Genomic DNA, 56,544 nt, shown 5'->3' with positions numbered 1-56,544 from the left:
TCAATGACCTGTCCGCCGACGAACGCGAGGACCGCCGGCTCTTTCTGCTCACCCTCGCCGTCAACTTCGCCTTCGTCCTGATCACCCTGATCAAGGGCAAGCTGCGGATGGCGGTCCTCGGCGCTCTGGTGCCGCTGGTGGCCATCTTCGGCGCGGTGCGGCTCGCCCGGCCCGGATCGCTGTGGTCCCGCCACTTCTACCGGCGCCGTCCCAAGGCCCGTGCCAAGTCCCGGCTCCGCTCCTACCGCCACGACCGGCGCTGGGACAAGCCGCGCCGCAAGTTTCAGGACCTGATCGGCGGCGCGCCCGACCGGCGGCCGGAAGCCGGACCCTGACGGCCACGGCGACGGCGCCGCCACAGCGCTTCGGCCACGCACACCACCAGCACGGCCGCGATCGCCGCCAGGTGCTCCTTGCCGGCCAGATTGGGCTTGACGATCACCTCGATGATCATCGCAACGATCACCAGCGCCGCGGTGACGTAGGCGCCGTAGCGGTAGCAGACGAACACCGCGAGACCGACGACCGCCGCAGAGGGGCCCGTGTCCACGATGTGTGCGTCCGAGGCGGGCAGCGAGAACGGGCCGTCCGGTCCGACCGCGATACCGATCCGTGCATAGGTCGTCCCGGCCAGCGTCGACACATACGCGACCGCGAGCGTGCGCCACCGGCCCAGCGTGATCTCCGCGACGCCGAACACCAGCAGAATCTGCGCCAGGGCACCCCAGACGGGCAGATCCAGCGCCGGCACGAACAGCGAGAGCGGCGTGCGCAGCAGGGCGAGCCACAGCGGGTCCTCGGCCCTGACAAAGCCTATGCCGTGGACCATCCGCAGCCCCCAGGACTGCTGCTGGAGGACGTAGAAGCCGGCTGTGAGCCCGACCGCGGCGAGGGTGAGCGGGATCGCCCGCCACCTCCGCGCGACGAGAGCCTGACGCACGGGTGCGTACAGCGGACCCCATTCGCGGCGTGCGAAAGCGGCAGCCTTCATCGCCCGCTCCCCAGGTGTCTGCGGTGCAGCCACTTGGGCAGGCCCGGGGCTTCGAGGAATCCCTCGGCGCGCCCGGCGGCGATGCCGATGCGCAGTAGGTCGGCGCTCTTTTCGAAGAGCATGAAGCGCGGCTCCCAGATCGGTCGGTACTTTGCGTTGGCGCGGTACAGGGACTCGATCTGCCACCAGCGGGAGAAGAAGCTGAGCAGTGAGCGCCACAGCCTCAGCACCGGTCCCGCGCCGAGCCTCGAGCCCCGTTCGAAGACCGATCTGAACATCGCGAAGTTCAGCGAGACCTGAGTGATCCCGATCTCCTTTGCGCGCTGCAGGAGTTCGATGACCATGAACTCCATCAGGCCGTTCTCCGCGTCCCGGTCCCGCCGCATCAGGTCGAGCGAGAGCCCTTCGGGGCCCCAGGGCACAAAGCTGAGCAGCGCCCGCAACCCGCCCGTGCCGTCGGTGCATTCGAGCATCACGCAGCGGCCGTCCGCCGGATCGCCGAGTCGCCCGAGCGCCATCGAGAAGCCGCGCTCGGTGGCCCCGTCGCGCCAGTCGTCGGCGCGTTGCAGCAGGACCGCCATCTCGTCGGCCGGGATGTCCTCGTGACGGCGGATCCGCACCTGGTACCCGGCCCGCCCGACCCGGTTGTAGGCCTGGCGTACGGTCCGCATCGCCCGTCCCTCGAGCGTGAACTCCTCGGTCTCGACGATCGCTTCGTCACCCAGTTCCAGGGCGTCGAGGCCGTGACGGGCGTAGATGGTGCCGGCCTCCTCGCCCGCCCCCATCACTGCTGGGATCCAGCCGTGTTCCCGGGCCTGCGCCAGCCAGGGGTCGATCGCGCCCGGCCAGGCCTCGGGATCACCGATCGGGTCGCCCGAGGCGAGCGAGACCCCGCCCACCACCCGGTAGGCCACGGCGGCCTTCCCGGTCGGGGACCACACCACGCTCTTCTCGCGGCGCAGCGCGAAATAGCCCAGCGAGTCGCGCTCCCCGTGCCGCTCGAGCAGGGCGCGCAGCCGCGCCTCGTCGTCCTCGGTGATCGGATCGACCGCCCGGCGCGAGCGGAAGGCGGCGTACAGCACGGCGAGCAGCAGCAGCGTGGACAGCACGTTGATGGTGACGTCGACCCAGCCGGGGGTGCTGATTTCGGGGAAGCGGGCGTCGTCGCCGGCGAGCGAGACCAGCCGCATCAGGCCGTATCGCCAGCGCTCCAGGAAGGTGGAGCCCTGCGCGGTGTTGGTGACGGTGACCAGCAGGGCGGCGGCCAGCGAGGTGGCGAGCAGCCCGCCGGCCGCGACGGCCGCCGCCAGCTTCGGGTTGGAGCGGTCGCCCTTGGCGTAGAACTCGCGCCGGCCGAGCAGCAGCGTGGCCACGAACGCGGCGGTCAGGACGAGGGAGATCCAGTTCTGCGGGTACTGCTGGATCTCCGGGAAGAACATCGCGAAGGCGAGCAGGAGCAGGAACAGCCCGCCGAGGACCAGATTGAGGATCCAGGCCGCGCGCTTGCGGCGGCGCATCGTGATCGCGAGGAACAGGGTGAAGACGCCGGAGGCGAAGCCCGCGGTGAGCAGATAGGGCGTGAAGTAGTTGTCCGTGTTGTGCCGTCGCAGGTCCTGGCCGAGCGAGACCCAGACGCCGCTCAGGAAGTTGATGAACGTCACGGCGCGCAGATACCAGACGGCGAACGCTGCGCTGCGCCGCGAGCGGACGGTCGAACGGCTCGCTTCCTCGCTGGACAAACGGACCTCTCCCATGGAACGCGATGATATGGGGCATCACGTGACACATGGGGTGGGTGCGGTCGGGCGTCGCCGACCGCACCCGGGTGTCAGTCCGTGTCGGTCTGTGTCATTCCTCGGTCGTCCCCGCACGCTCAGGCAGCTCGGCGGCGAGTGCGGCCGCGGCCTGTACGAGAGGGAGCGCGAGCAAGGCCCCGGTTCCTTCCCCCACAGTGACGCCATGGTCGAGCAGAGGGTTGAGCGCCAGGCGGTCCAGCGCCTTGGCCTGCGCCGGCTCGCCGCTCAACTGGCCCGCCAGCCACCAGTCCGGTGACCGGAACGCCGCCCGCTGTCCGACCAGCGCACACGCCGCCACGACGACCCCGTCCAGGATCACCGGCATCCGGCGCACCGCGCTCTGCAGCAGGAACCCGGTCATTGCGGCGAGATCCGCGCCGCCCACTGCCGCCAGCAGCTCCAACTGGTCGCCCAGCACCGGCCGGGCGCGCCGCAGCGCATCCCGGATCGCCGCGCACTTGCGCATCCAGGCCAGATCGTCGATACCGGTACCGCCGCGGCCGGTGACCACCGAGGCGTCCGTACCGCACAGCGCGGCGATCAGGGTGGACGCGGGGGTCGTGCCGCCCACGCTCAGGTCGCCGAGGACGACCAGGTCGGTGCCGGAGTCGGCCTCCTCGTCGGCGATCGCCATGCCCAGACGTACGGCCTGCTCCGCCTCCTCGGGCGTCAGCGCGTCCTCGATGTCGATACGGCCGCTGCCGCGCCGCACCCGGTGGCGTACGACCTCCTCGGGCAGCAGCTCCGGGTCGCAGTCGAGACCGGCGTCGACGATCCGTACCGGCACACCCCAGCGGCGGGCGAGTACGGAGACGGGGCTCGCGCCCTCCAGCACGGCCCGCACCAGTTGGTGCGCGGTGCCGGGTTCCCGGCCGGAGACGCCCAGTTCGGCGACTCCGTGGTCACCGGCGAACAGCACGACCCGCGGCCGCTCCACGGCCCGCACCGGCACCGCTGCCTGCGCGGCGGACAGCCACTCGCCCAGCTCGTCGAGACGGCCCAGCGAACCGGGCGGAACGACCAGCCGCTCCCGGCGTTCCTCGGCGTCTCGCCGCGTGCCGCTGTCGGGGCGCTCGATCAGATCGGAGAAGTCGTCGAGATTCAGCCTGCTCATTCGCCGAACAGTACCGGCACCGCCCCAGGCTCAGCCGCGCAGGACGAGTGCCTGGCCCGCGACCACCAGCAGGACGTGCTCGCACTCGTCGGCGAAGGCGGCGTTCAGACGCCCCAGTTCGTCACGGAAGCGGCGCCCGGAGGCGGTGGCGGGCACGACGCCCGAGCCGACCTCGTTCGTCACGGCGACGAGTGTGCGGGGGGTGGCCCGTACCGCCGCGACCAGCTCGGAGACCCGTTCGCGCAGATCGCGTTCGCCGCCCGTCGCCCAGTGCTCGTCGTCCCAGGCGCCGGCCTTGTCCATCGCGTCGGTGAGCCACAGGGACAGGCAGTCGATCAGCAGCGGAGGGCCGTCGTCGGCGAGCAGCGGGACCAGGTCGCAGGTCTCGACGGTCCGCCAGGAGGCGGGCCGTCGCTCGCGGTGCGTGGACACCCGGACGGCCCACTCCGTGTCGCCGTCCCGGCTGCCGCCCGTCGCGACGTAGACGACATCGGGGAACGTCTGCAGCCGCTGCTCGGCCTCCAGCGACTTGCCCGACCTCGCCCCGCCCGTGACCAGGGTGCGCCGGGGCACGTCCGGCACCGCGTGGTACTCGCCCACCAGCACCGTCGTCCCGTCCGGCACGCATCGCGCTCCGGAGGCCGCCAGCCGCCGGACCAGCTCTGGGCCGCCGGGTACATCGTGGTCGATGTGGACGGCGATGACATCGGTGGTGGAGCCGATCGCCCCCGAGGCACGCAGTCTTGCCACGGCGTCCGGGCGCCCGATGACGTCGCCGACGACCATGTCGTACGCCGCGCGCCCCTCGGCGAGGCCGGCCGGCGCGGCGCCCGGCGGCAGATAGAGGAGCCGCTCGCCCTCCGGCGAGGTCACCTCGTACCCCGTCCCCGGGTGGTCCATCGGCACGGCCCGTACCCGGTGGCCGCTGATCAGCGTCAACTCCCGTCCGTCCGGCACCCGTCCGGCCGCCGGCAGCCCGGCGGGCAGATCCACGGCCGGCCCGTCGTGCGGATGCGTCAGCAGCACCTGCCGTACGCCGACGAGCGAATGCCCGGCCCGTGCGGCGGCGAGGGCGGCCCCCGGGGTCAGATCGAGCAGCAGCGCACTGTCCACGAGCAGCGCGGTGGCGGCCCGCGCCTCGGGCCCGCGCGCGGTGGCGCACACGGCGCAGGGACAGTCGGGCCGGGGGAGTCCGGCGGGCGCGCCGGTGCCGAGCAGAGTCAGTTCCACGCCTCTGATCCTCCCGCGTCCCCCTGGCCCGTGCGCGCCCGGCTACGCTGCGGGCAGGAAACGGATCAGCTGGTGGGACGTGGGAGGCGCACATGGCATGGACGTGGCGGTTCGAGAAGTCCGACGGTACGGAGGTCCAGCCGGCGGTCGAGCCGGAGGAGTTCACGACCCAGGGCGACGCCGAGTCCTGGATCGGCGAGTGCTGGAAGGACCTTCTCGAGGGCGGCGCGGACCAAGTGGTGCTGTCGGAGGACGCGACGAGGATCTACGGCCCGATGAGCCTGCACGCGAACGAGTCGTAGCGGGGAGGTCGGGGGTGCTGGGGGTACGAGGTACCCCCAGGCCGCCCGGGCCTCATGGCCTCGCCGGGCCCGCCACGGCGTCATGGGGTTTCCAGGGCCCGCAAGGGCCGAGGGGACATCGAACGCGGTGAGGCCCCCGCCGGGGCCGAAGGGAAACCGTTCCTGTACGGCATGTAATCGGGCGGAACCGGCCGACGGTGGCGTGCCGTGGCCGGAGGTACCCCGGCGAAGCCCCGCGGGAACGTCGCGGGCACCGACGATCAGCCGCGGCGTACTCCGCACAGATGCAGCAGCGCGGCGACCCCCCGGTAGGGATCCGTGCGCCCCGCCCGGTCCTCCGCGGCCAGCAGCCGCTCCAGCTCATCGGCGGCGGGCAGCTCGACGTCGTTGCCGACGGTGTCCGTGAAGACCCGGACCCCGTACCAGGCGTGGAGCGGCGCGGCGATCCCCGCCAGCGTCGCGGTCAGCGCCGCCAGCCGGTCCGCTCGCACGCTCAGCCCGAGCCGGTTCGTGTACCTGTCCGTCTCGAAGGCATCCACGGCCCCCTGCCAGTCGCCGGCCAGCCCCGGCCGCATGGCCAGCGCGTCGGCGTTCCGTACGAGCAGGGACAGCAGTCCGCCGGGGGCGAGCATCCTGGCCAGGCCCGCGAGCATCGCGTCCGGTTTCTCGACGTACATCAGTACGCCGTGGCACAGCACCACGTCGAAGCTGCCGGGCAGGAAGTGCACCCCGGTGTCCCGGCCGTCGCCCTCGATCAGCCGTACCCGCTCGCGGATGCCGGCGGGCTCGTCGGCGAGCGCCTCACGGGCCGCCTTCAGCATGGTCGGGTCGGACTCCAGCCCCGTCACGGTGTGCCCGCCGCGTGCCAGCCGCAGCGCCTGCGTGCCCTGGCCCATGCCGACGTCGAGCACCCTCAGCCGCTGGCCGACCGGGTACCGGGAGGTGATCTGGTCGTCGAGCTGACGGGCCACGAGCTCCTGGCGGACCGTGTTGCGCAGCCCGCCCATCCCTGCGAGCCAGGCGTCGGACGCTCCGGCGAACCCTGAGGGGGGCGGGGCCTGCGAAATCTGCTCGGTCAGGGCCGCTCCCCGCGCTTGACCTGCGGCTTCGGCAGACGCAGTCGGCGCATCTGGAGCGAGCGCATCAGACCGTAGGCGACGGCGCCGCGGGTGGGCTCGTTCGGGAAGCGCTCCTTGAGCTGCTTCTTGAGCCTGATGGTCAGGCCGATCGAGTCCACGACGATGAGCACGATGACGCCGAGCCAGAGCAGCAGCGCGATGTTCTGCAGCTGGGCGACCCGGACCATGCTCAGCACGAGGATCATCACCGCCAGCGGCAGGAAGAACTCGGCGACGCAGAAGCGGGAGTCGATGAAGTCGCGCACGAAGCGACGTACCGGGCCCTTGTCACGGGCCGGCAGATAGCGCTCGTCGCCACCGGCGAGGGCCTCGCGCTGCTTGGCCAGATCGGCACGGCGCGCCTCGCGCTGGCGCTTGTTCGCCTCCTTGCGGTCCGCCGGCGCACTGGACGCGCGGCGGCGCTGGGTCTGGGCCTCACTGCGCTTGGGCGTGGGGCGGCCCTTGGGGGCCTCGGGGTCGCGGGGCTGCTTGGAGAGGTCCGCCGTCACCTTGGTGGTGGGGGCCTTCTCTTCCTTGGAACGGCTACGGAACACAAAGCCCAAGGGTACGGGGTGGAACGCACAGACCTCACCCCGATGAGGGGAACGATCCCGCAACGGCGTGCGTCCGCAGGGACAGAAGCCCGGCACAGGCACATCCGGGCTTCTGTCCCTGCGGACCGCCGCGGCACGGGTCCCTGACGGCCACCTAGTCCTTGCGCCGGATCGAAGCCGTACGCAGTCGTCCTTGGGGATGAGCGCATCCGTGCCCGAACAGTGCGGTAATGGATGCAGGGCCCGTACTGTGGGTTCTGTTGGAGTGCTGCTGAAGCTGAGTCCGTCAGAAGGGGGCGCGCGAAGCCCATGAGCGGTGTCATGAAGCGTATGGGGATGATCTTCCGCGCGAAGGCGAACAAGGCCCTTGACCGGGCCGAGGACCCTCGCGAGACCCTCGATTACTCGTACCAGAAGCAGCTCGAACTGCTCCAGAAGGTGCGCCGTGGAGTCGCCGATGTGGCGACCTCCCGCAAGCGGCTCGAGCTGCAGCTGAACCAGCTGCAGGGCCAGTCGTCCAAGCTCGAGGACCAGGGTCGCAAGGCGCTGGCGCTCGGCCGTGAGGACCTGGCGCGCGAGGCGCTCTCCCGCCGCGCCGCGCTCCAGCAGCAGGTCACGGACCTCGAGACCCAGCACCAGACGCTGCAGGGTGAGGAGGAGAAGCTGACCCTTGCGGCGCAACGGCTGCAGGCCAAGGTCGACGCCTTCCGCACGAAGAAGGAGACGATCAAGGCGACCTACACCGCCGCCCAGGCGCAGACCCGGATCGGTGAGGCGTTCTCCGGGATCTCCGAGGAGATGGGCGACGTCGGCCTCGCGATCCAGCGGGCCGAGGACAAGACCGCGCAGCTGCAGGCCAGGGCCGGCGCGATCGACGAGCTGCTCGCCTCCGGCGCCCTGGACGATCCGTCCGGGATGGCCAAGGACGACATCGCGGCCGAGCTGGACCGGATCTCCGGCGGCACGGACGTGGAGCTGGAGCTCCAGCGCATGAAGGCGGAGCTCGCGGGCGGCTCGAGCTCCCAGCAGGCCATCGAAGGCGGCGCCGCGGGACAGCAGGACGCCGCACCGCAGCAGAACAGCCCGCACAGGTTCGACAAGGAGTAGGGACTCGTCATGATCGTACGGATCATGGGGGAGGGCCAGGTGAAGCTGGACGACAGCCACTTCACCGAACTGAACAAGCTCGACGACCTACTGCTCTCCGAGATGGAGAGCGGCGACGGCCCCGGCTTCCGCCGGACGCTTCACGCGCTGCTCGACAAGGTCCGCGAGCTCGGCGAGCCACTGCCCGACTCCTCCCTCGAACCGTCCGAGCTGATTCTTCCCGCTGCGGACGCGACCCTCGAGGAGGTCCGGGGGCTGCTCGGCGACGACGGTCTCATCCCGGGCTGATCGGTCCCACTCCAACGACGCTGCGTGCCCTGCCCCCGGAATGCCGGGGGCAGGGCACGCAGCGTCTGCCGTCCGCGCGTCGCGGTCGTGCACCGCGAGCACCGCACGACCGCGACGCGTGCCGCCACCGTCCTCGTACGCCGTAACGTTGCCTGACGTGACCTCATTCGCCGACCGCGTCGACCGGGCCAAGGGCCGGCTGCGCGCGCATCCGCTGGCGTTCGACGCTGCGCTGGCGTCGGCCGTGCTGATCTGCATGGTCACCGGGTCCTTCGCCGATCCGAACGGGCCGCACGGTCCCACCTTCGGCACTCGCACCCCCGAGGTGCGCAGTGCTCTGCTGATACTGGTCGCCGCCGGGGCGCTCGTCTTCCGGCGGCGGCATCCGATGGCCGTGCTCGTGGTCACCGCAGGGGTGTCGGTCGTCGAGCTGGTGGCCGGCGACCCCGCAGCGCCCGTGGCGATGAGCGCCGTGATCGCGCTGTACACCGTCGCCTCCCGCACCGACCGGCCCACCACCTGGCGGGTCGGCCTGCTGACCATGGGCGTGCTGACCGGCGCCGCCATGTTCTTCGGGTCCGGCCCCTGGTACACCCAGGAGAACCTGGGCCTCTTCGCCTGGACCGGTATGGCGGCGGCCGCCGGTGACGCCGTCCGCAGTCGGCGCGCCTTCATCGACGCCATCCGGGAGCGGGCCGAGCGCGCCGAACGCACCCGTGAGGAGGAGGCCAGGCGCCGGGTCGCCGAGGAGCGGCTGCGGATCGCCCGTGATCTCCACGATGTCGTGGCCCACCACATCGCCCTGGTCAATGTGCAGGCCGGCGTCGCCGCCCATGTCATGGACAAGCGGCCCGACCAGGCCAAGGAGGCACTCGCCCATGTGCGCGAGGCCAGCCGCTCCGCGCTGGACGAGCTGCGTGCCACCGTGGGGCTGCTGCGCCAGTCCGGCGATCCCGAGGCGCCCACCGCACCCGCCCCCGGCCTCGCGGTGCTCGACGAGCTGGTGACCACGTTCCGGCAGGCCGGCCTCCCGGTCGAGGTCGCTCGGGCCGACGACGGCGTGACCCCGCCCGCGGCGGTCGACCTCGCCGCGTACCGGATCGTCCAGGAGGCCCTGACCAATGTGCAGAAGCACGCCGGCGCGGAGGCGAAGGCCGAGGTGAGCGTGGTGCGGGTGGGTTCGACGCTGGAGGTCACGGTGCTCGACAACGGCGCCGAGGCCGAGCAGAGCAGTACGGACGGCGGCGGTCACGGCCTGCTCGGTATGCGCGAGCGCGTCACCGCACTCGGTGGCCGTCTGTCCGCGGGCCCCCGCTACGGCGGCGGTTTCCGCATCCAGGCGATACTGCCGCTCAAGACCCGCACGGGGGAGGACGGATGACGATCAGGGTGCTGCTCGCCGACGACCAGGCACTGCTGCGCAGCGCGTTCAAGATCCTGGTGGACTCCGAGCCGGACATGGAGGTCGTCGGCGAGGCGGCCGACGGGGCCGAGGCGGTCGCCCTCGCCCGCACGGCCAAGGCGGATGTCGTGCTGATGGACATCCGGATGCCCGGTACGGACGGACTCGCCGCCACCCGCCTGATCAGCGCGGACCCGGCGCTGTCCGGGGTACGCATCGTCATGCTCACCACCTTCGAGGTGGACGAGTACGTCGTGCAGTCGCTGCGCGCCGGGGCCTCCGGATTCCTCGGCAAGGGCGCGGAGCCGGAGGAGCTGCTGAGCGCCATCCGCATCGCCGCCGCGGGGGACGCGCTGCTGTCGCCCGCGGCGACCAAGGGCCTGATCGCCACGTTCCTCGCCCAGGGCGGCGGTTCGGACGGCACACGGGAACCGCAGGCGTACTCCGAGCGGCTGGACGCCCTCACCGGGCGGGAGCGCGAGGTGCTGGTGCTGGTTGCCGGCGGGCACACCAACGACGAGATCGCCGCGCGGCTCGAGGTCAGCCCCCTCACCGTCAAGACCCATGTGAACCGGGCCATGGCCAAGCTCGGCGCCCGCGACCGGGCCCAACTGGTGGTCATTGCTTACGAGTCGGGCCTGGTACGTCCGAAGGTGGACTGAGCCGCCCACCGAGAAGGCCTCGGAGCCGGGCCACCGATGAGGCCGGGCCGGGCAAGCCGAAGGGGGCGTCCCGGCCGGGAGGCCCCCTTCGGCTTGCGCACATGCATGGGCTTACGGCAGCGCCAGCATCCGCTCCAGCGCCAGCTTGGCGAAGCTCTCCGTCTCCTTGTCGACCTGGATCCGGTTGACCAGGTTGCCCTCGGCCAGCGACTCCAGCGTCCACACCAGGTGCGGCAGGTCGATGCGGTTCATCGTCGAGCAGAAGCAGACCGTCTTGTCGAGGAAGACGATCTCCTTGTCCGGGTGCGCGTTGGCCACGCGCCGGACCAGGTTCAGCTCGGTGCCGATCGCCCACTTGGAGCCGGACGGAGCCGCCTCCAGCGTCTTGATGATGTACTCGGTCGAGCCCACGTGGTCCGCGGCCGCCACGACCTCATGCTTGCACTCGGGGTGGACCAGTACGTTCACGCCCGGGATGCGCTCGCGTACGTCGTTCACCGAGTCCAGCGAGAAGCGGCCGTGCACCGAGCAGTGTCCGCGCCACAGGATCATCTTCGCGGCGCGCAGCTCCTCGACCGTCAGCCCGCCGTTGGGCTTGTGCGGGTTGTAGAGGACGCAGTCGTCCAGCGACATCCCCATGTCACGCACCGCCGTGTTCCGGCCCAGGTGCTGGTCGGGGAGGAAGAGGATTTTCTCGCCCTGCTCGAAGGCCCAGTCCAGGGCGCGCTTGGCGTTCGACGACGTACAGATCGTGCCGCCGTGCTTGCCGGTGAAGGCCTTGATGTCCGCGGAGGAGTTCATGTACGACACCGGCACGACCTGCTCGGCGATGCCCGCCTCCGTCAGCACGTCCCAGCACTCGGCGACCTGCTCGGCCGTGGCCATGTCGGCCATCGAGCAGCCGGCCGCGAGGTCGGGGAGCACGACCTTCTGGTCGTCGGAGGTGAGGATGTCCGCGGACTCGGCCATGAAGTGCACACCGCAGAAGACGATGTACTCGGCCTCGGGGCGTGCCGCGGCGTCCTTGGCCAGCTTGAAGGAGTCACCGGTGACATCCGCGAACTGGATGACCTCGTCCCGCTGGTAGTGGTGGCCGAGGACGAAGACCTTGTCGCCGAGCTTCTCCTTGGCCGCGCGGGCGCGGGCCACCAGGTCCGGGTCGGACGGTGAGGGCAGGTCACCGGGGCACTCCACGCCTCGCTCGCTCCTGGGGTCGGCTTCGCGGCCGAGCAGCAGCAGAGCGAGCGGCGTCGGCTGGACGTCGAGCTCAGTGCGGGTTGGGGCGGTGGTCACGACACGCACCCTTTCTTCTCTGCAGACAGACCTTTTCGTCTATTTGACGCTATCTATCATAACTGCTTCACGTCACTTTGACGATGGCCATAACGTCTATGTGACGCACCCCCTGTCGCCACGTCGGTGCCCCAGCTCGACGCAGTGTGCGAGCATGAATGGGAAAGACACGCCACGGCCCGGAATGAATCCGCGGCCACGCCGGTTGCAACCGTCGGCAAGCAGTCTCCGTACTACCCGGGAGAGAAGCAGATGTCCGTATCGGACGAGACCACCACCGTGAACGACGGCATCCTCCTGTCCGATGCCGCCGCGGCCAAGGTCAAGGCCCTGCTGGACCAGGAAGGCCGTGAGGACCTGGCGCTGCGCGTGGCAGTTCAGCCGGGCGGCTGCTCCGGCCTTCGCTACCAGCTGTTCTTCGACGAGCGTTCGCTCGACGGCGACGTGGTCAAGGACTTCGGTGGCGTCAAGGTCGTCACCGACCGGATGAGCGCTCCGTACCTGGGTGGTGCGTCGATCGACTTCGTCGACACCATCGAGAAGCAGGGCTTCACCATCGACAACCCGAACGCCACGGGCTCCTGCGCCTGCGGCGACTCCTTCAGCTGAGCCTTCGCCGACCCACGCTGTCGAAAGGCGGCGGTCCCTTCCGGGACCGCCGCCTTCGGCGTATGTCGTATGTCCAGGGACTACCGCTTGAGCGGCGGCACCGACTCACCCGTCTGTGCCATGACGACCTTCCGGTCGCCCAGCGGCTGCTTCAGCTTCACCGACTCCTTCAGCTCCTTGGCCATGGCGATGCAGACACGCTTCGGGTCCGGGTTCGTCTCCACCACGCTGACCCGCACCTGGCCCTCGGTCTCGGCCGCCTTCGCCGCGTAGTCGCTGCACACGCCGCCCCAGAAGGTCAGCGTCAGGGTCCGCCCGTCGGCGCTCACGTCGTACGACGTGGGGCTCAGCCCCTCCTCGGGCGCCACCGGATCCTTCGGGGGCTTCGTCGGTGTGATGTCCTTCTCCGGCGGTTCGGGCGCCGTGAGGAACTTCGGGTCCACCGCCGGATACGTGATGGTGAACGGCTGGTCCACGCCCTTCGGCGCCACCTCGAACAGCCATGACGGCACCAGCGCCTGCCGTCCCTCCACAAAGTGGGCGGCGAGCCCGAAGACGGCCTTCTTGATCGTCACCTGCTCGGGCCCGGCCCCGGAGCCCTCGGGCTCGCAGGGCGCGGACGGCTTCAGCTCCCCGTCCTGCTGCCGCTCACCCTCCGCCGGGACCGGCGTCGCGCATCCGCCGATCCGGGCCCGGTCCTGGCCGGCGCCGGCTGCGTTCAGCTGCTTCACCGCCTTCTCGGCGGAGATGACGGGATAGCTGTCGCCCTTCTCGGGCATCTTCAGCCGGCCGCTTCCGCCGACCACCTGACCGTCCGCGCCGACCTGGATCCCGGTCGTCCAGCCGTACGTCGGCAGCCCGCCGACCACCGGGTCGGCGTTCACCACCCGTACCGCGCCCATCAGCTGCTTCGCATCCAGCTCGGCGTCGCTGTGGCCCACCGCGTCGAGCACCGGGGCCGCGGCCTTCTTTGCGGCCTCCTCGCTCACCGCCGGGCCGGCCGCGTCCGGGGAGCCGCCGCTCGGGGTGTCACCGCCGGAGGGGCAGGACTTGCCCTTGAGGCAGTTGTCGCCGCCCGGCGACGCGCCGAACCTGGCGAACGTCCAGGTCCCCGGGGCTTCCTTGTCGACCTGCAGCAGCGGGGCCGAGCCGTCCTTGTCCGCCCCGATCTTCCAGACCGGGCCTGCCGACCGCGGCGTACCCGGCAGTCCGAGCGCCTTCGCCAGCCGGGTCACCTCGGCCTCGGTGACCGTGCCGCTCGACCGGTGGACGGCGGCCCGGTCGGGGCCGTCGGGCAGCTCGCCCGTCGCCTTGTAGACGATCCCGCCGCCGGAGGGGTCGGGCTCGCCGGGGGCGATCGAGCCGTCCCCGCGGCTCCCGCTGCTCTCCGTGTACCCGTCCAGTGCGAGAGGCGGCGGGTCGTTGTCGCCGCCGGGGGCGCCGCTCTTGGCGCCGGTGGTGCCCGAGCTGCCGAGGCCGGCGGTCGCGAAGTACGCCCCGCCCCCGCCGGCGACCAGCACCGCGGCCGCCACCGAGGCGACGGCGAGCGGGGAACGCCGACGGCGCGGGCTGTCGTGCGTGGTGTTCTCCGTGCTGCTCACCGCATCGCTCCTTGTCTCATGCCCTCTGCTGCGGAGGGCACGGATGGGACGGAGCGGGGGAGCGCGCGGTTCCCTCGCGTGCGCCGGCGGGTCCACCGGTGCGTCGCGAGGGTGGGTCGTGCAGGTTCGCCGCGTGGTGAACGCCGCCGGCTCAGTCGCCGTACACGGACATTGTGCCGACCAGTCGCGCCGATGCGGCCGGCACCACGACACCGTGGATGAGGGAGGGAGGCACGGGAGCGGGCTTCGCGGCAGCCGGAACCACCCAGTGCGGTGCCATGCGCGCGCAGTCTCCGCGCAGCTGGGCCAGGCTCATCTCGGACTCTCGCGGCTCGCGCAGGGCGCTGTGCTTCGTCATGGTCGCACCGTATGCACCTGGAGCTCCATGAAAAAGACCTACTATCGGGTAGTTTCCGTTGTTCGGTCAGAGCCGGTGACCCGGTAGCGTGAACTGTCACTGCCAACCCTCCCCAGGAGCGCCTCACCGTGCGTATCGCAGTCACCGGCTCCATCGCCACCGATCACCTCATGACCTTCCCCGGCCGCTTCGCCGACCAGTTGGTCGCGGACCAGCTGCACACGGTCTCCCTCTCCTTCCTCGTCGACAACCTCGATGTGCGCAGGGGCGGTGTCGGCGCGAACATCTGCTTCGGCATGGGCCAGCTGGGTACGGGGCCGATCCTGGTCGGCGCGGCCGGCAGCGACTTCGACGACTACCGCGCCTGGCTCGACCGGCACGGCGTGGACACAGCATCCGTCCGTATCTCCGAGGTGCTGCACACCGCGCGCTTCGTGTGCACCACGGACGCCGACCACAACCAGATCGGCTCCTTCTACACCGGCGCGATGAGTGAGGCCCGGCAGATCGAGCTCAAGGCGGTGGCCGACCGGGTCGGCGGGCTGGACCTCGTACTGATCGGCGCGGACGACCCCGAGGCGATGCTGCGCCACACCGAGGAGTGCAGGGCCCGCGCGATCCCGTTCGCCGCGGACTTCTCCCAGCAGATCGCCCGGATGAGCGGCGACGACATCCGCACCCTCCTCGACGGCGCCACCTATCTCTTCTCCAACGAGTACGAGAAGGGGCTCATCGAGTCCAAGACCGGCTGGAGCGACGAGGAGATCCTCGGCAAGGTCGGCCACCGCGTCACCACGCTCGGGTCGCGGGGTGTGCGCATCGAAGGTGCCGGGATCGACCCCATCGAGGTCGGCTGCCCGGAGGAGGAGGCCAAGGTCGACCCGACCGGCGTCGGCGACGCGTTCCGCGCGGGCTTCCTGTCCGGGCTGTCCTGGGGTGTGGGCCTGGAGCGCGCGGCCCAGGTCGGCTGCATGCTGGCGACGCTGGTCATCGAGACGCTGGGCACCCAGGAGTACACCCTGCGCCGCGCCCACTTCATGGACCGCTTCACCAAGGCGTACGGGCACGAGGCGGCGGCGGACGTCCGCGAGTACCTGGCCTGACCGGGGGCTCGATCTCCCCCCGACTTCGTCCGGGGGACCCCCGAGAGGCTGGATTTGCCCGGTCGGGCAAATCCAGCCCGTCCGGCGTTCGAGGACACTGCTCCCACACCCTGCGGGCGTGGGAGGTACCGCCGCCGTACGGGTCCGGGCCCGCGCCGCGCCCGCCGGCACTACGAAACGCGCCGCACCACGTACGCAGCGCCCCGCTCCGCCGCCTGCTCCCCGACGTACTCCTGCCCCCGCATCCCGCACCACGCCGGGATGTCCAGCCGCGCCGCCTCGTCGTCGGCGAGCACCGTCACCGTGCCGCCGACAGGTACGTCCCCGATGACCTTCGCCAGCTCGATCACCGGGATCGGGCACCGCTTGCCGAGCGCGTCCACGACGAGGGACCCGGTCCCGGACGGTTCGGCCGCGGCCGTCGGCGCACCCAGCCGTTCACGGACCCCGGCCACCACTTTCGGCAGGACCTCGAGAAAGCCGTCCACGTCCTGCGGCGTCGTGCCCGGCGGCAGCGACACGCGGACGTTCCCTTCCGACAGCACACCCATCGCCCGCAGCACATGGCTCGGCGTCAGTGTGCTGCTGGTGCAGGAGGAGCCGGACGACACGGAGAATCCCGCCCGGTCCAGCTCGTGCAGCACTGTCTCCCCGTCGACATAGAGACAGGAGAACGTCACGAGGTGGGGGAGTCGGCGCATCGGATCGCCCACCACCTCCACATCCGTGATCAGCTCGGGCACCCGGGCCCGGATCCGGTCCACCAGGGCCCGCAGCCGTCCCGCCTCGTCGGCTGCCTCGGCCCGCACGGCTCGCAGCGCGGCCGCCGCAGCCACGATCGCCGGGATGTTCTCGAACCCGGCCGCGCGCCCGGACTCCCGCTCGTCGGCGGGGCCTTGGGGGGAGAAGCGGACACCCTTGCGCACGGCGAGCAGCCCGACGCCCGCGGGCCCGCCCCACTTGTGCGCGCTCGCCGCCAGCAGCGACCAGTCACCGTCCACCGGCCCCCAGGCCAGCGACTGGGCCGCGTCCACCAGCAGCGGCACCCCGGCGGCCCGGCAGGCATCGGCCACCCGCGCGACCGGCTGCTCGGTGCCCACCTCGTGGTTCGCGGACTGCAGTACGGCCAGAGCGGTGTCGGGGCGGAGCCCGGCGGCGTACGCATCGGGGGACACCGCGCCGAGCCGGTCCACCGGGACCTCGCTCACCGTGCCGCCGGCCGCCTCGTGGGTGGCCGCGGAGTGCAGGACCGAGGAGTGTTCGACCGAGGAGACCACCAGATGACGGCCGACACGCCGACGGCCCGCGAGCGCTCCGGAGATCGCGGAGTGGATCGCCGCCGTCCCCGAAGGAGTGAAGACGAGCTCGTCCGGGCGGCATCCCACGGCCTCGGCGGCTGCCTCCCGCGCCGCGTCCAACAGCAGCCGGGCGCGCCGCCCCTCGCGGTAGAGCCGCGCCGGATCCGCCCACCCCTCGTCGAGGGACGCCTGCAGGGCCTGCCGGGCGACGGGGTGCAACGGAGCTGATGAGGCGGTGTCGAAGTAGGGCACACCCCACGCTAACTCTTCGTGCGGAGGGGCCGTCATATGACCGCCGGAAGCGGTCATTCCAGGGTCCTTGGGACGTCTTCGAGGGGCGCAGCCATCCCTTCGGGGTGTCGGACGGCGCGTTGGGCACCCTCCCCGCGCGACCCCAAATAGCGTCCAGTAGGGTTTGGTCCGCATAAACATCCAAACCCCTGCCCGCGTCAGGGCCGGCGACCGACCAGCGAGACGGCCGCAGCCGGCCGCGCGGGCCGAGACTCTCGGGAAGGCGCTACGTGAGTCCCAACGGCTCCGACCGCTCGTCGCGGCGCCCGATGCGGCGGAAGCTGCCGCAGGTGCTGACTGCGGGCCTGATCCTGGCGACCGCCACCGGTTGCACATACAAGGACTTTCCCCGCCTTGGAATGCCCACCCCGGTAACGGAGGAGGCGCCGCGGATCCTCTCACTCTGGCAGGGCTCGTGGGCGGCTGCGCTCGCCACGGGTGTGCTGGTGTGGGGCCTGATCCTGTGGAGCATCGTCTTCCACCGGCGCAGCCGCACCAAGGTGGAGGTACCTCCGCAGACCAGGTACAACATGCCCATCGAGGCGCTGTACACGGTGGTTCCGATCATCATCGTCTCGGTGCTCTTCTACTTCACCGCGCGTGACGAGTCGAAGCTCCTCGCCCTCTCGGACAAGCCCGCCCACACCGTCAACGTGGTCGGCTACCAGTGGAGCTGGGGCTTCAACTACCTCGAGGACGTGGACGGCAACCCCGCCACGGGCGACGCGGCGGCGGACAAGAACCTGAACGCGGTTCCGGACAAGTACACCAACGACTTCCCCGCGGGGGCGGAAGGCGTCTACGACGCCGGCATCCCCGGCACCCGGAACCCCCAGACCGGTAACCCCGGCCCGACCCTGTGGCTGCCCAAGGGCGAGAAGGTCCGGTTCATCCTGACCTCCCGTGACGTCATCCACTCCTTCTGGGTCGTCCCCTTCCTGTTCAAGCAGGACGTCATCCCCGGTCACACCAACGTCTTCGAGGTGACGCCGACCCAGGAGGGCACCTTCCTCGGCAAGTGCGCCGAGCTCTGCGGCGTCGACCACTCCCGGATGCTCTTCAACGTCAAGGTGGTCTCCCCCGAGCGCTACCAGCAGCACCTGAAGGAGCTCGCCGAGAAGGGGCAGACCGGCTTCATCCCGTCGGGCATTGAGCAGACGGACCCGGCCAGGAATGCGGAGAAGAACCAACTGTGAGCATCCTCAACGAACCTCAGGGTGCCGCCGCGGCTGACGACTCGTATGAGAACGAGCTGCCGGTACGGCACAAGCAGCCCGGCAATGTGGTGGTGAAGTGGCTGACCACCACCGACCACAAGACCATCGGCACGCTCTACCTGATCACGTCGTTCTTCTTCTTCTGCATCGGCGGAGTGATGGCGCTCTTCATGCGCGCCGAGCTCGCCCGTCCCGGCACGCAGATCATGTCGAACGAGCAGTTCAACCAGGCGTTCACGATGCACGGCACGATCATGCTGCTGATGTTCGCGACGCCGCTGTTCGCCGGATTCGCGAACTGGATCATGCCGCTGCAGATCGGCGCGCCCGACGTGGCGTTCCCGCGGCTGAACATGTTCGCGTACTGGCTGTACCTCTTCGGCTCGCTCATCGCGGTGGCCGGCTTCCTCACCCCGCAGGGTGCGGCCGACTTCGGCTGGTTCGCCTACTCCCCGCTGTCGGACGCGGTCCGTTCGCCGGGTGTCGGCGCCGACATGTGGATCATGGGTCTGGCCTTCTCCGGCTTCGGCACCATCCTCGGCTCGGTCAACTTCATCACCACGATCATCTGCATGCGCGCTCCCGGCATGACGATGTTCCGGATGCCCATCTTCGTCTGGAACGTGCTGCTGACCGGTGTGCTGGTCCTGCTGGCCTTCCCGGTGCTGGCCGCAGCGCTCTTCGCGCTGGAGGCCGACCGTAAGTTCGGTGCGCACATCTTCGACGCGTCCAACGGCGGCGCGCTGCTGTGGCAACACCTCTTCTGGTTCTTCGGCCATCCAGAGGTGTACATCATCGCCCTGCCGTTCTTCGGAATCGTCTCCGAGATCATTCCGGTCTTCAGCCGCAAGCCGATGTTCGGTTACATCGGTCTGGTCGGCGCGACGATCGCGATCGCGGGTCTGTCCGTGACGGTGTGGGCGCACCACATGTACGTCACCGGTGGCGTACTGCTGCCGTTCTTCTCCTTCATGACGTTCCTCATCGCGGTACCGACCGGTGTGAAGTTCTTCAACTGGATCGGCACGATGTGGAAGGGCTCGTTGTCCTTCGAGACACCGATGCTCTGGACGATCGGCTTCCTGGTCACGTTCACCTTCGGTGGTCTCACCGGCGTGATCCTGGCCTCGCCGCCGATGGACTTCCACGTCTCCGACTCGTACTTCGTCGTCGCGCACTTCCACTACGTCGTCTTCGGCACCGTGGTCTTCGCGATGTTCGCCGGATTCCACTTCTGGTGGCCGAAGTTCACGGGCAAGATGCTGGACGAGCGGCTGGGCAAGATCACCTTCTGGACGCTGTTCATCGGCTTCCACGGCACGTTCCTGGTGCAGCACTGGCTGGGTGCCGAGGGCATGCCGCGTCGTTACGCGGACTACCTCGCCGCCGACGGCTTCACGGCACTGAACACGATCTCGACGATCGCCTCGTTCCTGCTCGGTCTGTCGATCCTTCCGTTCGTGTACAACGTCTGGAAGACCGCCAAGTACGGCAAGAAGATAGAGGTCGACGACCCGTGGGGCTACGGCCGTTCGCTCGAATGGGCGACGTCCTGCCCGCCGCCGCGGCACAACTTCCTCACCCTGCCGCGGATCCGCAGTGAATCCCCGGCATTCGATCTGCACCACCCGGAGATCGCGGCTCTCGACCAGCTCGAGCACGGCGGCCACGACGGCGACGTGCTGGCCGGTGGCAAGGAGGAGAGCAAGTGAAGATCCAGGGCAAGATGTTCCTCTGGCTGAGCGTCTTCATTCTGGCCGTCGCCGTTCTGTACGGCGTGTGGTCGAAGGAGCCGGCCGGTACCACCGCGCTGTTCCTGGCCTTCGGCCTGAGCATCATGATCGGCTACTACCTGGCCTTCACGGCCCGGCGTGTGGACAAGATGGCCCAGGACGACACGGACGCCGATGTGGCGGACGAGGCCGGCGAGGTGGGCTTCTTCTCCCCGCACAGCTGGCAGCCGCTCGGGCTGGGCATCGGCGGCGCGCTCGCGTTCCTCGGTGTCGCGATCGGCTGGTGGCTGCTGTACTTCTCGGTGCCGCTGATCCTGGTCGGTCTCTTCGGCTGGGTGTTCGAGTACTACCGCGGTGAGAACCAGAACCAGTAACACCATTGCTCACGACGGGCCGGACCCGGATTCCCCCAGGCGGGGGGAATCCGGGTCCCTCGTTTGCAGTCATCCAGCGCGCCGCAGGTGACAGCTCTTCATAGCGTGTGCTCATGAACCACACGCCACACTTCCGCACCGTCCTCAGCTGCACCGTGGTGATCCTGGGCCTCGGGCTGGTCGCGACCGCATGCGGCGAGCCGGACGGTCATCCGCTCGCCGGGACGCCGTACGACGCCGCTCAGCAGGTGGCGTTCAACGCCCCCAGGGCCGGCTCGAAGGCGGATCCGGACAAGCCCCTGGAAGTCACCGCCAAGAGTGACGGCGCCCGGATAACCGATGTCACGGTCACCGACGACTCGGGCCATCACCTCGCGGGTGAACTCTCCGCCGACGGCGTCCGCTGGCGCTCCACGGCCCCGCTGTCGGCCGGCGCCAAGTACACCGTCAAGGTGGCCACCGAGGACGAGGACGGCGCCCCGGGTACCCGCACCGTCACGTTCGAGACGGCGCCCGCCAAGAAGTTCCTCACGGCCGAATTCGGCCCCAAGGCAGGCACGTACGGCGTCGGCCAGCCCATCACGGTCACGCTCAGCACCGCCGTCAAGGGCGGGGAGGCCAGACGGGTGGTCGAACAGTCCCTCAAGGTCAGCTCCAGGCCCGCCGTGGAAGGCGCGTGGCACTGGGTGGACGACAAGACCCTGCACTACCGCCCGAAGGAGTACTGGCCCACCGGGGCGAGTGTCCGGGCCACCAGCAACCTCCAGGGCGTCAAGGTCGCGCACAAGCTCTACGGCGGCCGTTCGAAGGCACTGAAACTCTCCATAGGCGACCGCCTCGAGGCGATAACCGACGCCGGGGCGCACTCCATGACGGTCCTGCGCAACGGAGAAGTGATCAACACCATTCCGGTGACCACCGGGAAACCCGGGTTCTCCACCCGCAACGGCATCAAGGTCGTGCTCGGCAAGGAGTACTACGTACGGATGCGCGGCACCAGCATCGGGATAGCCGAAGGCAGCTCCGAGTCGTACGACCTGCCGGTCTACTACGCCACCCGCGTCACCTGGAGCGGTGAGTACGTCCACGCGGCACCGTGGTCCGTCGGCTCACAGGGCGTCGCGAACGTCAGCCACGGCTGCACCGGGATGTCCACCGGCAACGCCGCCTGGTTCTTCAAGACCTTCCGCGAGGGTGACATCGTCAAGGTCGTCAACAGCTTCGGGAACATGATGGACACCTTCGGAAACGGCTTCGGCGACTGGAACCTGTCCTGGGACAAATGGCGCGCGGGCAGTGCCCTGGTCGCCGACACCGAGGCCGACAGCACCGTCATCGAAACGGCACGGCTGCGGCCCCAGGTCTAGCAGTCCACGGCGAGCCGGGTGCGCAGCAGCGCGGCCAGGGTGGCCGCGAACTCCACCGGCTCCACCGGAAGGGTCACCGCCGCCTCGGCACGGCTCCAGGTGGCCAGCCAGGCGTCCTGCGGGCGTCCCATCAGCAGCAGTACGGGCGGGCAGTCGAAGACCTCGTCCTTGATCTGCCGGCACACGCCCATGCCGCCCGCAGGGACCGTCTCGCCGTCCAGCACGCACAGATCCACGCCGCCCTCTTCCAGGGCCTTGAGGACCGCGGGCAGCGTCGCGCACTCGAGGAACCGCACCGGCGGTACATCCGCGGCCGGCCTGCGCCCCGCCGCCAGCCGGACCTGCTCGCGCGTGTTGGCGTCGTCGCTGTAGACCAGGACCGTGGCGCTCGACTGCATGGTTCCTCCGCCTCGTTCGATCAGGTGCCGTTGCAGGTGCTCTGGCGCGGATGCTACTCGCTCCGACTGCCTGTCAACACCTGTTCGGACAGGCCTTCGATGGGCCGTTCGGGTCTGGACGACCGCCCTGTCGAAGGGACGGACACACCGAACGGCACCCCCCGGAGTGAGGGCGGGATAAGCGACCGACATAATGTCGGTCGTGGCGACAGCAACGACAGTAGAAACCGGGCACGCGCACCCGTCGGTCAATCGGCCGAACCTCACCAGCGTCGGAACCATCATCTGGCTGAGTTCCGAGCTGATGTTCTTCGCGGCCCTCTTCGCGATGTACTTCACCCTGCGATCGGTGACGGGTGCCGACTTCTGGAAGGCGCAGGCGGATCACCTGAACTTCCCGTTCTCGGCGACCAACACCACGATCCTGGTGCTCTCCTCCCTCACCTGCCAGCTCGGCGTCTTCGCCGCGGAGCGGGGCGATGTGAAGAAGCTCCGCACCTGGTTCGTGATCACTTTCGTGATGGGTGCGATCTTCATCGGAGGCCAGGTCTTCGAGTACACCGAGCTGGTCAAGGACGCGGGTCTTTCCCTCTCGTCCGACCCGTACGGCTCTGTGTTCTATCTGACCACCGGCTTCCACGGACTGCATGTGACGGGCGGTCTCATCGCCTTCCTGCTGGTCCTCGGCCGTACGTACGCGGCCAGAAGGTTCACCCATGAGCAGGCAACCGCCGCCATCGTCGTGTCCTACTACTGGCACTTCGTCGATGTCGTCTGGATCGGCCTCTTCGCCACGATCTACATGATCAAGTAATCGGCGCGGGCGGCACGCGCCGCCTGAAGCAGACACAGTCCAGAAGCATCGACGCAGAAGATCCTGACACCGGGGTAATCCGTGAAAAAGCTCTCCGCACGACGACGCCATCCGCTGGCGGCGGTCGTCGTCCTACTCTTCGCGCTGGCGGCCACTGGGGGGCTGTACGCCGCGTTCGCACCCGCGGACAGGGCGCAGGCCGATGAAACCGCCCAGTCCCTCGCCATCGAGGAGGGCCAGAAGCTCTACACCGTCGGCTGCGCCAGCTGCCACGGAACCGGCGGTCAGGGAACCACCGACGGCCCGTCCCTGGTGGGCGTCGGCTCCGCGGCCGTCGACTTCCAGGTCGGCACCGGCCGTATGCCCGCCCAGCAGCCCGGCGTCCAGGTGCCGAAGAAGAAGGTCATCTACTCGCAGAGCGAGATCGACCAGCTCGCGGCGTACATCGCCTCCCTCGGCGCCGGACCGATCACGCCGACGGAGAAGCAGTACAGCCCGGAGGGTGCGGACATCGCCAAGGGTGGCGACCTGTTCCGTACCAACTGCGCGCAGTGCCACAACTTCACCGGCGAGGGCGGCGCGCTGACGGACGGCAAGTACGCGCCGCACCTTGACGGCGTCAGCCCGAAGCACCTCTACGAGGCCATGCAGACCGGCCCGCAGAACATGCCGTCCTTCCCCGACACCACGATGCCCGAGCAGCAGAAGCGGGACATCATCAAGTACATCCAGACCGTGAACGGCGACGACACGCCGACCCCCGGCGGCTTCGCGCTGGGCGGACTCGGCCCCGTGAGCGAGGGCCTGTTCGGCTGGATCTTCGGTCTCGGTTCGCTGATCGCTGTTGCCGTCTGGGTCGCGGCCCACACCGCTAAGGCCAAGAAGTCATGAGTAGCCAAGAGAATCCAGAAGAGAACCTGCCTGTAGAGCAGGACGACGCGCACGGCGCCGGTACCGCCGTCGCACAGCGCCACGAGGACCCGTTCGCCGATCCCGGGCTGCCGCCGCACAAGCCGCGCGTCCAGGACATCGACGAGCGTGCGGCCAAGCGTTCCGAGCGTGCCGTCGCCTTCATGTTCACGCTGTCGATGCTCGCCACGATCGGCTTCATCGCCTCCTTCGTGGTCCTGCCGGTCGACAAGATCGTGTACATCTGGCCGCTCGGCCACATCAGCGCGCTGAACTTCGCGCTGGGTACGACCCTCGGCGTCGCGCTCTTCTGCATCGGCGCGGGCGCGGTCCACTGGGCGCGCACCCTGATGTCCGACGTGGAGGTCGCCGACGAGCGGCACCCGATCGAGGCCGAGCCCGAGGTCAAGGCCAAGGTTCTGGCCGACTTCGGGGCAGGTGCCGAGGAGTCCGCGATCGGTCGGCGCAAGCTGATCCGCACCACCATGTTCGGCGCGCTGGCCATGGTGCCGCTCTCCGGTGTGGTGCTCCTGCGCGAGCTCGGCCCGCTGCCGGAGAGCAAGCTCCGCCACACCCTGTGGGCCAAGGGCAAAGAGCTCATCAACATGAACACGAACGAGCCGCTGCGTCCCGAGGACATCGCGGTCGGTTCGCTCACCTTCGCCATGCCCGAGGGCCTGGAGGAGAGCGACCACGAGTTCAACACCGAGATCGCCAAGGCCGCCCTGATGATCGTCCGCATCCAGCCGGACGACATCAAGGACAAGCGCCAGCTCGAGTGGTCGCACGAAGGCATCGTGGCCTACTCCAAGATCTGCACCCACGTCGGCTGCCCGATCAGCCTGTACGAGCAGCAGACGCACCACGTCCTCTGCCCGTGCCACCAGTCCACCTTCGACCTCTCCGACGGCGCCCGCGTCATCTTCGGTCCGGCCGGTCACCCGCTTCCGCAGCTGCGTATCGGTGTCAACGCCGAAGGCAACCTCGAGGCACGCGGTGACTTCGAAGAGCCCGTCGGTCCTGCCTTCTGGGAGCGCGGATGAGCACTGCAACAGACACGAAGAAGAAGGCACCCGCCGGCGAGCGGGTCGCCGACTGGGCGGACGGCCGGCTCGGGATCTACTCGTTGGCCAAGGCCAACCTGCGGAAGATCTTCCCGGACCACTGGTCCTTCATGCTGGGCGAGATCGCCCTCTACAGCTTCGTCATCATCATCCTCACGGGTGTGTATCTGACGCTGTTCTTCCACCCGAGCATGAACGAGATCGAGTACCACGGCTCGTACGTGCCGATGCAGGGCATCCGCATGACCGAGGCGTACGCCTCGACCCTGCACATCAGCTTCGACGTCCGCGGTGGTCTGCTCATCCGGCAGATCCACCACTGGGCCGCGCTGATCTTCCTCGCCGCCATGTTCGTGCACATGATGCGCGTTTTCTTCACCGGCGCGTTCCGCAAGCCGCGTGAGATCAACTGGCTGTTCGGCTTCCTGCTGTTCGTCCTCGGCATGTTCACCGGATTCACCGGTTACTCGCTCCCCGACGACCTGCTCTCCGGCACCGGTGTCCGCTTCACCCAGGGCGCGATCCTGTCCACGCCGATCGTCGGCACGTACATCTCGATGTTCCTGTTCGGCGGCGAGTTCCCCGGCCACGACATGGTCGCCCGGTTCTACTCGATCCACATCCTGCTGCTGCCGGGCATCATGCTCGGTCTCGTGGTGGCGCACCTGATCCTGGTCTTCTACCACAAGCACACGCAGTTCGCGGGTCCCGGCCGGAACAACAACAACGTCGTCGGCATGCCGCTGCTGCCGGTCTACATGGCCAAGGCCGGAGGCTTCTTCTTCCTGGTCTTCGGTGTCATCGCGTTCATCGCGGCGACGTTCACGATCAACCCGGTGTGGGCGCTCGGCCCGTACCGTCCGGACCAGGTGTCCACGGGCGCCCAGCCGGACTGGTACATGGGCTTCGCCGAGGGTCTGATCCGTGTGATGCCGGGCTGGGAGATCAACCTGTGGGGCCACACCCTCGTCCTGGGTGTGTTCATCCCGCTGGTGCTCTTCGGTGTGGTCCTCGCCGCGATCGCGGTCTACCCGTTCATCGAGTCGTGGATCACCGGTGACAAGCGCGAGCACCACATCCTGGACCGGCCGCGCAACGCGCCGACCCGGACCGCGCTGGGCGTCGCCTGGGTCACCGGCTACGTGATCATGCTCATCGGTGGTGGAAACGACATCGTCGCGACCCACTTCAACCTGTCGATCAACGCGATCACCTGGTTCGTCCGCATCACCTATTTCGTCGGACCGGTCCTCGCCTTCCTCATCACCAAGCGGATCTGTCTGGGTCTGCAGCGTCGCGACAGGGAGAAGGTGCTGCACGGACGCGAGACCGGCATCATCAAGCGCCTGCCGCACGGTGAGTTCGTCGAGGTCCACGAGCCGCTGCCGCAGTCCGCGCTCTACACGCTGACGGCGCACGAGCAGCCCCGGCCCGCCAAGATCGGCCCGACGGTCGACGAGAACGGTGTCGAGCGCAAGGTGAGCCGTCTGCAGAAGCTGCGCGCCAAGCTCAGCCTCGGCTACTACGGGGACGAGAACCAGATCCCCAAGCCCACCCCCGAGGAGTACCGGGAGATCACCAGTGGCCACGGCCACCACTGATCCCCGCTGACCCCACGGTCGCCACGGCAGGAGCCCCGTCCATTCGCTGGACGGGGCTCTTTGCCGTCCTGGAGGCTGGATAGGGTGGGACCCGTATCCCATTGGCTGTGGACCCTGGAGCGGACCATGAACGTTGTGACCCCGGTAGGCGGCGACAGCGTGGCGGACCTCTCCTGGCCCGGCGTGCTGAACGCACTCCTCGAGAACCGCGACCAGAGCGCGGAGGCCACGGCCTGGGCCATGGACCGCATCCTCAGCGGCGAGGCCACCAACGCCCAGATCGCCGGTTTCGTGGTCGCGCTGCGGGCCAAGGGCGAGACGGTCGAGGAGATCACCGGACTCGTACGGACCATGTACGCGCATGCCAAGCTGATCGAGGTGCCCGGTCCCAGCGTCGACATCGTCGGCACCGGCGGCGACGGCGCCAAGACGGTCAACATCTCCACCATGTCCGCGATCGTCGTCGCCGGTACGGGTGCGAAGGTCGTCAAGCACGGCAACCGCGCCGCGTCCTCCCAGAGCGGCGCGTCCGACGTGCTGGAGAAGCTCGGCGTCAATCTCGAGCTCACCCCGCAGAGGGTCGCCCAGGTCGCCGAGGAAGCGGGCATCACCTTCTGCTTCGCGGTGAAGTTCCACCCGGCGCTGCGGCATGTGGCCGCCGCCCGCAAGGAGCTGGGCATCCGCACCACGTTCAACTTCCTCGGTCCGCTCACCAACCCCGCGAAGGTCAGGGCACAGGCGACCGGTGTCGCGGATGCCCGGATGGCGCCGATCCTGGCCGGCGTGCTGGCCGAGCGGGGCTCGTCCGCGCTGGTCTTCCGCGGTGACGACGGACTGGACGAGCTGACCACGACCGCCACCTCCCGGGTGTGGGTGGTACGGGACGGGGCCGTGCGTGAGGAACGGTTCGACCCGAGGGACGTGGGCGTCGCTCTGGTGCCGGTGGAGGCGCTGCGCGGCGCGGACGCGTCGTTCAACGCGGACGTCGCGCGCCGTCTGCTGGGCGGCGAGACCGGACCCGTACGGGACGCGGTGCTGCTGAACGCGGCGGCGGCGCTCGTGGCCCTGGAGCCGGGTGAGGGCACGCTGGCGGAGCAGATCGGGGCCGGGATGGCCAAGGCGGCGCAGTCCATCGATTCGGGTGCGGCGAAGGCGGCGCTGGACCGCTGGGTCGCGGTGAGCAACGCGTAGCGCCGCTGCCCGCAGCGGTGTTCGCCGTCCCCTGCCCGTCCCGGATCCCGGACACGGGTTGCGGGACGGCGATCGCGTGGCATAACTTTTCCGGCAGGTCATGAGTGACAGCGACGAGGCCCCGGCCCGCTGTCCGGCAACCCTCCGTCCGTGGCGGGGTGCCCCGGGTGAAGACCAGGCCGCAGGCAGCGAGGTCTGTGGCAAGCGCGGACCCCTTGCAGCCCCTGGGGTCCTGGTCCTCAAGGGAGCAGTCTCGTGAGCAAGCGAATGCGATAGGGCGTCGAGCCCCTTCTTCAGTACACCCTCCGCGCGGTGACCACCGTGCGTCGAGGCAGTCCCCGTACTCGGGTTCTTGAAGCCAATTCGCCTTTCCTGCCGGGAGATACCGTCATGTCCGCATGCCTGAACACCGCCGTCGCCGTCGTCTCCTCCGCCACCCCCGCCGCCGACACGGCCGCCGATCCCTGCTGCGCGGCCCCGCTGCCGGTCCTCGGCCGGGACGTCACCGTGCCCCTGGTCACCGGCGGCGAAGTCACCTACGCCGCCCTCGACTACGCGGCGAGCGCACCGGCGCTGCAGCGTGTGTGGGACGACGTGGCCGCCTACGCCCCCTACTACGGCAGTGTGCACCGCGGCGCCGGCTACCTCTCGCAGCTGTCCACCGACCTGTTCGAGAACAGCCGGGTGACGGTCCACGAGTTCCTCGACTGCCGCGACGACGACCAGGTCGTGTTCACCCGCTCCACCACCGACTCGCTGAACCTGCTCGCCGGCGCGCTTCCCGCCGACTGCCGTGTCTTCGTCTTCGAGACCGAGCACCACGCCTCGCTGCTGCCGTGGCGCGAGGCCCAGGTGACGTACCTGGACGCACCGCGTACGCCGGACGAGGCCGTCGCCACGCTGGAGCGTGCGCTCGCCACCTCATCCGCTCAGGACGCGTACGGTCCCGCCCTGGTCTGTGTGACCGGGGCGTCCAATGTGACCGGTGAACTGTGGCCGGTGAAGGAGCTGGCCGCCGCGGCCCACGCGCACGGCGCCCGGATCGTGCTGGACGCCGCCCAGCTGGCGCCCCACCACCCCGTCTCCGTACGGGAGTTGGACGTCGACTGGGTCGCCTTCTCCGGGCACAAGCTGTACGCGCCCTTCGGCTCAGGCGTGCTCGCGGGCCGCGCGGACTGGCTTCGGGAGGCGGAGCCGTACCTCGCGGGCGGCGGCGCGTCCCGCACCGTGGCACGGCGTACGGACGGCGGCGTGGACGTCGAGTGGCACACCACCGCAGCGCGCCACGAGGCCGGTTCGCCGAATGTCATCGGTGTCTACTCCATCGCCTCCGCGTGCAAGGCGCTGACCGAGGCCGGGTTCGAGGCGCTGGTCGCCCGTGAGCAGCACCTGATCGCGAAGGTACGCGAGGGCCTGGCGGATGTGCCCGAGGTCAGGGTGCTGTCGCTGTTCGGCGACAAGGCCCCGAGGGTCGGCGTCATCTCCTTCGTGGTGGAGGGCTGGAACAGCTCGCACTTCGCCGCGGCGCTGTCCGCGGAGTACGGCATCGGGGTACGGGACGGCCTGTTCTGCGCCCACCCGCTGGTGCGCACCCTGCTGGGCGGCGAGACGCAGGAGCCGGGCGAGTGCGGTGCCCCCGAGGCGGCGCCGGGCACGACGTCGTTGAACGCGATCCGCGTCAGTTTCGGCGCGGGCACGCCCGACGAGCACGTGGAGCGCTTCGTACGGGCGGTGGGGGAGCTGGTGCGCGAGGGCGCGAAGTGGAACTACCGCACGGAGGACGGCCGCTGCGTCCCGGCCGTGTGACGCCCTGGGCTTCGCCCCGGACCCCGACAAGCCCGCGCCTTCGGCACGGGCTTGTCGTATGCGGCGGCCCTGCCCCCGTGCGCAGCTTCGCGCCGCGATGGGTCCGGCGGTCGCGGTGCTCGCATTCCCGTGCTGCGCCCCGTGCCGGCAGCTTCACGCCGTGAGGTGCTCGGTGGTGTCGCGAGCGAGCCCCGCGCGGCTGGGGAGTCCCGTGCCGTGTACCGGGGTCCCCTGCTCGCCCGTGCGGAACTCCGCGGACGAGCCTTCGGCTGCCGGGCCCGGGATGCGCACGGGTCCGGGAGCGTCCCGGGACATGGCTCGACGGGCCGGGGCAGCAGCGCAACCGGCAGAAGTGGCCGGGCCCACCTCTGCGGGGCGGTCACGGATACCTGCTGGACGCGGAGGCTCGTTGCCCTGGCGCATGTGCGGTACGAGCACGCCTGGGGCCGGGAGTTGATCCACCGCTCGCCCCGGAGCCCGGCTGGGCGCGCAGGCCCTGCCGAGCGCCGTGCCTCCGGACCCTGGGGGCGGGAGGGGGAAACGGTGCGTATCCCGGCCGGGGGCAGGGCCTGCCGCAGCTCGAGGACCTCTGCGGGCCGGCCCGGTCCCCCACACACCCCGCCGGAGGCGCTACGCGTCGAGGCCGATCGCGAACGCCGCCTCCAGGTCGTGCTGGGAGTACGTACGGAACGCGACATGCGTGTCCGTTCCCTCGACGCCCGGGATCTTGCTGATGCGGCCGGGGATGACGTCCGCCAGGTCGTCGTGCTTGGCGACCCGGACCATGGCGATCAGGTCGTAGGTGCCGGTCACGGAGAAGACCTCGCTGACGCTGTCCAGCGCCGCGATCGACTCGGCGATCTCGGGGATGCGGTCCACGCTGGTCTTGATGAGCACGATCGCGGTGATCACGGTTGGCTTTCTCCCTCGGTGGCCGCTGCTTGGGTCTTCACTCTAGTCCCACCCCGAAAGCGCCCCCAGGCGTAGAGGAAGCCGGCCGAGAACCCCACCAGATGTGCGAGATAGGCGACGCCCGGCCCGTTGCCGGCCGTCCGTGCGGCCATCCACTGCAGCACGAACCAGAAGATCAGCACGATCCAGGCGGGAAAGCGCAGGGGCAGGAAGAGCAGGAAGGGGAACAGGCTGGTCACGCGGGCTCTCGGGAAGAGGTACAGGAACGCCCCGAGTACCCCGGAGATCGCCCCGGACGCCCCCACCAGGGTCTGCGCCGAGTCGGCGTTGGCGGCTGCGTAGGCGAGCAGCGCGAGGTAACCGGTGCCCGCGTAGAACAGGGCGAACTGCAACTGGCCCATCCCTTCCTCGGCCATCGCGCCGAAGACGTACAGGAAGAGCATGTTCCCCAGCAGATGCAGCCAGCTGCCGTGGATGAACAGTGCGGTGAGCGGGGTGAGCAGGGCGTGCGGTGAGCCGCCCAGCAGTTCGGACGGGATCACTCCCCACCGCTCGAAGTACGCGCGCTGCGCCTCGATCAGATGGTCACCCGTGCCGTACACCGGATTGAGACCCGAGACCGGGCTGACGACGAAGACCGCGCAGCAGACGACGATCACGCCGTAGGTCACAGCGGGCCCCTTGGCCGCGTTCCGGGCCGCTCCCCACCATTCGATCATGGGCAGAGCATGGCGTAGCGGGACCGACCGGTACAGAGTGCCTCGCCGCGCCACCGGGTACCCGCAAGGCCGTAGGGTTACGGGCAGTACATCCGCAGTTCGACGGCGCACCGCGGCACCCGCATCCGCACCACGAAAGAGGACGGCACGATGACGACGGTTCCCTCGCCGACCCCCGAGACCCGGTGGCGCTGCACGCTGTGCGGCAATCTGACACGCTTCGACGTCACCCGCTCGATGAAGGTCGTCGAGTACGTCCATCTGGACCTCGCCGGGGAGCCGAACGTCGAGGAGCGCGAGGTGGTCAGTGAGACCATCGAGTCGGTCCGCTGTCGCTGGTGCAACGCGGTGGATCAGATCGAGCTGGTGGACAGGCCGGGCGCGGCTTCCTGAGGAAGCTGCCCCGTACAGGCAGACGGGCAGTAGGGGTGACGGATCGTGGAGCAGCCACACAGCGGCGCTGAGCCGGCCGGTGCGGCCGGTGACGCCGCCGAGGCGCTCGACCGCCCGCTGCCGGAAGGTGTGCGGCGGCGGGTCGTCGCCCTGGTCTCGGACGCGTTCGGCGGCCTGACGGTCGCCGAACTCCCGGCCCAGTTGCGGCAGTACGCCCGTTTCACCCCGTCCCGGCGCGCCAAGTTCGCCGGCAATGCGATGGCCGCGGCCCTGGAGAGCGATCCGGTCTTCCGCCAGCGCATCGGTGAACGGATCGGCCAGGCGCAGCCGGAGCTGGCCCAGGCGCTCGAGTCCGGCTCCCCGCCCGCGGCCGCCGATCCCGTCGACGTGGCGGCCGCCGCCTATGTCCTGCGTCCCTCCGGATGGGTGAAACTGGTCGCCGCCGCGGGCGAGGAGGCCCAGCGCACCGCGGCCGAGCGCGCCGACGAGGAGGGCAGGCGCGAGCTGGAGCGGCTGCGCGCGGAGCTCGCCGAGGCACGCGACCACACCAGGAGCGAGACGGAGCGGTTGCGCGCCGAGCTGGACAGCGTGCGCAAGGAGGCCGATGCGCTGCACCGCAAACTGCGCAGCGCCCAGGCCGATGTGAAGCGCGGCGAGGCCGCCCTGCGCCGTACGGCCGCCGAGATCGACGCGATCAAGGCGCAGGGCGCGGCCCAGGTGTCGGCGGCCGAGAGCGAGAGCCGGCGGCTCAAGGCGCGGCTGGGGGAGGCGGAGGCCGCCGTGGAGGCCGGCCGCCGGGCTGCCCGTGAGGGGCGTTCCATCGAGGACATGCGGCTGCGGCTGCTGCTGGACACGGTGCTGGACGCGGCCCAGGGGCTGCGTCGTGAGCTGGCGCTGCCGCCGGCCGGGATTCACCCGGCGGACACCGTGGACGCCGTCGAGCCCGGCCGGATGTCGCCCAAGGACATCGCGGCGCGTGCCCTGTCCGAGACCGATCCCGCCCTGCTCGACCAGCTGCTCGCGCTGCCCCAGGCGCATCTGGTCGTCGACGGCTACAACGTCACCAAGACCGGCTATCCGACGATGCCGCTGGAGAAGCAGCGGCTGCGGCTGCTGGGCGGTCTGTCGGTCCTCGCCGCGCAGACGGGGGCGGAGATCACCTGTGTCTTCGACGGTGCCGAGCTGGCCGCGCCGGTGCTGCTGGCGCCCCCGCGCGGGGTGCGGGTGCTGTTCTCCAAGCCGGGGGTGACGGCGGACGAGCTGATCCGTCAGCTGGTGCGGGCCGAGCCGCCCGGCCGTCCTGTGGTGGTGGTCTCCACCGACCGTGAGGTGGCTGACGGGGTGGCCAAGGCGGGAGCCCGACCGGTCGCGTCCGCATTGTTGCTGAAGCGGCTTTCGCGCGTCTCGTAACTCCCGTCGCATATGCCCGAATTCGTGATGATGTTGGCGGGACGTTGCGTCAAGTGGCCACTACTACGCGTGTGATGCAAGTAAATAATCCGCGTGGCGGTGAGTTTTTTCGCTCGAGGATTTGAACTGATCACAAGAAGGTCACTAGGGTCGGGCCTCGAACCTTCGCGCGGTTGATCGCCCATCCGGGGTGACAGCGAAGGAACCGCCGAGTTTGTGCAGTTCGCCCCTTTTTCCCCGGAGGGATCCGACGCACCGACGCCGGGGATCAAACCCCCCACAGCCCGGTAGGCGGCTCGAGGAAGAAGGAGCTCGCCTTCGTGGCGTCCCACCGTCGTCCCAAGCAGCCGAGCCGCACCCGCGTGACCGTGCTCACCGCGACCGCCGCCGCGGCCGTCGCCATGACCGCCCAGAGCGCCCAGGCCGAACCGAAGCCGAGCAAGAGCGAGGTCAAGGAGAAGGTCGACCAGCTCTACGAAGAGGCGGAGAAGGCCACCGAGAAGTACAACGGGGCCAAGGAGCAGCAGGACAAGCTCGACGAGCAGATCGACGCGCTGCAGGACAAGGTCGCCCGCGGTCAGGACGAGCTCAACACCCTGCGGGACAGCCTCGGTTCGGTGGCGAGCGCCCAGTACCGCTCCGGCGGTATCGACCCCTCCGTGCAGCTCTTCCTCTCCGGTGACCCGGACACCTACCTGGACAAGGCCTCCGCGCTGGACCAGCTCGGCGCCAAGCAGACCGAGGCGATCCAGGAGATCCAGGCCAAGCAGCGCACCCTCGCGCAGCAGCGCCAGGAGGCCCAGGACAAACTCGGCGACCTCGCGGACACCCGCAAGGAGCTCGGCGAGAAGAAGAAGGAAGTCCAGAGCAAGCTCGCCTCCGCGCAGAAGCTGCTGAACTCCCTCACCGCCGCCGAGCGTGCCGCGCTCGCCGCCGACGACTCCCGTGCCAACCGGGCCAGTTCGCGTGCGGACCTCGGCAACGCCGTTCCCGCCTCGCAGCGTGCAAGTGCCGCGTTCGCCGCCGCGCAGTCCAAGATCGGCTCGCCGTACGTCTACGGCGCCTCCGGCCCGAGCTCCTTCGACTGCTCCGGCCTCACCTCCTGGGCGTACGCGCAGGCCGGTGTCTCCATACCGCGCACCTCGCAGGCCCAGGCCAACGCGGGTAGCCGGATCTACTCGCAGAGCGCGCTCCAGCAGGGAGATCTGGTCATCTTCTACGGCGACCAGCACCACGTCGGCTTCTACGCCGGCAACGGCCAGGTCCTGCACGCGCCCAAGCCGGGTGCGAGCGTGCGCTACGAGTCGATCAACAACATGCCCTTCCAGTTCGGCGTACGGATCTGACGAATCGTTCGGCGGGCTCACGCGCCCGCCCGAACGGGGGAATTCAGTCATATCGTGCTGACGTGACGCCCCGCCGGTGACCTGTGGTCTCCGGTGGGGCGTCACTTTGTGTGCCCGGTGCGGTCGTTGGCCGCCGCGTGGTCGCACGGCTACTCTCTGCCGCGCACTGTCCCCCAGTACCTGCGGAAGGGAGCGCGGCCTGTGGTGTCTCACCGCCGACCCGCACAGTCCGGCCTCAGTCAGAGCGCCCGGGTCACCGTCCTGTCCGCCGCGGCGGCAACGGCCGCAGCGGCTCTCGGTGCCGTACCCGCGAGCGCGGACCCGCGTGGACCCGCGACCGCCACCGGCGCCACGGTGGACCGGCTGTACGAGGAGGCCGAGCGGGCCACCGAGCACTTCAACAAGGCCGGTGAGCGTCTCGAGGAGCTGCGCGAGGACGTCGCGCACGCCCAGGACAGCGTCGCCCGCGGCCAGGAGCGCATCAACCGGATGCGTGGCGCGCTCGGCTCGATGGCCGGTGCCCAGTACCGCTCGGGCGGTGTGGACCCCGCCCTCGCGCTGCTGCTCTCCGAGGACCCGGACGGCTATCTGACGGCAGCGTCGGCCCTGGACCGCGTCAGCGAGCACCAGAGCGCGGCTCTGAACGGTCTGCGGCGGGCACAGCGCGACCTGGGGCAGGAGCGCGCGGAGGCGAGTCGCGACCTGCTCGAGCTGGAGCGCAGCCGGAGCGCCGTGGCCCGGCACAAGCGCGTGGTCGAACGCAAGCTGACCGAGGCCCGCCGACTGCTGAACTCCCTGCCGGACCATGAGCGCGCGGCGTACGACCGGGTCTCCCGCTCCGGCAGCGACCGGACACTGCCCGATCTGCCGGTTCCTACGCCCGGCTCCTCGCACGCCGCTGCCGCGGTGCACGCGGCCCGCAGCGTGATCGGCCGGCCCTATGTGTGGGGCGCGAACGGTCCGACCGGCTTCGACTGCTCGGGGCTCACCCAGTGGTCGTACGCCCAGGCGGGCGTGGGCCTGCCGCGCACCTCCCAGGCGCAGGCGCACGCGGGCCGCCAGGTCCCGCTGTCCCAGGCGCAGCCCGGCGACATCGTCACCTATCGCGGTGACGCCAGCCATGTCGGGATGTACGTCGGCAACGGTCAGGTGGTGCACGCGCCCTATCCGGGAGCGTCCGTGCGCTACGACCCGGTCGGCATGATGCCCATCCACGCGGTCACCCGCGTCTGAGCAGCGTGGGCCCGGTCCCCGGGCCCGTCCGGCACCGGGCCCCGCCCGCTTCCCCCGCCGGTTCCCGCGCACGTTCCGTACGATCGACGGCGTGGCAGGTCAGGGACATACGGGGCGCACACGGCGCGCGGCGATACGGCGTACGGCGGGGTTCGGCCTCGCCGCGCTGCTGCTGGTGGGCGGCTGCACCGCCGCCCCCGACCGGACCGACGCCACGCTCACCGGCATCCAGGAGACGCTGGACGCACGCGCGGAGGCCGTGCTCAGCCATGACATCGGCGGGTATCTCGCGGCTCTCGACCCGTCGGCCGCCACGCTGCGCGCGCGGGAGCGCAAGGAGTTCGACCACCTCGCGGATGTGCCGCTGGGCTCCTGGGAGTACCGCGTCAAGGGTGTGCGCCACCGGGGGGCCCGGGCCGTCGCCGACACCGAGCTGCGCTACCGCATCGCCGGATACGACTCCGCCCCTGTGACCACCTCCCGCACGCTGGAGCTGAGCGAACGCGACGGCCGCTGGTACGTGACCGGGGACCGCGCGGGCACCGGCAGCTCCCAGCTGCTGTGGCAGCAGGGCGAGGTCCAGGTCGTACGGGGCAGCCGCAGCCTGGTCCTCGGCGTCGGCCAGGACGGCAAGCGCCTGCGTGCACTCGCCGCGGCCGCGGACCGTGCCGTGCCCGTCGTCTCACGGGCCTGGCCGTCGACGTGGCCGGGCCGGGTCGTGGTCCTCGTGCCGTCGTCCGTGGAGGCCATGGGCAGGCTGCTGGGGGTTCCCGCGGCCGGATACCGGGGGATCGCCGCGGTCACCACCGGAGAGAGCGCACCGGCGGGGCGCTCGTCGGCGGACCGGGTGATCGTGAACCCGGATGCGTACGGGGTGCTCAGCGAGTTCGGCCGGCGGATCGTCCTGACGCATGAGACCACCCATGTCGCCACCCGCGCCCACACCTCGGCGGCCACCCCGATGTGGCTCTCCGAGGGCTTCGCGGACTGGGTGGCGTACCGCGGCAGCGGCCGCACGGCGGGGGAGACGGCTTCCGAGCTGCAGACGGCGGTCCGGGCCGGTGAGGTGCCCGTGGCACTGCCGGACGACGAGGACTTCGCGTTCGGCGGTGACACGAACGCGCTGGCGCGCGCGTACGAGGGCGGCTGGCTGGCCTGTGAGCTGATCGCGGAGCGCTGGGGCGAGGAGCAGCTCACCGCGTTCTACCGGTCCGTGGGCGAGGGCGAGCACCGGGACGTGGCGGTCGAGAGGGCGCTGGGCGAAGTGCTGGGCACCACCCCTGCGGAGTTCACCTCGCTGTGGCGGGACTATCTTCGGGAGCGGCTGGAGTGACGCTCCCACGGCCGCGGGAGGCCGGGACCGTCCGCCGCCACAGCCGGGCGCAGGCGATCAGTGCCGCGGTCACTAGGAGTCCGTTGCGCAGCACGAGCAGCAGCACCCCCAGCGGGTCGCTCGCCACCACCTGCGCGAACCACACCGGGAACTCCAGCAGGGTGACTCCGGTCGCCGTCAGTACCAGCCGGGCCGGGAGCACCATCGGGCTGCGGGCGTGGACCAGGCACACCGCGGCCAGGCCCACCAGCCAGAGCAGGTACTGGGGGCTGATCACCCGGCTGGTGACGGTGAACAGCAGGGTGGCGGCGAAGGCCGCGTCGCACACGGTGCCGGGACCGAACCTCCTTGCCCGCAGCCGCCACACGGCCAGCCACAGGGCCGCGGCCACCGTGAGCCCCAGCGCGATCCTGCTGACGAGCGGGACGTACGGGCCGATGAACTCGACCGACCCGTAGCTGAGCAGGACCTGTCCCTGCCAGCCGAAGTGCCGCGCCACATGGAGGACCGTCCCGCCCAGCGACTCGATCTCGGTGCCCCGGTCCCGCTGGGCGGTGACGAACACGAGTGCGCCCGGCATCGCCGCCCACAGCAGCAGGGCGAGCCCGCCGGCGGTGGCCGCCGCCGCGCCCCAGGAGCGCCGTGTCGCCCGCCCGCGCGGTGTGCCGACGAGCAGCAGCAGAGGCCACACCTTCAGCAGCGCCCCGAAGCCGGCCAGCGCCCCCAGGATGCGGGGCCGGTGGACTGCCCCGGCGGTGCTTCCGGCGAGGAGCGCGGCGACGGCGACGGCGGTCACCATCACGTCGAAGCGGGCGTACGCGGTCGGGCCGAGCAGCGGCAGGCCCACGATCCACATCCAGGTGCCACGGTGCCCGCCCCCGCCGCGCTCCGCGTGCCGCAGCATGCCCAGAACCAGCAGATCGCACAGCAGGGCGAGGACGAAGAACGCGGTCGGGTAGGCGAGGAAGGGCAGCAGAGCGGGGGAGAGGAGCGCGAGCGCGGCGCCGGGCGGGTACTGCCAGGTGATGTCGTCCACCGGATACGTACCGGCCCTGAGCACCTCGGACCAGCCCTGGTAGATCACCGCGACATCGCTGGTGACATCCGGGCCCGGAATCGTCACGACCTTGAGGACGCAGAGCAGCAGCGCGGCCCTGCTCAGGAGCCAGGTGAGGATCCACGCCCTGCCCTCGGGCCGTGCGCCGGGTGCGTCCGCCATGAGCACCACGTCCGATTCGTACGGGAACGGGTTGCGCCCATGATGCCGGTCGGGGACGGGCGGGAGCGGTGAGGCGGGGCCGTTCGGTACTGTCGGCGGCGATGCACAAGACCCTGATCGTGACCAACGACTTCCCGCCCAGGCCCGGCGGCATCCAGGCGTTCCTGCACAACATGGCGTTGCGGCTGGATCCCGGACAGCTCGTCGTCTACGCCTCCACCTGGAGGCGCAGCCGCGAGGGCATCGAGGCGACGGAGGCTTTCGACGCCGAGCAGCCGTTCACCGTCGTACGGGACCGCACCACGATGCTGCTGCCGACCCCGCGCGTCACCCGCAGGGCTACCCAGCTGCTGCGCGAGCACGGGTGCGAGTCCGTGTGGTTCGGGGCGGCGGCCCCGCTCGGACTGATGGCCCCGGCGCTGCGCAGGGCCGGGGCGCGGCGGCTGGTGGCCACCACCCACGGCCATGAGGCGGGCTGGGCGCAGCTGCCCGGGTCCCGGCAGCTGCTGCGCCGGATCGGCGAGGGTACGGACACGATCACTTATCTGGGCGAGTACACGCGCTCGCGCATCGCCGCGGCGCTGACACCGGCGGCAGCGGGGCGCATGGTCCAACTGCCGCCCGGTGTGGACGAGAAGACCTTCCACCCCGGCTCGGGCGGAGACGAGGTCCGCGCCCGGCTCGGGCTGAGCGAGCGGCCGGTCGTGGTGTGCGTCTCGCGGCTGGTACCGCGCAAGGGTCAGGACACCCTGATCCTCGCGATGCCGGCGATCCTGGCGCGGGTGCCCGACGCCGTACTGCTGATAGTGGGCGGCGGCCCGTACGAGAAGGACCTGCGGTCGCTCGCGGCCCGCACCGGGGTCGCCGAGTCCGTGCACTTCACCGGGGCCGTGCCCTGGGCGGACCTCCCCGCGCACTACGGGGCGGGAGACGTCTTCGCCATGCCGTGCCGCACGCGCAGGGGCGGCCTGGACGTCGAGGGCCTCGGCATCGTGTACCTGGAGGCCTCGGCGACCGGACTGCCGGTGGTGGCGGGCGACTCGGGCGGCGCGCCGGACGCGGTGCTCGACGGCGAGACGGGCTGGGTGGTCCCCGGCGGTTCGCAGGCGGCGGCGGCCGAGCGGATCGTGACCCTGCTCCAGGATCCGCAGCTGCGGCGGCGGATGGGGGAGCGGGGCCGGGCCTGGGTCGAGGAGAAGTGGCGCTGGGACCTGTTGGCGGACACGCTCAGAACGCTGCTGTGAGCCCGCGCCGGTCCCGCTCTGACACTTCGCTGAGCTGCGTAAACACTTTTTGACGGGTAGTCAGTTCCGGAGTCGTCCGAGAGCTGGGCGGAATGTGAAAATCCGCCCATGCTCCGGACATGACACCACATCTGACGCGTCGTCACCTGTTGGGCATCGCTGCCCTGCAGGCGGCCTCGGCGCTCGGCTTCACCCGCATCGGTCTCTCCGCGGCAGCCGCCGTGGAGCCCCCGGCCACCGACTACGCACCCGCCGTCGTCGTCGGTTCCGGCTACGGCGCGGCAGTCGCCGCGCTCCGCCTCGGCGAGGCGGGCATCGACACCCTCGTCCTCGAGATGGGCCGGCTCTGGAACACCCCCGGCCCGGACGGAAAGGTCTTCTGCAGTACGGGCGCGCCCGACCAGCGCGCCATGTGGTTCCGCACCCGCACCGAGGCGCCGCTCGCCACCTTCCTGTGGCTGGACGTCGTCAACAAGGACATCAGCCCCTACCCCGGCGTGCTCGACCGGGTCCGGTACGCCGACATGTCCGTGTTCGTGGGGCGCGGGGTCGGCGGCGGATCACTGGTCAACGGCGGCATGGCGGTGACCCCGCCGCGTGCGTACTTCTGTGAGGTGCTGCCCCAGGTCGACGCGGACCAGATGTACGGCACCTGGTTCCCCCGCGCCCGGCAGATGCTCGGAGTCAACACCGTGGACCCGTCGTGGTTCGAGTCGACCGAGTGGTACCGCTTCTCGCGGATCTCCCGCAAGCACGCCCACAACGCGGGCCTGCGGACCGTCTTCGTGCCCAGCGTCTACGACTTCGGATACATGCAGCGCGAGGCCGCGGGCCAGGCGGTCAGATCGGCGCTCGGCGGCGAGGTCATCTACGGCAACAACCACGGTAAACGCAGCGTCGACAAGACCTACCTGGCGGCCGCGCTCGGCACCGGGAAGGTCACCATACGGACGATGAGCCGCGTCGCGGCCGTACGCAGAAACGCGGACGGCACCTATGTGCTGACGGTCCACGAGACGGACGTCACGGGCCGGGTCGTCAGGATCGTCGAGGTCGGCTGCCGGCGGCTGTTCCTCGGTGCCGGCAGCCTCGGCACCACGGAGATCCTGCTGCGCGCGCGGGAGAGGGGCACCCTGCCCGACCTCAGCCCCGAGGTCGGCAGGGGCTGGGGCCACAACGGCAATGTGATGGCCGCTCGGGCCAACCACATGTGGGACACCGTCGGAGCCAACCAGGCGACGATGCCCGCCATGGGTATCGACGACTGGTCGAATCCCACCTGTCCGGTGTTCGCCGAGATCGCGCCGCTGCCGATGGGATTCGAGCACTGGATCAGCCTCTATCTGGCGATCACCAAGAACCCGGAGCGCGGCACCTTCAGCTACGACGCGGCGACCGACTCCGCGAGACTCAACTGGAGCCGGTCCCAGAACCAGCCGTCGGTCACCGCGGCGAAGTCGCTCTTCGACCGCGTCAACCGGGCCAACGTGACGATCTACCGCTACGACCTGTTCGGCGGCAACCGGATCTTCGCCGACGACTTCACGTACCACCCGCTGGGCGGCTGCGTACTGGGCCGCGCGACCGACAACTACGGCCGCGCCACAGGGTATCCGGGCCTCTACGTCACCGACGGCGCCCTGGTCCCCGGCTCCCTCGGGGTCAACCCGTTCGTCACGATAACCGCACTTGCCGAACGGAACATGGCCAGGATCCTCGCGGAGGATGCGTGGTAGCGCGCGAGGGCCGCTCGCTGCGCCGGGTCGTCCCCCACCCCTTCCCCTGCGTCTGGCGGTGTGGGGGACCCCCACGTGCCGAAACCGGGGCAGGCCTCCGGCCCAATACGGGCGGAGGCGGGCGTACCTTTCACACCCGCAGGGCGCAGGGGGAGTGTCCTCGCCGGACAGGCTGGACGTGTCCGACCGGGCACGTCCAGCCCCGTTGGTGGCCCGGAAGATCGAGGCGCTGGCTCCGGGGGCAGCGGCCCCCGGTACGAGCGAGTTCGCTCAGGCGCCGTAGATCGCCTCGATCTCGTGGGCGAAGTCCTTCGCCACCACATTGCGCTTCAGCTTCAGCGACGGCGTGATGTGGCCCGCCTCTTCGGTGAACTGGGAGGTGAGGATACGGAACTTCCGCACCGATTCCGCCTTGGAGACCGCCGCGTTGCCGTCGTCCACCGCCCTTTGGACCTCGGCCAGCAGCTCCGGGTCCTCGCGCAGCGCCGCCGCCGTGGAACCGGCCGGCTTGCCGTGGTCCGCGGCCCAGCGGCCGAGGAACTCCTCGTCGAGGGTCACCAGCGCCCCCACGAACGGGCGTCCGTCGCCCACCACCATGCACTCCGCGACCAGCGCATGGGCGCGGATGCGGTCCTCTATCACCGCGGGAGCGACGTTCTTGCCGCCCGCGGTGACCAGGATCTCCTTCTTGCGGCCAGTGATCGCGAGGTAGCCGTCCTCGTCCAGGGTGCCGATGTCGCCGGTGTGGAACCAGCCGTCGGTCAGTGCCTCCGCGGTCGCCGCCTCGTTGTTCCAGTAGCCCTGGAAGACGTGCTCGCCGTGCAGCAGGATCTCGCCGTCGTCCGCGATCCGCACCACCGAGCCGGGAAGCGGCTGGCCCACCGTGCCGATCTTCTGCCGGTCCCACGGGCTGAACGCGGTCGCCGCGCACGACTCGGTCAGGCCGTAGCCCTCCAGGACCGTGAAGCCGATGCCGCGGTAGAAGTGGCCGAGCCGCTCACCCAGCGGCGCGCCACCGGAGATCGCGTACTCGCCGCGCCCGCCCAGCACGGCACGCAGCTTGCTGTAGACGAGCCTGTCGAAGACCTTGTGCTTGATCTTGAGTCCGAGAGATGCGCCCTCGGGAGTGCTGGTGGCCCGGCTGTAGGCGATGGCCGTGTCGGCCGCCTTGTCGAAGATCTTGCCCTTGCCGTCGGCCCGGGCCTTCGCCCGCGCCGAGTTGTAGACCTTCTCGAAGACACGCGGTACGCCGAGGATCAGCGTCGGCCTGAAGGAGGCCAGTTCGTCGGTGAGGTTCTTGATGTCCGACACGCAGCCGAGCTTGATCGGCGCCATGACGGCGGCGAGTTCGACCATGCGGCCGAAGACATGCGCGGCCGGCAGGAACAGGAGCACGGAGCTCTCGCCCGTACGGAACAGCGGCTTGAGGCGCTCGACCAGGTTGCCGCACTCCGCGAAGAAACTGCGGTGGGTGAGCACACAGCCCTTGGGGCGGCCCGTGGTGCCCGAGGTGTAGACGATCGTCGCCGGGTCGTCGGCCTTGGCCGCCGCGCCGCGCTCGTCGACCGTCTCCTCGGAGATCTCCGCACCGGCGGCGGTGAGTTCCTCGACCGCGCCGTCCTCGATCTGCCAGACGTGCTTGAGGGCCGGCAGCCCGTCCCGCACCGACTCGACGGAGGCGGCGTGCGCCCCGCTCTCCACGATCACCGCGACCGCGCCGGAGTCGCCGAGTATCCACTGGATCTGTTCGGCCGAACTGGTCTCGTACACCGGGACGGTGACCGCGCCCGCGCTCCAGATCGCGAAGTCCAGCTGCACCCACTCGTAGCGGGTGCGGGACACGAGCCCGACCCGGTCACCGGGCCGGATGCCGGAGGCGATGAGGCCCTTGGCCGCGGCCCGCACCTCGGCAAGGAACTGGACGGCGTTGACATCGGTCCAGACACCGTCGACCTTGCGGCTCATGACCGCGACATCGGGATGCTGCGTGGCATTGCGGCGGATGAGATCCGTCAGATTGCCATCCGTGGGGACCTCGTACAGGGCCGGAAGGCTGAACTCGCGCAAGACTGCTGCTCCTCATCGGGCTCCGGCGCCACGGCTCTGTGTGATGCGCCGGCTGCGGTCCAAGATCGGGCAGGTGCTCGGGGTGGGGGTGAGCACGACTGGACTGCCCGGACGTTACCCACCAGTACTGGGTTCCCGATAGGGGGTCCCGGCCAGATGTTCCATGCGTCACACGTTCATGGATGTACTTCGCGCACAGTAGTCCACTTCGATGACGGCCCGGAAACAGCCGCGGAGCCCACCCCCTCTATCCAGCGACAAACGTGCGTTCTAGGGTGATCGTCATGCGAGGTATGCGAGTCAATGTGGTCAGTGACGTGCACGGCAATGCAGCAGACCTCGCCACCGCGGGTGACGGCGCCGACGCCCTGATCTGTCTCGGCGACCTGGTCCTCTTCCTCGACTACGCGGACCACTCGCGTGGCATCTTCCCCGACCTCTTCGGCGTCGAGAACGCCCATCTGATCGTGGAACTGCGCACCGCCCGGCGCTTCGAGGAAGCCCGTGAGCTGGCCCGCAGGCTCTGGTCGGAGCTGGAGGCGGACCGCGAGAGCGTCATCGAGTCGGCCGTGCGCCGCCAGTACGCCGAGTTGTTCGCGGCCTTCCCCACCCCGACGTACGCCACCTACGGCAATGTCGACATTCCGACTCTCTGGCCGGAGTACGCCGGACCCGGCACCACCGTCCTCGACGGCGAACGCGTGGAGATCGGCGGTCGTGTCTTCGGATTCGTCGGCGGCGGCCTGCGCACCCCGATGCGCACCCCCTACGAGATCTCCGACGAGGAGTACGCGGCCAAGATCGAGGCGCTCGGCGAGGTCGACGTGCTCTGCTCGCACATTCCGCCCGATGTCCCCGAACTGACCTACGACACCGTCGCGCGCCGCTTCGAGCGCGGCAGCGGGGCCCTGCTCGAGGCGATCCGGCGCACCCGGCCGCGGTACGCCCTCTTCGGCCATGTCCACCAGCCCCTCGCCCGCCGGATGCGCATCGGCGCGACCGAGTGCGTGAACGTCGGACACTTCGCCTCCACCGGGCGCCCCTGGTCCCTCGAGTGGTGAGGCGGGCCCGTGGAGAGTGCGGATCCGGCCCCGCGAGGACACTGCCTCGCTGACCGGCCGCCCGGTCGCGATAACCTGCACAGCACTACACCACCCCCGGCCGTACCGCATGTGAGGAGCCGCAGCGATGGCGGAACACACCAGCTCGAGCATCACGATCGATGCGGCACCGGCCGAGGTGATGGAAGTGATCTCCGACTTCACCCGCTACCCCGAGTGGACCGGCGAGGTGAAGCAGGCCGAGGTGCTCGCCAAGGACGCCGAGGGCCGCGCCGAGCAGGTCCGACTGGTGCTGGACGCCGGAGCGATCAAGGACGACCACACCCTCGCGTACACCTGGAAAGGCGACAACGAGGTCAGCTGGACCCTCGTGAAGTCCCAGATGCTGCGCGCCATCGACGGCTCCTACACCCTCGCCCCGGTCGGCGGCGGCGACCGCACCGAGGTCACCTACCAGCTGACCGTCGACGTCAAGATCCCCATGCTCGGCATGATCAAGCGCAAGGCCGAGAAGGTCATCATCGACCGCGCCCTGGCCGGTCTGAAGAAGCGCGTCGAGAGCGGCGCCGCCGCCTGATGCGCAGGGTCCTCGTCACCGGCCTCGGCGGCGCGGGCCGTACCACCGTCGCCGCGGCCACCGCGCTCGCCGCGGCCCGGGCCGGCAAGCGCACGCTCTTCCTGTCCGCCGAGCCCGGTGAGGTCCTCGGTGCGCCGCTCTCCGCGCGGCTCGGAGCACCGGCCGAGGTCGCGGACGGGCTGTGGGCCGCCCGGATCGAGCCCGGCGCCGACTTCCGCACGGAGTTCCTGTCGCTGCAGGAACGCGGCTCCGCCCTGCTCGGTCTGCTGGGCGCGCGGCCGCTGGAGGACGAGGAGCTGACGGACCTCCCCGGCAGCGAGCAGTTCGCGCTGCTGCGCGCCCTGACCGTCGCCGCGCGCGGCGACTGGGACGTGGTCGTCGTCGACATGCCGCCGCTGCGCGAGACCATCGCGCTGCTGGCCCTCCCCGAGCAGCTGCGCCGCTATCTGCGACGGCTCCTGCCGCCCGAACGGCAGGCCGCCCGCGCGCTGCGTCCGGTGCTCGCCCAGCTCGCGCGGGTACCGATGCCCGCGCAGTGGCTGTACGAGACCGCCGAGCGCTGGGACACGGAACTGGCCGGGGTCCAGTCGGTGATCGAGTCCCGGAACACGAGCCTGACCGTCGTCGCCGAGCCGGGACCGGCCGCGGCCGACGCGCTGCGCACCGCCCGCACCGGGACGAATCTGCACGGGCTGGCCGTCGACATGATCGTGGCGAACCGGTGCGTGCCGCGCGACGGTGCCGACACCTGGGTCGCCGTCCTCGCCGCCCAGCAACAGAAGTGCCTCGACGAGTGGTTCGACGCGTGGCTCCCGGCCGGCCCGGTCTGCGAACTGCGCCATCTGGGCCGGGACCCGCGCGGCCTGGACGACCTGGCGCTGCTGCGGACCGGCTCGAACCGCTCCTCGTTCGAGCGGGACTTCGCCGAGGGCGAGGACGCCGGCATCGACGGGCTGCTCGTCGCGCTCCACCGGGACCGGGAGGAACGGCGCCCGGACCCGTGGCGGGTCGAGGACGTGTACGCGCAGGCCCTCGTGCTCGCCGAGGAGAGCCGAGGGCTCGCGGGCACGGACAACCACCGGCACGGCAGGAACGCTGTGCTCCCCAAGGAACCGGAGCCGGTGGACGACGGCACTCTCCTGTGGCACATCCCGGTGCCCGGCGCCGTCAAGGAGCAGCTCACTCTTGTCCGCCGGGGGGATGAACTCCTGATCACGGTCGGGCCGTTCCGGAGGATCTTTCCGCTGCCGTCCGCCCTGCGGCGCTGCACCGTGGCGGGCGCGTCGCTCGAGGAAGGTGTACTGAGCGTGCGCTTCACACCCGACCCCGGACTGTGGCCGCGCGGTCGCTGAACGCAGTACCCCCCATTCGGGTAACGTCGAGCGTACAAACTCTCAGTTCTGCCGCAGGAGTACGCCATGAGCGATGCCACCGAGCGTCCGGCCGTCGACGACGACGCGTGGGCCACGGCGTGCGAGGAGGACCTTCAGGAGGAGCGGGCCCGCCGCCGCGCACAGTACGGCCCGCAGCCCGGCTCGGCCGCCGAGGAACTGAAGAAGCTCCTCGACGCGGTCGCCGACAAGGTCTCCGCATTCCAGACGTCACTGCCCGGCATGGCAGCCCAGAGCGCCGTCCAACAGCTCGTCGGTCAGGCGAAGGCCGCCGTCGAGCCGGTCATCGAGCGCAACCCGCAGGTCTTCGACCACCTCGCGGCCGCCGGCAACGAGCTGCTCGCCGCCTATCGATCCGCCGTCGAGGGTCATGAGCGACGCTGGACACAAGGGCCGAACACCGCCGAGGACGCCACGGACCCGCGTGACGAGGGCCCCGCGGCGAGCGAGCACATCGACCTGGACTGACCGGGCCGTGCCCGCCCTCGGGTACCGTTGGCCGTAGCGGGGCTCGACCGAATACTGAGGGACACATGGGACTCACCATCGGCGTCGACATCGGCGGCACGAAGATCGCGGCGGGCGTGGTCGACGAAGAGGGCACCATTCTCGAGACGCACAAGGTGCCCACCCCGTCGACTCCCGAGGGCATCGTCGACGCGATCTCCGCGGCCGTCGCCGGGGCCGGCAAGGGGCACGCCATCGAGGCCGTCGGCATCGGCGCCGCGGGCTACGTCGACGACAAGCGCGCCACCGTGCTGTTCGCGCCGAACATCGACTGGCGGCACGAACCCCTCAAGGACAAGGTCGAACAGCGCGTCGGCCTGCCCGTCGTGGTCGAGAACGACGCGAACGCCGCAGCCTGGGGCGAGTACCGCTTCGGCGCCGGCCAGGGCCACGAGGACGTCATCTGCATCACCCTCGGCACCGGCCTCGGCGGCGGCATCATCATCGGCAACAAGCTGCGCCGGGGCCGCTTCGGCGTGGCCGCCGAGTTCGGCCACATCCGCGTCGTGCCGGACGGACTGCTGTGCGGCTGCGGCAGCCAGGGCTGCTGGGAGCAGTACGCATCCGGCCGCGCCCTGGTGCGGTACGCAAAGCAGCGCGCCAACGCCACGCCGGAGAACGCCACGGTGCTCCTCGCGCTCGGCAACGGCACCATCGACGGCATCGAGGGCAAGCACATCAGCCAGGCCGCCCGGCAGGGCGACCCCGTCGCGCTCGACTCGTTCCGCGAGCTGGCGCGCTGGGCCGGTGCGGGCCTCGCCGACCTGGCCTCGCTCTTCGACCCGTCGGCGTTCATCGTCGGCGGCGGTGTCTCCGACGAGGGCGAGCTGGTACTCGGCCCGATCCGCAAGTCCTTCCGGCGCTGGCTGGTCGGCGGCCAGTTCCGTCCGCACGCCCAGGTACTCGCCGCCCAACTGGGCGGCAAGGCAGGCCTGGTGGGCGCGGCGGACCTGGCACGCCAGGGCTGAACCGCCGCCGCGGTGCATCCGTGCCCGTCGCGCCCTCTGGGGTTGCGGCGGGCACCGTCGTATGTTGATCCACATGGCCATGAGTACGACGCGTACGCTGCCCAACTCCCGGACCGAGCCGGACGGTTCGGCGGTGATCCGGGTCCTCGGCTACAACATCCGCTCCATGCGCGACGACGAGGACGCACTGGCGAGAGTGATCCGCGCATGCGAGCCCGACCTGGTGTTCCTCCAGGAGGCCCCGCGATTCTTCCGCTGGCGCAAGCACGCGGCACGCCTCGCGGCCAGGACCGAACTGGTGATGCTCGCCGGCGGCGCGACCGCGTCCGGGCCGATGCTGCTGTGCTCACTCCGGGCGACCGTGGAGCGCACCGAGGACGTGCTTCTGCCGCGCACGCCGGGCCTGCACCGACGGGGCTTCGCCACGGCGGTGGTACGGATCGGGGGCGCCCGGATCGGGCTGCTCAGCTGCCATCTGAGCCTGCAGTCCGGCGAGCGCTACGCCCAGGCGGGGATGCTGCTGGAGCAGCTGGCCGCGCTGGACGTCCCGCACGCGATCGCGGCGGGCGACATCAACGAACGTCCGGGCGGGCGGAGCTTTCGCAGGCTCGCGGGCGAACTGCAGGACTGCTGGGCGGTCAGCCCCTGGGGCGGGGAGCACACGTCGACGCCGACCGACCCGCACCAGCGCATCGACGCCGTCTTCGTCACGCGCGACGTGGAGGTGCTGGGCTGTGGCGTACCGCTGCACCTGCCGGGCATCACGGAACCGGACCTGAAGGCGGCGTCGGACCACCTCCCGGTCCTGGCGGCGCTCCGGGTCCCGGCGGTGCGGTGTCCTTGAGCGGGCTGCGGACCGGGCCGGCCGCGTGACGTGGGCCGCTCCGGGGCTCGTGTCCGGGACTGCTCACCCGAAACCGTCCCGCTCAAGGCTTGTGACGCCTCACGTCCCGGACACGGCCCCTGCGCGTCCCTGACCCGGGGCGGGGGCGGCAGCCCCCGCCGCACGCTGCCGGACGCAGTCCGGCCGACGAAAGGGGACTCAGACCACCGCGCCGCGGCCCGGGTCGTCGCTCTCGTCGTCGCCGTGGGACATCCGGGCCACCAGCGTCGCGAAGCCGCCCAGGAAGCCGCCGATGCACAGCGTCGTCAGCCACCACGTCATGTCCCACTGCAGCAGCACCGCGAGCAGCATCAGCACCGGGCCGCCGACCACCGCGAGCCAGGCGAACCTGGACGTGACGTCCGCCTCCGGCAGTGGCGGGGGCTCCGGAGGCACGAAGTGGCCCTCGTCGCTTTCGTCGAGGTCGTCGTCCTTCGCCTCGTCCACCTGGTAGTCGCGCGGGCCGCCGACCCCGGGCGCGAAGGTGATCGAGCTGCCCAGCGCGGGCTTGTCCGCACCGGAGTCCTCGTCGTCGGAGTCCTTCCCCGCCGGGGCCTCGTGCACCCTCTCCTCGAGGAGGGCGAGGTCCTCCACCGACTTGAACGGCTTGGCTCCCGGTGGGTCGGCCGGCTCCTCGCCGTAACCGGCGATGATGGCCGCCCAGGCGGCCTCCTCGTCGATCGGCTGCGGCTCGCGGTCCGCGTCGTGCTGCTCAGCCACCGGCTGTGCTCCCTCCCAAGGCTTCCTGCGTGGCGGACCAGGCGGTCCCGGCACCCGGAGCGAGCCGGCCGATGAACGCGTAACTCTCCTCGAAGATCCGCTCCGCATCATGGTCCAACGTCGCCACGTGGTAGCTCTGTTCCAGCAGGATCTCCGAGACGTCCCTCGACGACACCCGGCTGAGGATCCGCGCCGAGTCGGCCGGCGGCACCACATGGTCCTGAGGGCTGTGCAGAAGCACCATCGGCTGGGTGACCTGCGGCAGCTCACCGTCGACCAGCTTCAGCAACGACCGCAGCGCATGCGCGGCGTGCAGCGGCACCCGGTCGTACCCCACCTCGACGGAGCCCGGCTTGGCGATGTCGTTGGCCACGCCCTTGGTGGAGGGCACCAGGTGGCGCACCACGGGCAGCACCTGGGCGGCGAGCCCCCACATCCTGTTCGCCGGGTTGACCAGGACGATGCCCGCGACCGCGTCACCGTGCTTGGCCGCGAGCCGCAGGGTGAGCGCCCCGCCCATGGACAGGCCGAAGACGAAGACCTGGCTGCATCGCTCGAGCAGGGAGCGCAGTGCGCGGTCCACCTCCGCGTACCAGTCCTGCCAGCCGGTCACCTGCATGTCCTGCCAGCGCGTGCCGTGACCCGGCAGCAGCGGCACGGACACCGTCAGCCCGCGTTCCGCGAGGTATTCGGCCCAGGGGCGCATCGACTGCGGGGACCCGGTGAATCCGTGACAGAGGAGGACACCGACCTCGCCGCCTTCATGGCGATACGGCTCGGCTCCAGGAAGGACCGGCACCAGGGCCTCCTGTTCGTGGGGATGTTCGTGGGGACGTGCATGAGGTTCGAATCGGTGTACTTCACGGTACGCGACCGGACCGACACCGACCAGGGTCGTCCGCCCTCCGGCATGGAACCGCGGCAGGGAGTGCGGGCCCCCCAAGGGTTAAGGTCTGTTCGACGGCACACAGGAGGCACCCGAGTTGATGTACGGCGCAATGAAGTTCTCCATCGGAGGCTCGCTGAAGCTTGCCTTCAGGCCTTGGGTGGAGGGCTTGGAGAACATCCCCGCGGAGGGGCCCGCCATCCTCGCGAGCAACCACCTGTCGTTCTCGGACTCGTTCTTCCTCCCGGCGGTTCTCGACCGCAAGGTGACCTTCATCGCCAAGGCGGAGTACTTCACGTCGCCGGGCGTCAAGGGCAAGCTCACCGCCGCGTTCTTCAAGGGCGTCGGGCAGCTTCCGGTGGACCGCTCGGGCGCGCGCGGTGCGGGCGAGGCGGCGATCAAGGCCGGTGTACAGGTCATCGAGTCCGGTGGTCTGTTCGGCATCTACCCGGAGGGCACCCGCTCCCCGGACGGCCGCCTCTACCGCGGCAAGCCGGGCGGCCTCGCGCGCGTGGCGCTCGCCACCGGCGCGCCCGTGATCCCGGTCGCGATGATCGACACCGAGAAGATCCAGCCGCCCGGCAAGGTGATCCCCAAGCTGATGCGCCCGGGGATCAGGATCGGCAAGCCGCTGGACTTCGGCCGCTACCACGGCATGGAGCACGACCGCTTCATCCTGCGCTCGGTGACCGACGAGGTCATGTACGAGATCATGAAGCTGTCCGGCCAGGAGTACGTGGACATCTACGCGACGGCCGCCAAGCGACAGCTCGCCGAGGAGAAGGCCGCGGCGGACAAGGCCGAGAAGGCCGCCCGCGCCGAGGCGGAGAAGGCCCAGAAGGCACAGAAGAAGTCGCACCGGTCGGCCGCGTAGCCGCGGCGTCGGTCCGGGGGTGGGGGAAATGGCCAAGCGCGAGCGGGTCGTGCGGATGTCGGTCGAGCTGCCGCTGTGGCGTGCCCTCACCGCGTACCGCGTACTGACGATGGTCTACGCGGTGCTCCTGTTCGTCTTCACCCGGCAGAACTTCGAGCGCTCCGGCGTCGCGGCCGCCTTCCTGGCGGTGATGGTCCTCTGGACGCTCGTCACGCTGCCGAAGGTCGCGAACGCGGCCCGCTGCACCCGGGGTTTCCTGGTCGCCGATCTGACCATCGCCCTGACCGGCATTCTGCTGACCCCGCTCGCCGACGCCCAGGCCCAGCAGGTCGACGGCCCCACGCTGCCGACCATATGGACGGCGGGGTCGGTCCTCGCCTTCGCCATCAAGGGCGGCTGGCGGTGGGCCGGGGTCGCCTCCTCCTTCGTCGCGGTCGCCAATATCGTCGAGCGCGGCGAGCCCAGCCGGGACACCTTCCACAACGTCCTCCTGGTCTGGGTCGCGTCCATCGCCATCGGTTACGTCGTCGAGGTGGCCCGCGCCTCGGAGCGCACGCTCGCCCGCGCCCTGGAGATCGAGGCGGCGACCCGGGAGCGGGAGCGCCTCGCCCGCGACATCCACGACGGCGTGCTCCAGGTGCTGGCCATGGTGCAGCGGCGCGGTGCGGCGCTGGGCGGCGAGGCCGCCGAGCTCGGCCGGATGGCGGGCGACCAGGAGGTCGCCCTGCGCACCCTGGTGGCCAGGGGCCTGGTGACCACCTCACGGGTCTGGGAGGACGAGTCGGAGGGCGCGGTCGTACGGGTCGTGGAGGTGCCCGACGACGACGAGTCCGATCGGCCGCACGACCTGCGCACCCTGCTCGCCCCGCACGCCGGGTCGAAGGTGAGCTTTGCCGAGCCGGGTGCCCCCGTGCTGCTCGATGCGCCCGCGGCCCGGGAGCTGGCAGCGGCTGTCGGGGCCGCCCTGGACAATGTCCGCAGGCATGCGGGAGACGGCGCCCAGGCCTGGATCCTGGTCGAGGACTGGCCGGACGAGGTCGTCGTCACGGTGCGGGACGACGGCCCGGGCATCCCCGAGGGCAGGCTCGCGCAGGCCGAGGGGGAGGGGCGCCTCGGCGTCGCGCTGTCCATCCGCGGGCGGCTGCGGGAGCTCGGCGGCTCGGCCGAGCTGATCTCGGTGCCCGGGCAGGGTACGGAAGTCGAACTGAAGGTTCCACGGGGGAAGGCAGGGAAATGACGGACCAGCAGACGATCAGGGTGATGGTGGTCGACGACCATCCGATGTGGCGGGACGCGGTCGCCCGCGATCTGGCCGCGGCCGGGTTCGACGTGGTCGCCACGGCCGGCGACGGCCCGCAGGCGGTGCGCCGTGCCAAGGCCGTCGCCCCCGACGTGCTCGTACTCGACCTCAATCTGCCCGGTATGCCCGGCGTCCAGGTGTGCAAGGAGCTCGTCGGCTCGCAGCCCTCGCTGCGGGTGCTGGTGCTGTCCGCCAGCGGTGAGCACGCCGACGTACTGGAGGCGGTCAAGTCCGGTGCCACCGGATATCTGCTCAAGTCGGCCAGCACCGAGGAGCTGACGGACGCGGTGCGCCGCACCGCGGTGGGCGACCCGGTCTTCACGCCGGGCCTCGCCGGGCTGGTGCTCGGTGAATATCGCCGTCTCGCCTCGGAGCCCGCGCCGGCGGCCGGTGCGGACGACCCGAAGGCGCCCCAGCTGACCGACCGGGAGACCGAGGTGCTGCGGCTGGTCGCCAAGGGGCTCTCGTACAAGCAGATCGCCGAGCGGCTGGTCATCTCGCACCGCACCGTCCAGAACCATGTGCAGAACACGCTCGGCAAGCTGCAGCTGCACAACCGTGTGGAGCTCGTGCGGTACGCCATCGAGGCAGGCCTGGACGGCATCTGACCGGGCGAGCGGTTTCACCCTTACCCGTACGGGTGAATGAGGGTCGGCCAACCGCCCTATGACGTACAGGAATTGACCTTTCGCCCCATCCCTGAGTGACCTGGATCACCATTAGCGTGACGGTCATAAGGCTCTCCAGGCGAAGGGAAGTTCCATGCGTGTCGGAGTACTGACCGGGGGCGGCGACTGCCCCGGCCTCAACGCGGTCATCCGCGGGCTCGTCCGCAAGGGTGTGCAGGAGTACGCGTACGAGTTCGTCGGCTACCGGGACGGCTGGCGCGGTCCCCTCGAAGGCGACACCCTCCCGCTCGACATCCCGGCCGTCCGGGGAATCCTGCCCCGCGGCGGAACCATCCTCGGTTCGTCACGCACCAACCCGCTCAAGGAAGAGAACGGCATCCGCCGGATCAAGGAGAACCTCGCCAAGCACGAGGTGGACGCCCTGATCGCGATCGGCGGCGAGGACACCCTCGGGGTCGCGGCGCGGCTGCACGACGAGTTCGGCATCAAATGTGTCGGCGTCCCCAAGACCATCGACAACGACCTGTCCGCCACCGACTACACCTTCGGTTTCGACACCGCCGTCGGCATCGCCACCGAGGCCATCGACCGGCTGCACACCACCGCGGAATCCCATATGCGGGTCCTCGTGGTCGAGGTGATGGGCCGTCACGCCGGCTGGATCGCCCTGCACTCCGGGCTGGCCGGCGGCGCCAATGCCATTCTGATCCCCGAGCAGCGCTTCGATGTCGACCAGGTCTGTGCCTGGGTGACCTCGCGCTTCAAGGCCAGCTACGCGCCGATCGTCGTGGTCGCCGAGGGCGCCATGCCCAAGGACGGCGAGGCGGTGCTCAAGGACGGCTCGCTGGACTCGTTCGGCCATGTCCGGCTTTCCGGAGTCGGCGAGTGGCTGGCCAAGGAGATCGAGAGCCGCACGGGCAAGGAGGCACGAACGACGGTCCTCGGCCACGTCCAGCGCGGCGGCACCCCGAGCGCCTTCGACCGCTGGCTGGCCACCCGCTTCGGGCTGCATGCGATCGACGCGGTGCGGGACGGGGACTACGGGAAGATGGTTGCGCTGCGGGGCACCGACATCGTGCGGGTGCCGATCGCCGAGGCGACGGCCAGGCTCAAGACGGTCGACCCGAAGCTCTACGAAGAGGTCAGCGTCTTCTTCGGCTGAGCTCGGTGTGGGCGGGGCCGGGGCATGGCCCGCACATCCGCGAGGTGCGGCCCATGCCCCGCATTCCCTGACGACTCCCTTGACGCCCCCATCACCGGCCGGCGCGGCGAGAACGTCCGGGTCCCCACCGCGCCGGCCACGGTTACGGCCGGCGCTCCGGTACGGCGGCGAGCAGCTCGCCGACGATGCCCGCGCCGTCGAGCGTGAGCACGGACTCCGGGTGGAACTGCACCGAGGCGAAGGATCTGCCGCGCAGCCCGTGGACATCGCCCGAGGCGAGGTCCCGGCTGACCTCTACCTCGTGCCGCGCCAGCAGCCGTGCCGCTGCCGCCCCGTCGCAGCGCGCCGTGAAGCTGTTGTAGAAGCCCACCGTCTGCGTACGCCCGAAGAAGTCGATCCGCTCCTGCGCCCCTTGGTACGGCGCGTCCTTGCGGACGATGTCCAGGCCCAGCTCGGCTGCCAGCAGTTCATGGCCGAGGCAGACACCCAGCAGCCCGTACCGGTGCTCGCGCAGCAGCTCGGCGGCGAGCGCCCGCAGGAAGCGCATCTTGGGGTCGGCCCGGTCGGCGGGATCGCCGGGGCCGGGACCGAGCACCACCGGCCCCTCGTGCGCGAGCACGCGCTCCCGCAGGCCCGGCTCGTCATAGCGGCGCACAGTCACCTCCAGCCCGGTCGAGCGCAGCAGATGGGCCAGCATCGCGGTGAAGGTGTCCTCGCCGTCGACGATCAGGGCATGCCCGCCGAGCCGCGCCGAGCGGTCCTGCATCCGCAGCCAGAACGGGGCGAGATCGGCGCGGCGGGCGTCGAGAGCCGCCCGTACCCGCGGGTCGTCCGCGAGCCGCGGCGGTGTTTCCCGCTCGGCCGGCCGCCCCGGCCGTACTCCCAGCGCGGCGAGGACGCCCGCCGCCTTGGCGTGCGTCTCGGCGACCTCGCCCGCCGGGTCGGAGTGCCGCACCAGGGTCGCCCCGACCGGCACCCGCAGCGAGCCGTCCGCGTCGATGTCGGCGGTACGGATCAGAATCGGCGAGTCCAGCGTCTGGGACCCGCCCGTGTCGCGCCCGATCAGCGCCAGCGCACCCGCGTAGTAGCCGCGTGCGGTCCCGTCCCGGCCGAGGGGCTCGTAGCGTTCGATGACCCGGCACGCGTTCTGCACCGGCGAGCCCGTCACCGTGGCCGCGAACATGGTCTCCTTCAGCACCTCGCGCACATCGAGGGAGGAACGCCCGCGCAGCTCGTACTCGGTGTGCGCGAGGTGGGCCATCTCCTTGAGCCGGGGCCCGATCACCACCCCGCCCATGTCGCCGACCGTGCACATCATCTTCAGCTCCTCGTCGACGACCATGGAGAGTTCCTCGCACTCCTTGCGGTCGGCCAGGAAGCCCAGCAGCGCCTCGGGCGTCGGCCCCTCGGGCGGATAGCGGAAGGTCCCGCTGATCGGGTTCATCACGACCGTGCCGCCACTCATCCGCACATGGACCTCGGGGCTCGCGCCGACGAGGGTGCGTCCGCCCGTCTCCCGCGACCCTGTGTGCACGACGAACGTCCAGTACGCGCCCCGCTCGCCCGCCAGCAGCCGGCGGAACAGGGCGAGCGCGTCGGCCCGGCCGAAGCCGGGGATCTGCCCGGTGAAGGTGCGGCGGATGACGAAGTTCGCGCCCTCGCCCCGGCCGATCTCGTCCTGAACGACCCGGCGGACGATGTCCGCGTACTCCTCGTCGCCGACGTCGAACGCGCCGCCCTCGACCCGTACCGCGTGCCGCGGCAGTACCGCGAGAGCCTCGGCGAGCGGCAGTTCATGGCACTCGTCGGCGACCAGCACCGACAGCGGGGTGCCGTCGTCGCGTACGTCGAAACCCCGCTCTGCGATCTGGCGGAACGGCACCAGGGCGAGCGCGGGACGGTCGCCGACAGGGATGTCGGCGAGGCGTTCGACTTCGTGCACCTGACCGATCAGCACCTCGACGGTGTCCTGGTCGTGGCCGGGTGTGCGGCGGCGCAGCAGGGCGAAGGGCGGGCAGTCGTCGTCCAGCAGTCGGCTGAGGGGCATGGGCGTGGGTTCCTTCCGGGGGGAGGAACGGCCGCCGCTTTCCGGGCTCACTGTCCGGGAAACACTGAAGGCCGCCCCTCGGGCGGCCTTCGCGATTCGATGTCTGCGCGAAAAAGTCAGTGGGCCGCCGGATCTGCGGTCCACCACCAGTTCTGGATCTGCTGCGCGAACATGTCGCAGACCCTAACGCATCCGCCCGCGGCGCCGCAGCTCGTCCCACGACGGGGACGGGCCGCGAAGCCGCGGGCGGAGTGCGCGGACCGGGACCGGCTCAGATCAGCAGGTTGTAGATCTGCCAGCCGGTGCCGATCTTGGTGCGGGCGGCGAACGGGGTGG

At 70.5% G+C, this 56,544-nt stretch carries 54 protein-coding genes and 1 riboswitch (1 of these 55 only partly in view); of the genes, 35 read left to right on the top strand and 19 right to left on the bottom strand.

Annotation, left to right across the window (positions count from 1 at the left end):
- On the top strand, window positions 1-335 hold the 3' portion of the coding sequence (locus ACFYWI_RS06860) for a hypothetical protein (protein ID WP_389226234.1). The gene continues 424 nt to the left of window position 1, outside the view; 335 of the gene's 759 nt are visible here — the last part of the coding sequence; the start codon falls outside the window, past its left edge; the stop codon is at window positions 333-335.
- Here the strand turns inward: ACFYWI_RS06860 and ACFYWI_RS06855 are convergent.
- From ACFYWI_RS06855 to ACFYWI_RS06840, 4 genes are all read right to left on the bottom strand, one after another.
- Complete coding sequence (locus ACFYWI_RS06855; RefSeq protein WP_389226230.1) at window positions 284-991, bottom strand: hypothetical protein; 708 nt, start codon at window positions 989-991, stop codon at window positions 284-286. The genes ACFYWI_RS06860 and ACFYWI_RS06855 overlap by 52 nt on opposite strands.
- Window positions 988-2,745 (bottom strand): phosphatidylglycerol lysyltransferase domain-containing protein, encoded by a 1,758-nt coding sequence (locus tag ACFYWI_RS06850; RefSeq protein ID WP_389226227.1) that lies wholly within the window; start codon window positions 2,743-2,745, stop codon window positions 988-990. Before ACFYWI_RS06850 ends, ACFYWI_RS06855 begins: the two co-directional genes overlap by 4 nt.
- A gap of 94 nt (window positions 2,746-2,839) precedes the next feature.
- A complete protein-coding gene (cobT, locus tag ACFYWI_RS06845; protein ID WP_389226224.1) occupies window positions 2,840-3,901 on the bottom strand; it encodes a nicotinate-nucleotide--dimethylbenzimidazole phosphoribosyltransferase in 1,062 nt (353 codons plus the stop codon).
- Between the two features lie 30 nt (window positions 3,902-3,931).
- Window positions 3,932-5,131: a bifunctional adenosylcobinamide kinase/adenosylcobinamide-phosphate guanylyltransferase gene (locus tag ACFYWI_RS06840; protein ID WP_389226221.1), complete on the bottom strand. Its 1,200-nt coding sequence runs from the start codon at window positions 5,129-5,131 to the stop codon at window positions 3,932-3,934.
- A 92-nt stretch (window positions 5,132-5,223) separates the two neighbouring features.
- Between ACFYWI_RS06840 and ACFYWI_RS06835 the strand changes: the two genes are divergently transcribed.
- Window positions 5,224-5,433: a hypothetical protein gene (locus ACFYWI_RS06835; protein ID WP_389226218.1), complete on the top strand. Its 210-nt coding sequence runs from the start codon at window positions 5,224-5,226 to the stop codon at window positions 5,431-5,433.
- A gap of 260 nt (window positions 5,434-5,693) precedes the next feature.
- On the opposite strand, the gene ACFYWI_RS06830 is transcribed toward ACFYWI_RS06835, so the two are convergent.
- Both ACFYWI_RS06830 and ACFYWI_RS06825 read right to left on the bottom strand, forming a co-directional pair.
- Entirely contained in the window at window positions 5,694-6,440 is a 747-nt protein-coding gene (locus ACFYWI_RS06830; protein WP_389226215.1) for a class I SAM-dependent methyltransferase, read from the bottom strand.
- Between the two features lie 68 nt (window positions 6,441-6,508).
- Complete coding sequence (locus tag ACFYWI_RS06825; protein WP_389226212.1) at window positions 6,509-7,105, bottom strand: DUF3043 domain-containing protein; 597 nt, start codon at window positions 7,103-7,105, stop codon at window positions 6,509-6,511.
- Window positions 7,106-7,426: 321 nt separating this feature from the next.
- Between ACFYWI_RS06825 and ACFYWI_RS06820 the strand changes: the two genes are divergently transcribed.
- The 4 genes from ACFYWI_RS06820 (at window position 7,427) to ACFYWI_RS06805 (ending at window position 10,564) form a co-directional block, all read left to right on the top strand.
- A complete protein-coding gene (locus tag ACFYWI_RS06820) occupies window positions 7,427-8,212 on the top strand; it encodes a PspA/IM30 family protein (RefSeq protein WP_389226209.1) in 786 nt (261 codons plus the stop codon).
- 9 nt (window positions 8,213-8,221) lie between these two features.
- The gene (locus ACFYWI_RS06815) at window positions 8,222-8,500 is read left to right on the top strand and encodes a hypothetical protein (RefSeq protein ID WP_389226206.1); all 279 of its coding nucleotides are present in this window, start codon (window positions 8,222-8,224) and stop codon (window positions 8,498-8,500) included.
- A gap of 157 nt (window positions 8,501-8,657) precedes the next feature.
- Window positions 8,658-9,881, top strand: coding sequence for a sensor histidine kinase (locus ACFYWI_RS06810; protein WP_389226203.1), 1,224 nt, complete (start codon window positions 8,658-8,660; stop codon window positions 9,879-9,881).
- Window positions 9,878-10,564 carry a response regulator gene (locus tag ACFYWI_RS06805; protein ID WP_389226200.1) on the top strand — a complete coding sequence of 229 codons (687 nt, stop codon included), beginning with the start codon at window positions 9,878-9,880 and terminating at the stop codon, window positions 10,562-10,564. Before ACFYWI_RS06810 ends, ACFYWI_RS06805 begins: the two co-directional genes overlap by 4 nt.
- Before the next feature lie 111 nt (window positions 10,565-10,675).
- Here ACFYWI_RS06805 and nadA read toward each other — a convergent pair whose 3' ends face one another.
- The gene (gene nadA, locus ACFYWI_RS06800; RefSeq protein WP_389226197.1) at window positions 10,676-11,866 is read right to left on the bottom strand and encodes a quinolinate synthase NadA; all 1,191 of its coding nucleotides are present in this window, start codon (window positions 11,864-11,866) and stop codon (window positions 10,676-10,678) included.
- Between the two features lie 243 nt (window positions 11,867-12,109).
- On the opposite strand from nadA, the gene ACFYWI_RS06795 reads away from it, so the two are divergent.
- Window positions 12,110-12,466: an iron-sulfur cluster assembly accessory protein gene (locus tag ACFYWI_RS06795; RefSeq protein WP_360867362.1), complete on the top strand. Its 357-nt coding sequence runs from the start codon at window positions 12,110-12,112 to the stop codon at window positions 12,464-12,466.
- Between the two features lie 80 nt (window positions 12,467-12,546).
- Here ACFYWI_RS06795 and ACFYWI_RS06790 read toward each other — a convergent pair whose 3' ends face one another.
- Window positions 12,547-14,067 carry a hypothetical protein gene (locus ACFYWI_RS06790; RefSeq protein WP_389226192.1) on the bottom strand — a complete coding sequence of 507 codons (1,521 nt, stop codon included), beginning with the start codon at window positions 14,065-14,067 and terminating at the stop codon, window positions 12,547-12,549.
- Window positions 14,068-14,218: 151 nt separating this feature from the next.
- The gene (locus ACFYWI_RS06785; RefSeq protein WP_389226189.1) at window positions 14,219-14,425 is read right to left on the bottom strand and encodes a hypothetical protein; all 207 of its coding nucleotides are present in this window, start codon (window positions 14,423-14,425) and stop codon (window positions 14,219-14,221) included.
- Between the two features lie 128 nt (window positions 14,426-14,553).
- Here ACFYWI_RS06785 and ACFYWI_RS06780 point away from each other — a divergent pair, with 128 nt between their 5' ends.
- Window positions 14,554-15,528: a carbohydrate kinase family protein gene (locus ACFYWI_RS06780; RefSeq protein WP_389226186.1), complete on the top strand. Its 975-nt coding sequence runs from the start codon at window positions 14,554-14,556 to the stop codon at window positions 15,526-15,528.
- 170 nt (window positions 15,529-15,698) lie between these two features.
- On the opposite strand, the gene ACFYWI_RS06775 is transcribed toward ACFYWI_RS06780, so the two are convergent.
- Entirely contained in the window at window positions 15,699-17,078 is a 1,380-nt protein-coding gene (locus ACFYWI_RS06775) for a cysteine desulfurase/sulfurtransferase TusA family protein (protein ID WP_389226338.1), read from the bottom strand.
- Window positions 17,079-17,347: 269 nt separating this feature from the next.
- On the opposite strand from ACFYWI_RS06775, the gene coxB reads away from it, so the two are divergent.
- From coxB to ACFYWI_RS06755, 4 genes are all read left to right on the top strand, one after another.
- Complete coding sequence (gene coxB / locus ACFYWI_RS06770; protein WP_389226183.1) at window positions 17,348-18,313, top strand: cytochrome c oxidase subunit II; 966 nt, start codon at window positions 17,348-17,350, stop codon at window positions 18,311-18,313.
- Window positions 18,310-20,046, top strand: coding sequence for a cytochrome c oxidase subunit I (ctaD, locus tag ACFYWI_RS06765; protein WP_389226180.1), 1,737 nt, complete (start codon window positions 18,310-18,312; stop codon window positions 20,044-20,046). Before coxB ends, ctaD begins: the two co-directional genes overlap by 4 nt.
- Window positions 20,043-20,441 carry a cytochrome c oxidase subunit 4 gene (locus ACFYWI_RS06760; RefSeq protein ID WP_389226177.1) on the top strand — a complete coding sequence of 133 codons (399 nt, stop codon included), beginning with the start codon at window positions 20,043-20,045 and terminating at the stop codon, window positions 20,439-20,441. Before ctaD ends, ACFYWI_RS06760 begins: the two co-directional genes overlap by 4 nt.
- A gap of 113 nt (window positions 20,442-20,554) precedes the next feature.
- Window positions 20,555-21,808, top strand: a complete 1,254-nt coding sequence (locus ACFYWI_RS06755; protein ID WP_389226174.1) for an Ig-like domain-containing protein — start codon at window positions 20,555-20,557, stop codon at window positions 21,806-21,808.
- Here the strand turns inward: ACFYWI_RS06755 and ACFYWI_RS06750 are convergent.
- A complete protein-coding gene (locus ACFYWI_RS06750; protein ID WP_389226171.1) occupies window positions 21,805-22,206 on the bottom strand; it encodes a hypothetical protein in 402 nt (133 codons plus the stop codon). The genes ACFYWI_RS06755 and ACFYWI_RS06750 overlap by 4 nt on opposite strands.
- A 193-nt stretch (window positions 22,207-22,399) precedes the next feature.
- Between ACFYWI_RS06750 and ACFYWI_RS06745 the strand changes: the two genes are divergently transcribed.
- From ACFYWI_RS06745 to ACFYWI_RS06720, 6 genes are all read left to right on the top strand, one after another.
- The gene (locus ACFYWI_RS06745; protein ID WP_389226168.1) at window positions 22,400-23,020 is read left to right on the top strand and encodes a heme-copper oxidase subunit III; all 621 of its coding nucleotides are present in this window, start codon (window positions 22,400-22,402) and stop codon (window positions 23,018-23,020) included.
- An 81-nt stretch (window positions 23,021-23,101) separates the two neighbouring features.
- Entirely contained in the window at window positions 23,102-23,911 is an 810-nt protein-coding gene (locus ACFYWI_RS06740) for a c-type cytochrome (RefSeq protein ID WP_389226165.1), read from the top strand.
- On the top strand, window positions 23,908-24,972 hold the full coding sequence (locus ACFYWI_RS06735; RefSeq protein ID WP_389226162.1) for a Rieske 2Fe-2S domain-containing protein: 1,065 nt from the start codon (window positions 23,908-23,910) through the stop codon (window positions 24,970-24,972). Before ACFYWI_RS06740 ends, ACFYWI_RS06735 begins: the two co-directional genes overlap by 4 nt.
- Entirely contained in the window at window positions 24,969-26,594 is a 1,626-nt protein-coding gene (locus ACFYWI_RS06730; RefSeq protein ID WP_389226159.1) for a cytochrome bc complex cytochrome b subunit, read from the top strand. Before ACFYWI_RS06735 ends, ACFYWI_RS06730 begins: the two co-directional genes overlap by 4 nt.
- 126 nt (window positions 26,595-26,720) lie before the next feature.
- Window positions 26,721-27,785: an anthranilate phosphoribosyltransferase gene (trpD, locus tag ACFYWI_RS06725; protein ID WP_389226156.1), complete on the top strand. Its 1,065-nt coding sequence runs from the start codon at window positions 26,721-26,723 to the stop codon at window positions 27,783-27,785.
- Window positions 27,786-27,881: 96 nt separating this feature from the next.
- A riboswitch (SAM riboswitch) is annotated at window positions 27,882-27,998 on the top strand.
- A 177-nt stretch (window positions 27,999-28,175) separates the two neighbouring features.
- Window positions 28,176-29,591, top strand: a complete 1,416-nt coding sequence (locus tag ACFYWI_RS06720; protein WP_389226153.1) for an aminotransferase class V-fold PLP-dependent enzyme — start codon at window positions 28,176-28,178, stop codon at window positions 29,589-29,591.
- A gap of 630 nt (window positions 29,592-30,221) precedes the next feature.
- On the opposite strand, the gene ACFYWI_RS06715 is transcribed toward ACFYWI_RS06720, so the two are convergent.
- The gene (locus tag ACFYWI_RS06715) at window positions 30,222-30,503 is read right to left on the bottom strand and encodes an Lrp/AsnC family transcriptional regulator (RefSeq protein ID WP_005318592.1); all 282 of its coding nucleotides are present in this window, start codon (window positions 30,501-30,503) and stop codon (window positions 30,222-30,224) included.
- On the bottom strand, window positions 30,500-31,222 hold the full coding sequence (locus tag ACFYWI_RS06710) for a rhomboid family intramembrane serine protease (RefSeq protein WP_389226150.1): 723 nt from the start codon (window positions 31,220-31,222) through the stop codon (window positions 30,500-30,502). Before ACFYWI_RS06710 ends, ACFYWI_RS06715 begins: the two co-directional genes overlap by 4 nt.
- Window positions 31,223-31,372: 150 nt before the next feature.
- On the opposite strand from ACFYWI_RS06710, the gene ACFYWI_RS06705 reads away from it, so the two are divergent.
- The 5 genes from ACFYWI_RS06705 (at window position 31,373) to ACFYWI_RS06685 (ending at window position 36,937) form a co-directional block, all read left to right on the top strand.
- Window positions 31,373-31,615, top strand: coding sequence for a hypothetical protein (locus ACFYWI_RS06705; RefSeq protein WP_389226147.1), 243 nt, complete (start codon window positions 31,373-31,375; stop codon window positions 31,613-31,615).
- 45 nt (window positions 31,616-31,660) lie between these two features.
- A complete protein-coding gene (locus tag ACFYWI_RS06700) occupies window positions 31,661-33,025 on the top strand; it encodes an NYN domain-containing protein (RefSeq protein WP_389226144.1) in 1,365 nt (454 codons plus the stop codon).
- 320 nt (window positions 33,026-33,345) lie between these two features.
- Complete coding sequence (locus ACFYWI_RS06695; protein ID WP_389226141.1) at window positions 33,346-34,371, top strand: NlpC/P60 family protein; 1,026 nt, start codon at window positions 33,346-33,348, stop codon at window positions 34,369-34,371.
- 201 nt (window positions 34,372-34,572) lie between these two features.
- Window positions 34,573-35,604: an NlpC/P60 family protein gene (locus ACFYWI_RS06690; protein WP_389226138.1), complete on the top strand. Its 1,032-nt coding sequence runs from the start codon at window positions 34,573-34,575 to the stop codon at window positions 35,602-35,604.
- A gap of 91 nt (window positions 35,605-35,695) precedes the next feature.
- Window positions 35,696-36,937: a hypothetical protein gene (locus tag ACFYWI_RS06685; protein ID WP_389226135.1), complete on the top strand. Its 1,242-nt coding sequence runs from the start codon at window positions 35,696-35,698 to the stop codon at window positions 36,935-36,937.
- Here ACFYWI_RS06685 and ACFYWI_RS06680 read toward each other — a convergent pair.
- Window positions 36,894-38,156, bottom strand: a complete 1,263-nt coding sequence (locus ACFYWI_RS06680) for a glycosyltransferase 87 family protein (RefSeq protein ID WP_389226335.1) — start codon at window positions 38,154-38,156, stop codon at window positions 36,894-36,896. The two genes, ACFYWI_RS06685 and ACFYWI_RS06680, sit on opposite strands and share 44 nt — an antisense overlap.
- Window positions 38,157-38,257: 101 nt before the next feature.
- On the opposite strand from ACFYWI_RS06680, the gene ACFYWI_RS06675 reads away from it, so the two are divergent.
- Both ACFYWI_RS06675 and ACFYWI_RS06670 read left to right on the top strand, forming a co-directional pair.
- On the top strand, window positions 38,258-39,400 hold the full coding sequence (locus tag ACFYWI_RS06675) for a glycosyltransferase family 4 protein (protein ID WP_389226132.1): 1,143 nt from the start codon (window positions 38,258-38,260) through the stop codon (window positions 39,398-39,400).
- A gap of 119 nt (window positions 39,401-39,519) precedes the next feature.
- Entirely contained in the window at window positions 39,520-41,136 is a 1,617-nt protein-coding gene (locus ACFYWI_RS06670; protein ID WP_389226129.1) for a GMC oxidoreductase, read from the top strand.
- A 270-nt stretch (window positions 41,137-41,406) separates the two neighbouring features.
- Here ACFYWI_RS06670 and ACFYWI_RS06665 read toward each other — a convergent pair whose 3' ends face one another.
- Window positions 41,407-43,203 (bottom strand): AMP-dependent synthetase/ligase, encoded by a 1,797-nt coding sequence (locus ACFYWI_RS06665; protein WP_389226126.1) that lies wholly within the window; start codon window positions 43,201-43,203, stop codon window positions 41,407-41,409.
- 305 nt (window positions 43,204-43,508) lie between these two features.
- Between ACFYWI_RS06665 and ACFYWI_RS06660 the strand changes: the two genes are divergently transcribed.
- From ACFYWI_RS06660 to ACFYWI_RS06635, 6 genes are all read left to right on the top strand, one after another.
- On the top strand, window positions 43,509-44,264 hold the full coding sequence (locus ACFYWI_RS06660) for a metallophosphoesterase (protein WP_389226332.1): 756 nt from the start codon (window positions 43,509-43,511) through the stop codon (window positions 44,262-44,264).
- Between the two features lie 127 nt (window positions 44,265-44,391).
- Window positions 44,392-44,841 (top strand): SRPBCC family protein, encoded by a 450-nt coding sequence (locus ACFYWI_RS06655; protein ID WP_389226123.1) that lies wholly within the window; start codon window positions 44,392-44,394, stop codon window positions 44,839-44,841.
- On the top strand, window positions 44,841-46,193 hold the full coding sequence (locus ACFYWI_RS06650; RefSeq protein WP_389226120.1) for an ArsA family ATPase: 1,353 nt from the start codon (window positions 44,841-44,843) through the stop codon (window positions 46,191-46,193). Before ACFYWI_RS06655 ends, ACFYWI_RS06650 begins: the two co-directional genes overlap by 1 nt.
- 66 nt (window positions 46,194-46,259) lie before the next feature.
- The gene (locus ACFYWI_RS06645; RefSeq protein ID WP_389226118.1) at window positions 46,260-46,700 is read left to right on the top strand and encodes a DUF5304 domain-containing protein; all 441 of its coding nucleotides are present in this window, start codon (window positions 46,260-46,262) and stop codon (window positions 46,698-46,700) included.
- A 65-nt stretch (window positions 46,701-46,765) separates the two neighbouring features.
- Window positions 46,766-47,707, top strand: coding sequence for an ROK family glucokinase (locus ACFYWI_RS06640; RefSeq protein ID WP_389226115.1), 942 nt, complete (start codon window positions 46,766-46,768; stop codon window positions 47,705-47,707).
- A gap of 73 nt (window positions 47,708-47,780) precedes the next feature.
- Entirely contained in the window at window positions 47,781-48,551 is a 771-nt protein-coding gene (locus ACFYWI_RS06635) for an endonuclease/exonuclease/phosphatase family protein (protein ID WP_389226112.1), read from the top strand.
- A 198-nt stretch (window positions 48,552-48,749) separates the two neighbouring features.
- Here ACFYWI_RS06635 and ACFYWI_RS06630 read toward each other — a convergent pair whose 3' ends face one another.
- Window positions 48,750-49,310, bottom strand: coding sequence for a hypothetical protein (locus ACFYWI_RS06630; RefSeq protein ID WP_389226109.1), 561 nt, complete (start codon window positions 49,308-49,310; stop codon window positions 48,750-48,752).
- Complete coding sequence (locus ACFYWI_RS06625; protein ID WP_389226106.1) at window positions 49,303-50,109, bottom strand: alpha/beta hydrolase; 807 nt, start codon at window positions 50,107-50,109, stop codon at window positions 49,303-49,305. The genes ACFYWI_RS06630 and ACFYWI_RS06625 overlap by 8 nt, the downstream gene beginning before the upstream one ends.
- Before the next feature lie 184 nt (window positions 50,110-50,293).
- Here ACFYWI_RS06625 and ACFYWI_RS06620 point away from each other — a divergent pair, with 184 nt between their 5' ends.
- The 4 genes from ACFYWI_RS06620 to ACFYWI_RS06605 all read left to right on the top strand — a co-directional run bounded on the left by ACFYWI_RS06620 (window position 50,294) and on the right by ACFYWI_RS06605 (window position 54,161).
- On the top strand, window positions 50,294-51,070 hold the full coding sequence (locus ACFYWI_RS06620) for a lysophospholipid acyltransferase family protein (protein WP_389226104.1): 777 nt from the start codon (window positions 50,294-50,296) through the stop codon (window positions 51,068-51,070).
- 28 nt (window positions 51,071-51,098) lie between these two features.
- The gene (gene macS, locus ACFYWI_RS06615) at window positions 51,099-52,307 is read left to right on the top strand and encodes a MacS family sensor histidine kinase (protein WP_389226101.1); all 1,209 of its coding nucleotides are present in this window, start codon (window positions 51,099-51,101) and stop codon (window positions 52,305-52,307) included.
- Window positions 52,304-52,978 (top strand): response regulator, encoded by a 675-nt coding sequence (locus ACFYWI_RS06610; protein WP_389226099.1) that lies wholly within the window; start codon window positions 52,304-52,306, stop codon window positions 52,976-52,978. Before macS ends, ACFYWI_RS06610 begins: the two co-directional genes overlap by 4 nt.
- Before the next feature lie 154 nt (window positions 52,979-53,132).
- Complete coding sequence (locus tag ACFYWI_RS06605; RefSeq protein WP_389226096.1) at window positions 53,133-54,161, top strand: 6-phosphofructokinase; 1,029 nt, start codon at window positions 53,133-53,135, stop codon at window positions 54,159-54,161.
- 142 nt (window positions 54,162-54,303) lie between these two features.
- Here ACFYWI_RS06605 and ACFYWI_RS06600 read toward each other — a convergent pair whose 3' ends face one another.
- Together ACFYWI_RS06600 and ACFYWI_RS06595 are read right to left on the bottom strand one after the other, a co-directional pair.
- Complete coding sequence (locus tag ACFYWI_RS06600) at window positions 54,304-56,208, bottom strand: chorismate-binding protein (protein ID WP_389226093.1); 1,905 nt, start codon at window positions 56,206-56,208, stop codon at window positions 54,304-54,306.
- A 116-nt stretch (window positions 56,209-56,324) separates the two neighbouring features.
- Window positions 56,325-56,381, bottom strand: coding sequence for a trp operon leader peptide (locus ACFYWI_RS06595; RefSeq protein WP_389226329.1), 57 nt, complete (start codon window positions 56,379-56,381; stop codon window positions 56,325-56,327).
- Between the last annotated feature and the right edge of the window lie 163 nt (window positions 56,382-56,544).

Origin of the sequence: Streptomyces sp. NPDC002889 (genome assembly GCF_042888425.1) — a bacterium.
Lineage (GTDB): Bacteria > Actinomycetota > Actinomycetes > Streptomycetales > Streptomycetaceae > Streptomyces.
Note: the sequence above shows the minus strand (reverse complement) of the source record. Positions and strands in the feature narration are given on the sequence as shown.

Bases quoted from the DNA above. Each gene is read 5' to 3' on its own strand.
- ACFYWI_RS06855 (WP_389226230.1), bottom strand. From the start codon at position 991: ATGAAGGCTGCCGCTTTCGCACGCCGCGAATGGGGTCCGCTGTACGCA.
- ACFYWI_RS06850 (WP_389226227.1), bottom strand. From the start codon at position 2,745: ATGGGAGAGGTCCGTTTGTCCAGCGAGGAAGCGAGCCGTTCGACCGTC.
- cobT (WP_389226224.1), bottom strand. From the start codon at position 3,901: ATGAGCAGGCTGAATCTCGACGACTTCTCCGATCTGATCGAGCGCCCC.
- ACFYWI_RS06835 (WP_389226218.1), top strand. From the start codon at position 5,224: ATGGCATGGACGTGGCGGTTCGAGAAGTCCGACGGTACGGAGGTCCAG.
- ACFYWI_RS06830 (WP_389226215.1), bottom strand. From the start codon at position 6,440: ATGGGCGGGCTGCGCAACACGGTCCGCCAGGAGCTCGTGGCCCGTCAG.
- ACFYWI_RS06820 (WP_389226209.1), top strand. From the start codon at position 7,427: ATGAAGCGTATGGGGATGATCTTCCGCGCGAAGGCGAACAAGGCCCTT.
- ACFYWI_RS06815 (WP_389226206.1), top strand. From the start codon at position 8,222: ATGATCGTACGGATCATGGGGGAGGGCCAGGTGAAGCTGGACGACAGC.
- ACFYWI_RS06805 (WP_389226200.1), top strand. From the start codon at position 9,878: ATGACGATCAGGGTGCTGCTCGCCGACGACCAGGCACTGCTGCGCAGC.
- ACFYWI_RS06795 (WP_360867362.1), top strand. From the start codon at position 12,110: ATGTCCGTATCGGACGAGACCACCACCGTGAACGACGGCATCCTCCTG.
- ACFYWI_RS06785 (WP_389226189.1), bottom strand. From the start codon at position 14,425: ATGACGAAGCACAGCGCCCTGCGCGAGCCGCGAGAGTCCGAGATGAGC.
- ACFYWI_RS06755 (WP_389226174.1), top strand. From the start codon at position 20,555: ATGAACCACACGCCACACTTCCGCACCGTCCTCAGCTGCACCGTGGTG.
- ACFYWI_RS06750 (WP_389226171.1), bottom strand. From the start codon at position 22,206: ATGCAGTCGAGCGCCACGGTCCTGGTCTACAGCGACGACGCCAACACG.
- ACFYWI_RS06745 (WP_389226168.1), top strand. From the start codon at position 22,400: ATGTCGGTCGTGGCGACAGCAACGACAGTAGAAACCGGGCACGCGCAC.
- ACFYWI_RS06735 (WP_389226162.1), top strand. From the start codon at position 23,908: ATGAGTAGCCAAGAGAATCCAGAAGAGAACCTGCCTGTAGAGCAGGAC.
- ACFYWI_RS06730 (WP_389226159.1), top strand. From the start codon at position 24,969: ATGAGCACTGCAACAGACACGAAGAAGAAGGCACCCGCCGGCGAGCGG.
- trpD (WP_389226156.1), top strand. From the start codon at position 26,721: ATGAACGTTGTGACCCCGGTAGGCGGCGACAGCGTGGCGGACCTCTCC.
- ACFYWI_RS06720 (WP_389226153.1), top strand. From the start codon at position 28,176: ATGTCCGCATGCCTGAACACCGCCGTCGCCGTCGTCTCCTCCGCCACC.
- ACFYWI_RS06710 (WP_389226150.1), bottom strand. From the start codon at position 31,222: ATGATCGAATGGTGGGGAGCGGCCCGGAACGCGGCCAAGGGGCCCGCT.
- ACFYWI_RS06705 (WP_389226147.1), top strand. From the start codon at position 31,373: ATGACGACGGTTCCCTCGCCGACCCCCGAGACCCGGTGGCGCTGCACG.
- ACFYWI_RS06680 (WP_389226335.1), bottom strand. From the start codon at position 38,156: ATGGCGGACGCACCCGGCGCACGGCCCGAGGGCAGGGCGTGGATCCTC.
- ACFYWI_RS06675 (WP_389226132.1), top strand. From the start codon at position 38,258: ATGCACAAGACCCTGATCGTGACCAACGACTTCCCGCCCAGGCCCGGC.
- ACFYWI_RS06670 (WP_389226129.1), top strand. From the start codon at position 39,520: ATGACACCACATCTGACGCGTCGTCACCTGTTGGGCATCGCTGCCCTG.
- ACFYWI_RS06655 (WP_389226123.1), top strand. From the start codon at position 44,392: ATGGCGGAACACACCAGCTCGAGCATCACGATCGATGCGGCACCGGCC.
- ACFYWI_RS06650 (WP_389226120.1), top strand. From the start codon at position 44,841: ATGCGCAGGGTCCTCGTCACCGGCCTCGGCGGCGCGGGCCGTACCACC.
- ACFYWI_RS06645 (WP_389226118.1), top strand. From the start codon at position 46,260: ATGAGCGATGCCACCGAGCGTCCGGCCGTCGACGACGACGCGTGGGCC.
- ACFYWI_RS06640 (WP_389226115.1), top strand. From the start codon at position 46,766: ATGGGACTCACCATCGGCGTCGACATCGGCGGCACGAAGATCGCGGCG.
- ACFYWI_RS06635 (WP_389226112.1), top strand. From the start codon at position 47,781: ATGGCCATGAGTACGACGCGTACGCTGCCCAACTCCCGGACCGAGCCG.
- macS (WP_389226101.1), top strand. From the start codon at position 51,099: ATGGCCAAGCGCGAGCGGGTCGTGCGGATGTCGGTCGAGCTGCCGCTG.
- ACFYWI_RS06610 (WP_389226099.1), top strand. From the start codon at position 52,304: ATGACGGACCAGCAGACGATCAGGGTGATGGTGGTCGACGACCATCCG.
- ACFYWI_RS06605 (WP_389226096.1), top strand. From the start codon at position 53,133: ATGCGTGTCGGAGTACTGACCGGGGGCGGCGACTGCCCCGGCCTCAAC.
- ACFYWI_RS06600 (WP_389226093.1), bottom strand. From the start codon at position 56,208: ATGCCCCTCAGCCGACTGCTGGACGACGACTGCCCGCCCTTCGCCCTG.